The 54383-nt window shown below is 64.6% G+C and carries 64 protein-coding genes (2 of these 64 cut by a window edge); 8 read left to right on the forward strand and 56 right to left on the reverse strand.

The window, feature by feature from the left end:
• The 8 genes from AC3FNH_RS20715 to AC3FNH_RS20750 form a co-directional block, all read right to left on the reverse strand.
• Positions 1 to 22: the 5' portion of an ABC transporter ATP-binding protein gene (locus AC3FNH_RS20715; RefSeq protein ID WP_488721413.1), read on the reverse strand. It extends 929 nt beyond the left edge of the window; only the first 22 of its 951 coding nucleotides appear in the window; it begins with the start codon at positions 20 to 22; its stop codon lies off the left edge, out of view.
• Between the two features lie 236 nt (positions 23 to 258).
• On the reverse strand, positions 259 to 543 hold the full coding sequence (locus AC3FNH_RS20720) for an STAS domain-containing protein (RefSeq protein ID WP_488721414.1): 285 nt from the start codon (positions 541 to 543) through the stop codon (positions 259 to 261).
• Between the two features lie 139 nt (positions 544 to 682).
• Entirely contained in the window at positions 683 to 1312 is a 630-nt protein-coding gene (locus tag AC3FNH_RS20725; protein ID WP_488721415.1) for an MlaC/ttg2D family ABC transporter substrate-binding protein, read from the reverse strand.
• 197 nt (positions 1313 to 1509) lie between these two features.
• Positions 1510 to 2412, reverse strand: coding sequence for an MlaA family lipoprotein (locus tag AC3FNH_RS20730; protein ID WP_488721416.1), 903 nt, complete (start codon positions 2410 to 2412; stop codon positions 1510 to 1512).
• Positions 2409 to 2930 (reverse strand): outer membrane lipid asymmetry maintenance protein MlaD, encoded by a 522-nt coding sequence (gene mlaD / locus AC3FNH_RS20735; protein ID WP_276098754.1) that lies wholly within the window; start codon positions 2928 to 2930, stop codon positions 2409 to 2411. The genes AC3FNH_RS20730 and mlaD overlap by 4 nt, the downstream gene beginning before the upstream one ends.
• Positions 2931 to 2982: 52 nt before the next feature.
• Positions 2983 to 3759, reverse strand: coding sequence for a lipid asymmetry maintenance ABC transporter permease subunit MlaE (gene mlaE / locus AC3FNH_RS20740; RefSeq protein WP_276098755.1), 777 nt, complete (start codon positions 3757 to 3759; stop codon positions 2983 to 2985).
• Positions 3756 to 4577: an ABC transporter ATP-binding protein gene (locus AC3FNH_RS20745; RefSeq protein WP_488721417.1), complete on the reverse strand. Its 822-nt coding sequence runs from the start codon at positions 4575 to 4577 to the stop codon at positions 3756 to 3758. The genes mlaE and AC3FNH_RS20745 overlap by 4 nt, the downstream gene beginning before the upstream one ends.
• A 95-nt stretch (positions 4578 to 4672) precedes the next feature.
• Positions 4673 to 5614 carry a Bug family tripartite tricarboxylate transporter substrate binding protein gene (locus AC3FNH_RS20750; RefSeq protein ID WP_488721438.1) on the reverse strand — a complete coding sequence of 314 codons (942 nt, stop codon included), beginning with the start codon at positions 5612 to 5614 and terminating at the stop codon, positions 4673 to 4675.
• Here AC3FNH_RS20750 and AC3FNH_RS20755 point away from each other — a divergent pair.
• Both AC3FNH_RS20755 and AC3FNH_RS20760 read left to right on the forward strand, forming a co-directional pair.
• Positions 5538 to 5909 (forward strand): hypothetical protein, encoded by a 372-nt coding sequence (locus AC3FNH_RS20755; RefSeq protein ID WP_488721439.1) that lies wholly within the window; start codon positions 5538 to 5540, stop codon positions 5907 to 5909. The two genes, AC3FNH_RS20750 and AC3FNH_RS20755, sit on opposite strands and share 77 nt — an antisense overlap.
• Before the next feature lie 72 nt (positions 5910 to 5981).
• Positions 5982 to 6518: a GNAT family N-acetyltransferase gene (locus AC3FNH_RS20760; protein ID WP_488721418.1), complete on the forward strand. Its 537-nt coding sequence runs from the start codon at positions 5982 to 5984 to the stop codon at positions 6516 to 6518.
• 108 nt (positions 6519 to 6626) lie between these two features.
• On the opposite strand, the gene AC3FNH_RS20765 is transcribed toward AC3FNH_RS20760, so the two are convergent.
• From AC3FNH_RS20765 to pilM, 11 genes are all read right to left on the reverse strand, one after another.
• Complete coding sequence (locus tag AC3FNH_RS20765; RefSeq protein ID WP_276098759.1) at positions 6627 to 8090, reverse strand: glutamate synthase subunit beta; 1464 nt, start codon at positions 8088 to 8090, stop codon at positions 6627 to 6629.
• Between the two features lie 112 nt (positions 8091 to 8202).
• Positions 8203 to 13005: a glutamate synthase-related protein gene (locus AC3FNH_RS20770; RefSeq protein WP_488721419.1), complete on the reverse strand. Its 4803-nt coding sequence runs from the start codon at positions 13003 to 13005 to the stop codon at positions 8203 to 8205.
• A 360-nt stretch (positions 13006 to 13365) separates the two neighbouring features.
• A complete protein-coding gene (locus tag AC3FNH_RS20775) occupies positions 13366 to 14070 on the reverse strand; it encodes a transposase (RefSeq protein WP_276098761.1) in 705 nt (234 codons plus the stop codon).
• A gap of 105 nt (positions 14071 to 14175) precedes the next feature.
• Positions 14176 to 15312 carry a deoxyguanosinetriphosphate triphosphohydrolase gene (locus tag AC3FNH_RS20780; protein WP_488721420.1) on the reverse strand — a complete coding sequence of 379 codons (1137 nt, stop codon included), beginning with the start codon at positions 15310 to 15312 and terminating at the stop codon, positions 14176 to 14178.
• 54 nt (positions 15313 to 15366) lie between these two features.
• Positions 15367 to 16473: a 3-dehydroquinate synthase gene (gene aroB, locus AC3FNH_RS20785; RefSeq protein WP_488721421.1), complete on the reverse strand. Its 1107-nt coding sequence runs from the start codon at positions 16471 to 16473 to the stop codon at positions 15367 to 15369.
• Positions 16470 to 17012, reverse strand: coding sequence for a shikimate kinase (locus AC3FNH_RS20790; RefSeq protein ID WP_276100834.1), 543 nt, complete (start codon positions 17010 to 17012; stop codon positions 16470 to 16472). Before AC3FNH_RS20790 ends, aroB begins: the two co-directional genes overlap by 4 nt.
• A gap of 289 nt (positions 17013 to 17301) precedes the next feature.
• Positions 17302 to 19419: a type IV pilus secretin PilQ gene (locus AC3FNH_RS20795; protein WP_488721422.1), complete on the reverse strand. Its 2118-nt coding sequence runs from the start codon at positions 19417 to 19419 to the stop codon at positions 17302 to 17304.
• Positions 19416 to 19955 (reverse strand): pilus assembly protein PilP, encoded by a 540-nt coding sequence (locus AC3FNH_RS20800; protein WP_276098765.1) that lies wholly within the window; start codon positions 19953 to 19955, stop codon positions 19416 to 19418. The genes AC3FNH_RS20795 and AC3FNH_RS20800 overlap by 4 nt, the downstream gene beginning before the upstream one ends.
• The gene (locus AC3FNH_RS20805) at positions 19952 to 20620 is read right to left on the reverse strand and encodes a type IV pilus inner membrane component PilO (protein ID WP_276098766.1); all 669 of its coding nucleotides are present in this window, start codon (positions 20618 to 20620) and stop codon (positions 19952 to 19954) included. Before AC3FNH_RS20805 ends, AC3FNH_RS20800 begins: the two co-directional genes overlap by 4 nt.
• 2 nt (positions 20621 to 20622) lie before the next feature.
• Complete coding sequence (locus AC3FNH_RS20810; protein WP_276098767.1) at positions 20623 to 21264, reverse strand: PilN domain-containing protein; 642 nt, start codon at positions 21262 to 21264, stop codon at positions 20623 to 20625.
• A gap of 20 nt (positions 21265 to 21284) precedes the next feature.
• The gene (pilM, locus tag AC3FNH_RS20815; RefSeq protein ID WP_276100835.1) at positions 21285 to 22355 is read right to left on the reverse strand and encodes a type IV pilus assembly protein PilM; all 1071 of its coding nucleotides are present in this window, start codon (positions 22353 to 22355) and stop codon (positions 21285 to 21287) included.
• A gap of 379 nt (positions 22356 to 22734) precedes the next feature.
• Here pilM and AC3FNH_RS20820 point away from each other — a divergent pair, with 379 nt between their 5' ends.
• Positions 22735 to 25110, forward strand: coding sequence for a penicillin-binding protein 1A (locus tag AC3FNH_RS20820; RefSeq protein WP_488721423.1), 2376 nt, complete (start codon positions 22735 to 22737; stop codon positions 25108 to 25110).
• Between the two features lie 74 nt (positions 25111 to 25184).
• Here the strand turns inward: AC3FNH_RS20820 and cyaY are convergent, their stop codons facing one another.
• Positions 25185 to 25520: an iron donor protein CyaY gene (gene cyaY, locus AC3FNH_RS20825; RefSeq protein ID WP_276098769.1), complete on the reverse strand. Its 336-nt coding sequence runs from the start codon at positions 25518 to 25520 to the stop codon at positions 25185 to 25187.
• A 200-nt stretch (positions 25521 to 25720) separates the two neighbouring features.
• On the opposite strand from cyaY, the gene AC3FNH_RS20830 reads away from it, so the two are divergent.
• Together AC3FNH_RS20830 and lysA are read left to right on the forward strand one after the other, a co-directional pair.
• A complete protein-coding gene (locus AC3FNH_RS20830) occupies positions 25721 to 25951 on the forward strand; it encodes a hypothetical protein (protein WP_276098770.1) in 231 nt (76 codons plus the stop codon).
• 2 nt (positions 25952 to 25953) lie between these two features.
• Positions 25954 to 27225 carry a diaminopimelate decarboxylase gene (gene lysA, locus AC3FNH_RS20835; protein WP_488721424.1) on the forward strand — a complete coding sequence of 424 codons (1272 nt, stop codon included), beginning with the start codon at positions 25954 to 25956 and terminating at the stop codon, positions 27223 to 27225.
• A 28-nt stretch (positions 27226 to 27253) separates the two neighbouring features.
• Here the strand turns inward: lysA and msrQ are convergent, their stop codons facing one another.
• The 8 genes from msrQ to AC3FNH_RS20875 all read right to left on the reverse strand — a co-directional run bounded on the left by msrQ (position 27254) and on the right by AC3FNH_RS20875 (position 35365).
• Positions 27254 to 27931, reverse strand: coding sequence for a protein-methionine-sulfoxide reductase heme-binding subunit MsrQ (gene msrQ, locus AC3FNH_RS20840; protein ID WP_488721425.1), 678 nt, complete (start codon positions 27929 to 27931; stop codon positions 27254 to 27256).
• A gap of 14 nt (positions 27932 to 27945) precedes the next feature.
• Entirely contained in the window at positions 27946 to 28953 is a 1008-nt protein-coding gene (gene msrP / locus AC3FNH_RS20845) for a protein-methionine-sulfoxide reductase catalytic subunit MsrP (RefSeq protein WP_488721426.1), read from the reverse strand.
• 108 nt (positions 28954 to 29061) lie between these two features.
• Entirely contained in the window at positions 29062 to 29895 is an 834-nt protein-coding gene (locus AC3FNH_RS20850) for an anti-sigma factor family protein (RefSeq protein WP_488721427.1), read from the reverse strand.
• Positions 29892 to 30434 carry an RNA polymerase sigma factor gene (locus AC3FNH_RS20855; protein ID WP_488721428.1) on the reverse strand — a complete coding sequence of 181 codons (543 nt, stop codon included), beginning with the start codon at positions 30432 to 30434 and terminating at the stop codon, positions 29892 to 29894. Before AC3FNH_RS20855 ends, AC3FNH_RS20850 begins: the two co-directional genes overlap by 4 nt.
• 31 nt (positions 30435 to 30465) lie before the next feature.
• On the reverse strand, positions 30466 to 30900 hold the full coding sequence (locus AC3FNH_RS20860) for a COG4315 family predicted lipoprotein (RefSeq protein WP_276100836.1): 435 nt from the start codon (positions 30898 to 30900) through the stop codon (positions 30466 to 30468).
• A gap of 141 nt (positions 30901 to 31041) precedes the next feature.
• The gene (ccsB, locus tag AC3FNH_RS20865; RefSeq protein WP_488721429.1) at positions 31042 to 32247 is read right to left on the reverse strand and encodes a c-type cytochrome biogenesis protein CcsB; all 1206 of its coding nucleotides are present in this window, start codon (positions 32245 to 32247) and stop codon (positions 31042 to 31044) included.
• A gap of 91 nt (positions 32248 to 32338) precedes the next feature.
• Positions 32339 to 34549 carry a cytochrome c biogenesis protein ResB gene (locus AC3FNH_RS20870; protein WP_488721430.1) on the reverse strand — a complete coding sequence of 737 codons (2211 nt, stop codon included), beginning with the start codon at positions 34547 to 34549 and terminating at the stop codon, positions 32339 to 32341.
• Between the two features lie 156 nt (positions 34550 to 34705).
• On the reverse strand, positions 34706 to 35365 hold the full coding sequence (locus AC3FNH_RS20875; protein ID WP_276098778.1) for a c-type cytochrome: 660 nt from the start codon (positions 35363 to 35365) through the stop codon (positions 34706 to 34708).
• Positions 35366 to 35812: 447 nt separating this feature from the next.
• Between AC3FNH_RS20875 and yihA the strand changes: the two genes are divergently transcribed.
• The 3 genes from yihA to AC3FNH_RS20890 all read left to right on the forward strand — a co-directional run bounded on the left by yihA (position 35813) and on the right by AC3FNH_RS20890 (position 38978).
• A complete protein-coding gene (gene yihA / locus AC3FNH_RS20880) occupies positions 35813 to 36511 on the forward strand; it encodes a ribosome biogenesis GTP-binding protein YihA/YsxC (protein WP_276098779.1) in 699 nt (232 codons plus the stop codon).
• A 265-nt stretch (positions 36512 to 36776) separates the two neighbouring features.
• On the forward strand, positions 36777 to 37769 hold the full coding sequence (gene hemB, locus AC3FNH_RS20885) for a porphobilinogen synthase (protein WP_488721431.1): 993 nt from the start codon (positions 36777 to 36779) through the stop codon (positions 37767 to 37769).
• Positions 37770 to 37784: 15 nt separating this feature from the next.
• Positions 37785 to 38978, forward strand: a complete 1194-nt coding sequence (locus AC3FNH_RS20890) for a magnesium transporter CorA family protein (RefSeq protein WP_488721432.1) — start codon at positions 37785 to 37787, stop codon at positions 38976 to 38978.
• 3 nt (positions 38979 to 38981) lie between these two features.
• Here AC3FNH_RS20890 and dsbD read toward each other — a convergent pair whose 3' ends face one another.
• From dsbD to rplW, 28 genes are all read right to left on the reverse strand, one after another.
• Positions 38982 to 40916 carry a protein-disulfide reductase DsbD gene (gene dsbD / locus AC3FNH_RS20895; RefSeq protein WP_488721433.1) on the reverse strand — a complete coding sequence of 645 codons (1935 nt, stop codon included), beginning with the start codon at positions 40914 to 40916 and terminating at the stop codon, positions 38982 to 38984.
• Between the two features lie 24 nt (positions 40917 to 40940).
• The gene (gene cutA / locus AC3FNH_RS20900) at positions 40941 to 41321 is read right to left on the reverse strand and encodes a divalent-cation tolerance protein CutA (RefSeq protein WP_488721434.1); all 381 of its coding nucleotides are present in this window, start codon (positions 41319 to 41321) and stop codon (positions 40941 to 40943) included.
• 107 nt (positions 41322 to 41428) lie between these two features.
• Positions 41429 to 41824 (reverse strand): 50S ribosomal protein L17, encoded by a 396-nt coding sequence (gene rplQ / locus AC3FNH_RS20905; RefSeq protein ID WP_011299296.1) that lies wholly within the window; start codon positions 41822 to 41824, stop codon positions 41429 to 41431.
• Positions 41825 to 41967: 143 nt separating this feature from the next.
• Positions 41968 to 42948 carry a DNA-directed RNA polymerase subunit alpha gene (locus AC3FNH_RS20910; protein ID WP_011299297.1) on the reverse strand — a complete coding sequence of 327 codons (981 nt, stop codon included), beginning with the start codon at positions 42946 to 42948 and terminating at the stop codon, positions 41968 to 41970.
• Positions 42949 to 43124: 176 nt separating this feature from the next.
• Positions 43125 to 43748, reverse strand: coding sequence for a 30S ribosomal protein S4 (rpsD, locus tag AC3FNH_RS20915; RefSeq protein ID WP_276098784.1), 624 nt, complete (start codon positions 43746 to 43748; stop codon positions 43125 to 43127).
• A gap of 291 nt (positions 43749 to 44039) precedes the next feature.
• Positions 44040 to 44438 carry a 30S ribosomal protein S11 gene (gene rpsK / locus AC3FNH_RS20920; RefSeq protein ID WP_010812376.1) on the reverse strand — a complete coding sequence of 133 codons (399 nt, stop codon included), beginning with the start codon at positions 44436 to 44438 and terminating at the stop codon, positions 44040 to 44042.
• Positions 44439 to 44462: 24 nt separating this feature from the next.
• Positions 44463 to 44828, reverse strand: coding sequence for a 30S ribosomal protein S13 (gene rpsM / locus AC3FNH_RS20925; RefSeq protein WP_276098785.1), 366 nt, complete (start codon positions 44826 to 44828; stop codon positions 44463 to 44465).
• Positions 44829 to 44847: 19 nt separating this feature from the next.
• Positions 44848 to 44964 carry a 50S ribosomal protein L36 gene (rpmJ, locus tag AC3FNH_RS20930; protein ID WP_008642959.1) on the reverse strand — a complete coding sequence of 39 codons (117 nt, stop codon included), beginning with the start codon at positions 44962 to 44964 and terminating at the stop codon, positions 44848 to 44850.
• 31 nt (positions 44965 to 44995) lie between these two features.
• A complete protein-coding gene (gene infA, locus AC3FNH_RS20935; RefSeq protein ID WP_029047590.1) occupies positions 44996 to 45214 on the reverse strand; it encodes a translation initiation factor IF-1 in 219 nt (72 codons plus the stop codon).
• Positions 45215 to 45236: 22 nt separating this feature from the next.
• Positions 45237 to 46580: a preprotein translocase subunit SecY gene (gene secY / locus AC3FNH_RS20940; protein ID WP_276098786.1), complete on the reverse strand. Its 1344-nt coding sequence runs from the start codon at positions 46578 to 46580 to the stop codon at positions 45237 to 45239.
• Between the two features lie 47 nt (positions 46581 to 46627).
• Positions 46628 to 47062: a 50S ribosomal protein L15 gene (gene rplO, locus AC3FNH_RS20945; RefSeq protein ID WP_276098787.1), complete on the reverse strand. Its 435-nt coding sequence runs from the start codon at positions 47060 to 47062 to the stop codon at positions 46628 to 46630.
• Positions 47063 to 47084: 22 nt separating this feature from the next.
• Positions 47085 to 47267 (reverse strand): 50S ribosomal protein L30, encoded by a 183-nt coding sequence (rpmD, locus tag AC3FNH_RS20950; RefSeq protein ID WP_010812381.1) that lies wholly within the window; start codon positions 47265 to 47267, stop codon positions 47085 to 47087.
• Positions 47268 to 47277: 10 nt separating this feature from the next.
• Positions 47278 to 47796, reverse strand: coding sequence for a 30S ribosomal protein S5 (gene rpsE, locus AC3FNH_RS20955; RefSeq protein WP_011299302.1), 519 nt, complete (start codon positions 47794 to 47796; stop codon positions 47278 to 47280).
• 20 nt (positions 47797 to 47816) lie between these two features.
• Positions 47817 to 48173, reverse strand: coding sequence for a 50S ribosomal protein L18 (gene rplR / locus AC3FNH_RS20960; protein WP_276100838.1), 357 nt, complete (start codon positions 48171 to 48173; stop codon positions 47817 to 47819).
• Between the two features lie 11 nt (positions 48174 to 48184).
• Complete coding sequence (gene rplF / locus AC3FNH_RS20965; protein ID WP_276098788.1) at positions 48185 to 48718, reverse strand: 50S ribosomal protein L6; 534 nt, start codon at positions 48716 to 48718, stop codon at positions 48185 to 48187.
• A gap of 10 nt (positions 48719 to 48728) precedes the next feature.
• On the reverse strand, positions 48729 to 49124 hold the full coding sequence (gene rpsH, locus AC3FNH_RS20970) for a 30S ribosomal protein S8 (RefSeq protein WP_276098789.1): 396 nt from the start codon (positions 49122 to 49124) through the stop codon (positions 48729 to 48731).
• 27 nt (positions 49125 to 49151) lie between these two features.
• Entirely contained in the window at positions 49152 to 49457 is a 306-nt protein-coding gene (gene rpsN, locus AC3FNH_RS20975; RefSeq protein ID WP_276098790.1) for a 30S ribosomal protein S14, read from the reverse strand.
• 9 nt (positions 49458 to 49466) lie between these two features.
• The gene (gene rplE / locus AC3FNH_RS20980) at positions 49467 to 50009 is read right to left on the reverse strand and encodes a 50S ribosomal protein L5 (protein ID WP_011299305.1); all 543 of its coding nucleotides are present in this window, start codon (positions 50007 to 50009) and stop codon (positions 49467 to 49469) included.
• 25 nt (positions 50010 to 50034) lie between these two features.
• Positions 50035 to 50343: a 50S ribosomal protein L24 gene (gene rplX / locus AC3FNH_RS20985; RefSeq protein ID WP_011299306.1), complete on the reverse strand. Its 309-nt coding sequence runs from the start codon at positions 50341 to 50343 to the stop codon at positions 50035 to 50037.
• Positions 50344 to 50352: 9 nt separating this feature from the next.
• Positions 50353 to 50721 (reverse strand): 50S ribosomal protein L14, encoded by a 369-nt coding sequence (gene rplN, locus AC3FNH_RS20990; RefSeq protein WP_006576237.1) that lies wholly within the window; start codon positions 50719 to 50721, stop codon positions 50353 to 50355.
• 274 nt (positions 50722 to 50995) lie between these two features.
• Positions 50996 to 51274 carry a 30S ribosomal protein S17 gene (gene rpsQ / locus AC3FNH_RS20995; protein WP_011299307.1) on the reverse strand — a complete coding sequence of 93 codons (279 nt, stop codon included), beginning with the start codon at positions 51272 to 51274 and terminating at the stop codon, positions 50996 to 50998.
• Positions 51271 to 51465, reverse strand: a complete 195-nt coding sequence (gene rpmC, locus AC3FNH_RS21000; protein WP_008642937.1) for a 50S ribosomal protein L29 — start codon at positions 51463 to 51465, stop codon at positions 51271 to 51273. Before rpmC ends, rpsQ begins: the two co-directional genes overlap by 4 nt.
• Positions 51466 to 51476: 11 nt before the next feature.
• The gene (gene rplP / locus AC3FNH_RS21005) at positions 51477 to 51893 is read right to left on the reverse strand and encodes a 50S ribosomal protein L16 (protein WP_010812391.1); all 417 of its coding nucleotides are present in this window, start codon (positions 51891 to 51893) and stop codon (positions 51477 to 51479) included.
• Between the two features lie 2 nt (positions 51894 to 51895).
• Positions 51896 to 52699 carry a 30S ribosomal protein S3 gene (gene rpsC, locus AC3FNH_RS21010; protein WP_488721435.1) on the reverse strand — a complete coding sequence of 268 codons (804 nt, stop codon included), beginning with the start codon at positions 52697 to 52699 and terminating at the stop codon, positions 51896 to 51898.
• 9 nt (positions 52700 to 52708) lie between these two features.
• Positions 52709 to 53038 carry a 50S ribosomal protein L22 gene (gene rplV, locus AC3FNH_RS21015; RefSeq protein ID WP_003271370.1) on the reverse strand — a complete coding sequence of 110 codons (330 nt, stop codon included), beginning with the start codon at positions 53036 to 53038 and terminating at the stop codon, positions 52709 to 52711.
• 9 nt (positions 53039 to 53047) lie between these two features.
• Positions 53048 to 53323: a 30S ribosomal protein S19 gene (gene rpsS / locus AC3FNH_RS21020; protein ID WP_011299309.1), complete on the reverse strand. Its 276-nt coding sequence runs from the start codon at positions 53321 to 53323 to the stop codon at positions 53048 to 53050.
• A 22-nt stretch (positions 53324 to 53345) separates the two neighbouring features.
• Complete coding sequence (gene rplB, locus AC3FNH_RS21025; RefSeq protein ID WP_011299310.1) at positions 53346 to 54176, reverse strand: 50S ribosomal protein L2; 831 nt, start codon at positions 54174 to 54176, stop codon at positions 53346 to 53348.
• Positions 54177 to 54178: 2 nt separating this feature from the next.
• Positions 54179 to 54383 carry the 3' portion of a 50S ribosomal protein L23 gene (rplW, locus tag AC3FNH_RS21030; protein ID WP_006576245.1) on the reverse strand. The gene runs 110 nt beyond the window's last position, so the window shows 205 of its 315 coding nt (coding positions 111-315); its start codon lies off the right edge, out of view; its stop codon occupies positions 54179 to 54181.

A 54383-nucleotide genomic window follows, 5' to 3' on the forward strand; every position in this document is an offset into this window, starting at 1 on the left:
CGGTGAGTTCGATGGCTTTCATGGCCGAATGTCTGGAGCTGGCCCGACTGGGACCGGCCGTCTGGAAATGGGGACCAACTTGAACCAACTGGTGCCCGGGCAACCCTGAACCGGCCCGAAGTGCTGCGGGGGAATGGGCGAACAACCCGGAATTATAGGGGATGCGGGCAAACTCCCGCTTGGGACGCGGCCACCGCCTCGGGCAGTGGCCGGGGCATCCGGATGACCGCAACCGGGCACGCGGTCAGGGATGCCGGTTCAATGTCGATGCGAAGCCGCTTGCGGCGTCAGGCCGAGCAGGCCGTCGACGCCATACAGCGAAGCCAGTTCGGCCAACTGCGGCGGCACGCCGCTCAGGGCCAGCTTGCCCTGGCGGGCGACGGCGGCGCGCTGCCAGGCCAACAGCACGGCAACGGCGGATGAATCCACCTGTTCCAGCGCGGCGCAGTCCACCTGTGTTTCGCCTTGTGCAACGCGCGACAGGCCATCACGCAGCACCACGGCGGCGTTCTGGTTGGTCAGCGAGGTGCCAAGCGAGAGCATCGGAGAAGTCAGATCGGCGAAGCCAGGGGGTTCCGGAAAACACAAGCTCCCGCCTGGAGGCGGGAGTTTGCGTGTGTGGGGCCATTGTAGGGCAGTTTGGCGCCGCGTGCTGCAATGCAGCGCCAATTTGCGCAGCGCGTCAGCTCTTGGCGTTGGCCAGCTGCCGGTTGCGGTCCTGCAGCGTCTTGATCACGCCATCCACGCCCTGCTGGCCGACGATGGTGTTGAAGCTGCCCTTGTAGGCTTCGGTCAGCCATGCGCCCAGCACGTTGATGTCATAGACCTTCCAGCCCTGCGCGGTCTTCTCGAGGCGGTAATCGAGCTGGATCGGCTCGCCCTTGTTGATCACCTGGGTGCGGATGGTCGCGTCGGTGTCCTCGGGCGAACCGCGATACGGCTTGTACTGCACGGTCTGGTCGCGGATCTGCGCAATGGCGCCGGCGTAGGTACGGATCAGCAGCGTCTTGAACTCGTCGGTGATGACCTTCTGCTGCTCGGGGGTGGCCTTCGACCAGTTGCGGCCCATGGCGATCTGCGTGGTCTTCTGGAAGTTCGCGTTCGGCAGGATCTTCTGCTCGACCAGCGCGGAGATCTTGGCGATATTGCCGGCCTGCATGTCCTTGTCGCTCTTGACGCTGGTCATCACGTCGCTGACGACGGCCTTGACCAGCGTTTCAGGGCTGGCTGCGTCTTGCGCCGAAACCTGCGCATGGGCGGCGCCGGCAAAGGCGGCTACAGCGAGGAAGGGGAGCAACAGTCGCTTGATCATGGATTTTCCTTCTTGGTCAGGTTCATTCGCCGCCCCTGGAGCCGGCCGGGGCTTTGGCAGGCGAGTTGTCCAGGGGCGTTGCGCACATTGGAACATAGTCCGCGGCGGCGAGTTTCTCGCGCCAGCGCATCCGGCGTCACTTAAAAACAAATTGTTTCAGTGCTCACAGCGCATTCACAGCGCCGCGCAGCGCAGCGTCACCGAATGTGCAGGCCGCCGCCCGGGACGATGCGCTGCATCGGCGACGCCGGCGGCACGGGCAGGTTCTGGCCCTCTGGCTGCGTGGTTCCCTCGGACGGCGCAGCAGGTTGCTGGGACGGCTGCTGGGACGGCTCCTGCGACGGCTGCTGAGGTGCGCCGTCGCTCTCGGAATCGTCGTTCTCGCGGCCTGGAGGATTGCCGTCGTAGATCAGGTACTCGCGCCGCTGCAGGTACGCATCGCGCATGAACGCGTACTTGTCCAGTGCGGCCTGCTCGAGCAGGTTGGTCGCGCCAAGCAGTTGCGCGCGGCCCGCGACGATACGGACGCCGATCAGCGAATTGCGCAGCGAGACCGGATAGAAATAGGCCGACGGGTCGATCTGCCGGTCCACCAGCATGCCGGCGGTGTCGCGCACGGTGCTCGGCCCGAACAGCGGCAGCACCAGGTACGGGCCCGCCGGCACGCCCCAGACGCCCAGGGTCTGGCCAAAATCTTCCTTGTACTTGGGCAGGCCACCCGGCGTGGCGATATCGATCAGCCCGCCGATGCCGAGCACGGTGTTGATCGCCACCCGCATGGTGTCCTCGGCGGCACGGCTAGGCTTGCCCTGCAGCAGGTTGTTCACCGCCGAATAGACATCGCTGACGTTCGAAAAGAAATTGTCGACCGCAGTCTGGACCGGCGACGGAATGTAGTCGGAATAGAGCTGGGCAACGGGCTTCAGCACGCCCTTGTCGAAGTCCTCGTTGATCCGCGAGACCTCGCGGTTGAACGGCTCGAGCGGATCCTTCGGGTTGGCGGTCGGGCCCGTGGCGCAACCAGCCATCAGCGTCAACGCGCTGGCGGCGAACGCCAGCACGGCGCGCCGGGGCGCCGGTATATGGGAGGCGACGTTCATTTACCGGCTCCGCCAAGGGCCGGTGCGCTCGCCGCGCCGCCGCTGTTGCCTCCGCCGGCCCCGGCATCGGCCGCCTTGTTGTAGAGGAACTGGCCGATCAGGTTCTCCAGCACCACCGCCGACTGCGTCATGGTGATGCGCGAACCCTGTGCCAGCATGGCGGTATCGCCGCCAGCCTCCAGGCCGATGTACTGCTCGCCGAGCAGGCCCGAGGTCAGGATCTTGGCCGAGGTGTCCTTGGGAAACTGGTACTGCTTTTCCAGGTTCATGACCACGGTCGCCTGGTAGGTCTTGTCATCGAACCGGATCTCGGCGACGCGTCCGACCACCACGCCGGCGCTCTTGACCGGCGCGCGCGGCTTGAGCCCGCCGATGTTGTCGAAGCGCGCTTCCACCGCGTAGGTTTCCTGGAACGTGAAGGCGCTCATGTTGCCGGCCTTCAGGGCGAGGAACAGCAGGGCAACAAAGCCCGCCGCCACAAACAACCCCACCCAGAAATCGAGTGCACTTTTTTTCATTGGGATCTCTTTGTATCCGTTGTCCTGTCAGTTGTCCCGGTGCCGTCGTCCATCAGCTGAACATCAGCGCGGTCAGCAGGAAATCCAGCCCTAGCACGGCCAGCGACGCAATCACCACCGTGCGGGTCGTGGCGCGCGACACGCCTTCCGGCGTGGGCTTGGCCTCGAAGCCCTGGTATAGCGCGATAAACGTCACGGCAATGCCAAAAATAAAGCTCTTGATGACGCCGTTGAGCACATCGGCACGCACATCCACGCCGCCCTGCATCTGCGACCAGAAGGCGCCGGCGTCCACGCCGATCAGCTGCACACCCACCAGGTAGCCGCCCAGGATGCCGACCGCGCTGAAGATGGCGGCCAACACCGGCATGGCCACCACGCCCGCCCAGAAGCGCGGGGCCACCACGCGCTGCAAGGGATTGACGGCCATCATTTCCATGGCGGTCAGTTGTTCGCCGGCCTTCATCAGGCCGATTTCAGCGGTCAGCGACGTGCCCGCGCGGCCCGCAAACAGCAGCGCCGTCACCACCGGCCCCAGCTCGCGCACGAGCGACAGCGCCACCAGCAGGCCGAGTGCCTGCTCGGAGCCATAGCGGTTCAGTGTGTAATAGCCCTGCAGGCCAAGCACGAAGCCGACGAACAGGCCGGACACGGCGATGATCACGAGCGACAGGTTGCCGACGAAGAAGATCTGGTCGGACACCAGGCGGAAACGCCGCAGCAGGGCCGGCGACAGGCCCAGCACTGTGAAGAACATGCGGGTCGCGCGGCCCAGGCCCGTGACACCTTGCCGCACGGCGGCGCCGATTGCTGTGAGGAAACCCATCACTGCGCACCTCCGCCGGCAAAGTCCTCGGCCAGCGACGGGCCCGGATAGTGGAACGGCACCGGGCCATCCGCCTCGGCATGGACGAACTGGTGCACGAACGGATCGGTCGATGCGCGCAGGGCTTCCGGCTCGCCCTGCGCGGCGATGCGGCCGTTGGCGATGAAATACACGTAATCGGCGATCTGGAAGGTCTCGTGCACGTCGTGCGAGACGATGATGGTAGTAGCGCCCAGCGCATCATTGAGGCTGCGAATCAGCCGCGCGGTCAGCCCGAGCGAAATCGGATCGAGACCGGCAAAGGGCTCGTCGTACATCAGCAGTGACGGGTCAAGGGCAATCGCGCGCGCCAGCGCCACTCGCCGCGCCATGCCGCCGGAGATCTGCGACGGCATCAGGTCGCGCGCGCCGCGCAGGCCGACGGCGTTGAGCTTCATCAGCACCAGGTCGCGAATCACCGATTCGGGCAGGTCCGTGTGCTCGCGCAACGGAAAGGCCACATTGTCGAATACCGACAAGTCCGTAAAGAGCGCGCCGAACTGGAACAGCATGCCCATCTGGCGTCTGACGGCGTACAGCCCCGCCACGTCGAGCTTGTGGATATCGGCGCCATTGAACGTCACCGATCCCGATTGCGGCCGCACTTGCCCGCCAATCAGGCGCAAGACGGTGGTCTTGCCGCAGCCAGAGCCGCCCATCACCGCGATCACCTTGCCACGCGGGAATTGCATGGTCAGGCCGGTCAGGATCGGCTTGGCGTCAGGCGAGTAGGCAAAATCTACCGCGTTGAGTTCGACGAGATTGCGGGCAGGATCGGTCACGTTCGCAGCGTTCTGGGCAGTCGCGCATTATAAGGGCTACTACCTAGACCTGCAGGCGGCCGTGGGCCCGCCGCCACATTGACTGCGCGATGCCGCTATGGCGCGCCCTGCGCGGCATCGCGCAGGATGACCTGCCACTGGATCGATTCCGAGCGGATCGCGGTCGCGAAGGCCTCGGGCGAATCGCGCAGCGGCGTCAGGCCCGCGGCCATCAGGCGGGTGCGGACTTCACGCTCGGCCATCACCGCGTCCAGCTCGACCGCCAGCTTCGCAATGATCGCGCGCGGCGTCTTGGCCGGCGCCATCACACCGAACCAGGCGGCGGCGGCATAGCCTTCCAGGCCGGATTCCTGCAGCGTCGGCACCAGCGGCGCCAGCGGCGAGCGCGATACGCCAGTCACGCCGATCATGCGCAACGAACCGTTGCGGACATGGCTCTGCACGGCCGCATAGGAACAGAAACAGGCGCTGATGCGGCCGGCCAGCATCTCCTGCACGACCGCCCCCTCGCCCTTGGCCGTCACGAGCGGCACGCCGTTGCGAATACCGCGTACCGCGTATTCCGCATACAGGTGGGACGGGCTGCCCGACTGGCCATAGCCATAGCTGTAGGAACCGGGATTCGATCTGACGGCCACCGCCCATTGTGCCGGCGTGCGCATGGGCAAGCGGCCGTCGATGACCAGGAATAGCGGCGTGGTGGCCACGCGCGCCACCGGCGTGAAGTCGCGCACCACGTCATACGGCACGGGCTCCAATCCTGGCTGGATCAGCATGTTGGCCTGGTGAAACAGCAATGTGTGACCGTCCGAGCTGGACTTGGCCACCACATCGCCGGCCGTGGTACCGGCCGCACCGGGCCGGTTGTCCACGTCCACCGGCACACCGAGCCGAACCGACAGACGCTCGGCAAGCAGGCGTGCCACGGCATCGGCCACGCCGCCTGCAGGAAACGGCACGATGAGCCGCATCGGGCGTGCCGGGAACGACATCGTCCGTGCCACGGCTGGCGGCGCAGATGCGGTAGCCGTCGACACGGCTTGCGCGGCAAAAGGCGTCCATGCCGCCAGCAAGGCGGCCAACACCCCACACCACGTCACTACAGCATCCCGGATGGCAGCAGCAAGCATCAACTTCGCTTTACCTCGCCAAAGCCGCGACAAGATGCGCACTTCGGACATCAATTTTCTCCGGCGCGTCCCGCTTAGCAGGACCGCATCTGGTTCGGCTGAAAAAGGATTCGAGGCAATTTCCGATTATTGTTTTTGTAAATTGTACGAAGAGGCTCTGGCAGGACACAGGCACGTAAACCATAGCGCGGGAGAACCCTGAAAACCTGTCAAAGCCTGTGCAGACGTCCGGCATCCTTGTCCAAGCACTCACAGTGCCGCCTACAATGGCGCGATGTCTGAATTCCTGGTGCGGCGCATGACGACCGCAGACCTGCCCGGCGTAATCGAGATCCAGAAGCAGTGCTATCACCGCGGCCTGCTGGAAGGCGCCGAGGCCTTCGCCAGCCGGCTCACGCTCTCACCAGCGACCTGCGCGGTGGCCGAATCCATCGATGACCGGACTCTGGCTGGCTACCTGTTCACCCATCCGTGGCCACAGGACAGCCTGCCGCCGCTGGACGGCGTCCTGAAGCCTTGCGTGCTCGGCGGGACGGCGGCCACCGCCATAACCTGGTTTGTGCATGACATGGCCGTGGCGCCGGCAGGACGCGGTAGCGGTCTCGCGCTGCGGCTGTATGAAGCCGCCTTGCGGGCCGCGCTGGAAGCCGGCTTGCGGCATTCGCGCCTGATTGCAGTGCAGGCCGCGGCAGGGTGGTGGCGCAGGCTTGGGTACGCGCCGATGACAGCGCACCGGGCCGCCACGCATGCCGGCAAGCTCGCTTGCTATGGTCCGGATGCCGTGATCATGGAGTGCGCGCTGAGCGTCTGAGATTCTTCGCCGGATTGCGGGGGATGGGGAATGGTGGGGCGAAGAACCACAAAAAAAACCCGCTTGGCTAACACCAAACGGGTTTCCCAATCGGCCATGACGACGCAATCAGCGCGGCAGTTCTGAATGCCCCATCAGGAACGCATCAACCGAACGCGCCGCCTGGCGGCCCTCGCGGATCGCCCACACCACCAGCGACTGGCCACGGCGCACGTCGCCAGCGGCGAACACCTTCGGCACGTTGGTGTGGTAGGCACGCTCGCCTTCGGTGGCGGCCTTGGCGTTCTTGCGTGCGTCGGTATCGACACCGAACGCTTCCAGCATCGAGCCCACCGGGTTGGTGAAGCCCATGGCCAGCAGCACCAGGTCGGCCGGCAGGATGAATTCGCTGCCCGGCACTTCCTGCATCTTGCCGTCCTTCCATTCGACGCGGCAGGCCTTCAGCGCGGTGACCTTGCCGTTCTCGCCGATGAATTCCTTGGTGGCGACGGACCAGTCGCGGTCGCAACCTTCTTCGTGCGACGACGAGGTGCGCAGCTTGATCGGCCAGTACGGCCACACCAGCGGCTTGTTCTCTTCTTCCGGCGGCTGCGGCAGCAGTTCGAACTGGTTCACCGAGGCGGCACCATGGCGGTTCGACGTGCCGACGCAGTCGGAACCCGTATCGCCACCGCCGATCACGATCACGTTCTTGCCTTCGGCGCGGATGTCGTTCTCGCCGTCGCCAGCCACTTCCTTGTTCTGCGGAATCAGGAATTCCAGCGCGAAGTGGATGCCGTTCAGGTCGCGGCCCGGCACCGGCAGGTCGCGCGGCACTTCCGAGCCGCCGGCCAGCACGACAGCGTCGAACTGGTCCATCAGGTCCTTGGCCGAGATGGTTTCGCGCGCGTAGTTCTTGATGCCCGCCGGCAGCGCGCCGTCGGTCACCATCACGCCTGCGCGGAAGGTCACGCCTTCGGCCTGCATCTGCTCGATGCGGCGGTCGATCAGCGTCTTCTCCATCTTGAAGTCGGGGATGCCGTAGCGCAGCAGGCCGCCGATGCGGTCGTTCTTCTCGAACACGGTCACGTCGTGGCCGGCGCGCGCCAGTTGCTGCGCGGCAGCCATGCCGGCGGGACCCGAGCCGACCACGGCCACGGTCTTGCCAGTCTTGTGCTTGGGCGGCTGCGGTGCGACCCAGCCTTCTTCCCAGGCCTTGTCGATGATGGCGTGCTCGATCGACTTGATGCCGACCGGCAGCTCATTGATGCCCAGCGTGCAGGCGGCCTCGCACGGTGCCGGGCAGATGCGGCCCGTGAACTCTGGGAAGTTGTTGGTCTGGTGCAGCACCTCGATCGCCGACTTCCAGTCCTGGCGGTACACCAGGTCGTTGAAGTCCGGGATGATGTTGTTGACCGGGCAGCCGTTGTTGCAGAACGGGATGCCGCAGTCCATGCAGCGCGCACCCTGGATCTTCGCTTCGCTGTCGGACAGCGCGAACACGAATTCCTTGTAGTGCTTCACGCGCTTGACTACCGCTTCGTAGCCTTCGTTCTGGCGCGGAAATTCGAGAAAGCCAGTCGCCTTACCCATGTTGCGTCCTTGGTCTTGCTGGCAAGACCGGCTTGGCCGGCCTTGCTGTGAGGTCAGAATCTTGTCGGAGCCGCCGCCGCTGGCCGCGGCTCCCGTCTCGTGGTGCCGCGGATCAGGCGGCGATGGCTTCGCGGTCGCTGTCGCGGGCAGCCTGTTCCTTGGCGTACATCTCGCCCAGCGCGCGCTTGTACTCGGTCGGGAAGACCTTGACGAACTTGCGGCGCGCCGTGGTCCAGTCCGCCAGCAGCGCCTTGGCGCGCTCGGAACCGGTGTAGCGGAAGTGCTGCTCGATCAGGTTGCGCAGGACGACTTCGTCGAGCTGGCGCTTGCCGTTGACCTTGTGCCACGAAGCCGGGCTCTGGCCCTTCTCCTGGTCGGCCGCGGCCAGCACCGCTTCCAGCGCCACCATCGAGGTGTTGCAGCGCTTGTCGAACAGGCCGTCCTCGTCATAGACGTAGGCCACGCCGCCCGACATGCCCGCCGCGAAGTTGCGGCCGGTGCCGCCCAGCACCACCACGGTACCGCCGGTCATGTACTCGCAACCATGGTCGCCGGTGCCTTCCACCACGGCCACCGCGCCTGAGTTACGCACCGCGAAGCGCTCGCCGGCCACGCCGTTGAAGAACGCCTCACCGGCAATCGCGCCGTACAGCACGGTGTTGCCGACGATGATGTTGCGGGTCGGATCGCCACGGAACTCGTGCGGGGCGCGCACGATCACGCGGCCGCCCGAGAGGCCCTTGCCGACGTAGTCGTTGCCGTCGCCCACCAGGTCCAGCGTGATGCCGTGCGCCAGGAACGCGCCGAACGACTGGCCGGCCGTGCCTTGCAGCTGGATGTGGATGGTGTCGTCGGGCAGGCCCTCGTGGCCGTGCTGCTTGGCCACCACGCCCGACAGCATCGCACCGACGGTACGGTTCACGTTCTTGACCGGCTGGATGAACGACACGCGTTCGCCCTTCTCGATCGCCGGGCGTGCCTTGGCGATCAGCACGTGGTCCAGCGCCTTGCCGGCTTCGGCCGACAGGCCGTGGTCCTGCACGTCGGTGTGGTACAGCGGCGTGTCCGCGGGCAGCGCCACCTGGTGGAAGATGCGGGCGAAGTCCAGGCCGCGTGCCTTCCAGTGTTCGATGCCGGCCTTCATGTCGAGCAGGTCGGCGCGGCCGATCAGCTCGTCGAAGGTGCGGATGCCCAGCTGGGCCATGATCTCGCGGGCTTCCTCGGCAACGAAGAAGAAGAAGTTCACCACGTGTTCCGGCTTGCCCTGAAACTTCTTGCGCAGCTGCGGATCCTGCGTGGCCACGCCCACCGGGCAGGTGTTCAGGTGGCACTTGCGCATCATGATGCAGCCCTCGGCCACCAGCGGCGCCGTGGCAAAGCCGAACTCGTCGGCGCCCAGCAGCGCGCCGATGACGACGTCGCGGCCGGTCTTCATCTGGCCGTCGGCCTGCACGCGGATGCGGTTGCGCAGGCCGTTGAGCAGCAGCGTCTGCTGCGTTTCGGCCAGGCCCAGTTCCCACGGCGAGCCGGCGTGCTTGATCGACGACCACGGCGAAGCACCGGTGCCGCCATCGTGGCCAGCGATCACGACGTGATCGGCCTTGGCCTTCGACACCCCTGCTGCCACCGTGCCGACGCCCACTTCGGACACCAGCTTGACCGAGATATCCGACGACGGGTTGACGTTCTTCAGGTCATGGATCAGCTGTGCCAGATCCTCGATCGAGTAGATGTCATGGTGCGGCGGCGGCGAGATCAGGCCGACGCCCGGCACCGAGTAACGCAGCTTGCCGATGTAGTCCGACACCTTGTGGCCCGGCAGCTGGCCGCCTTCGCCCGGCTTGGCGCCCTGCGCCATCTTGATCTGGATCTGGTCGGCGGAGGCCAGGTATTCGGCTGTCACGCCGAAACGGCCCGATGCCACCTGCTTGATCTTCGAGCGCAGCGAGTCGCCATCCTGCAGCGGCAGGTCGGCCTCGACCACGTCGCCCAGCAGGCTCTTCAGGCTGTCGCCCTGCTTGATGGGGATGCCGCGCAGTTCATTGCGGTAGCGCTTCTCGTCTTCGCCGCCTTCACCGGTGTTCGACTTGCCGCCGATGCGGTTCATCGCCACGGCCAGCGTGGCATGGGCTTCGGTCGAGATCGAGCCGAGCGACATCGCGCCGGTCGCGAAGCGCCGCACGATTTCCTTGGCGGGCTCGACTTCTTCCAGCGGAATCGCCTTGGCCGGATCGACCTTGAACTCGAACAGACCACGCAGCGTCATGTGGCGCTTGCTCTGGTCGTTGATGATGTTGGCGTATTCCTTGTACGTCTGGTAGGCGCCCTTGCCGTCGTCAGCGCGCACCGAGTGCTGCAGCTTGGCGATCGAGTCCGGCGTCCACATATGCTCTTCGCCGCGGATACGGAACGCGTATTCGCCGCCGGTATCGAGCATGTTCTCCAGCACCGGGTTCGCGCCGAAGGCGTCCTTGTGCAGGCGCAGCGCCTCCTCGGCCACCTCGAAGATGCCGATTCCCTCGACGTTCGAAGGCGTGCCGTGGAAGTACTTCTGCACCAGCTCGCGCGACAAACCGATCGCTTCGAAGATCTGCGCGCCGGTGTACGACATGTACGTGGAGATGCCCATCTTGGACATCACCTTGAACAGGCCCTTGCCGATCGCCTTGACGAAATTCTTGATCGCTTTCTCGGCCGACAGGTCGCCCGAGAGGTCGGCCGCCATATCGGCCAGCGTTTCCATGGCCAGGTACGGGTGCACGGCTTCGGCGCCGTAGCCGGCCAGCAGCGCGAAGTGGTGCACTTCACGCGCGGTGCCGGTCTCGACCACCAGGCCGGTGGACGTGCGCAGGCCCTTCTCCACCAGGTGGTGGTGGATCGCGGACGTGGCCAGCAGCGCGGGAATCGCGACCTGGTCGGCGTCGACGCGGCGGTCCGTCACGATCAGGATGTTGTAGCCCGAACGCACCGCATCCACGGCTTCGGCGCACAGCGAGGCCAGGCGCGCTTCGATGCCTTCCTTGCCCCACGCAGTCGGGTAGCAGATGTTCAGTTCGTACGAACGGAACTTGCCGCCGGTGTAGTGCTCGATGTTGCGGATCTTGGCGATGTCCTTGAAGTCCAGCACGGGCTGGGACACTTCGAGACGCATCGGCGGGTTGATGTTGTTCAGCTCGAGCAGGTTCGGCTTCGGGCCGATGAACGACACCAGCGACATCACCATGTTCTCGCGGATCGGGTCGATCGGCGGGTTGGTCACCTGGGCGAACAGCTGCCGGAAGTAGTGGTACAGCGTCTTGTTCTTCGACGACAGCACGGCCAGCGGCGAATCATTGCCCATCGAGCCGGTGGCTTCCTCGCCCGACAGCGCCATCGGCGCCATCAGGAACTTGACGTCTTCCTGCGTGTAGCCGAACGACTGCTGGCGGTCCAGCAGCTTGGCCACGGGCTTCTTCTCGGCGGCAACGTCTTCGGGCTTGGCTTCGATCTCGTCCAGCTTGATGCGGACGGCGTCGATCCAGCTCTTGTACGGCTTGGCGTTGGCCAGGTTGTCCTTGAGTTCCTTGTCGTCGATGATGCGGCCCTGCTCCATGTCGATCAGGAACATCTTGCCCGGCTGCAGGCGCCACTTTTCGACGATGCGCGACTCGGGGAACGGCAGCACGCCGGCTTCCGAGGCCAGCACGACGATGTCGTCCTCGGTCACGTAGAAGCGGGCCGGACGCAGGCCGTTACGGTCCAGCGTGGCGCCGATCTGGCGGCCGTCGGTGAAGCAGATCGCGGCCGGGCCGTCCCACGGCTCCATCATGGCGGCGTGGTACTCGTAGAAGGCGCGACGGTTGTCGTCCATCAGCGTGTGCTGTTCCCAGGCTTCCGGGATCATCATCATCATCGCGTGGACAAGCGGGTAGCCGGCCATCGTCAGCAGTTCGAGGCAGTTGTCGAACGATGCGGTGTCGGACTGGCCCGGGTAGATCAGCGGCCACAGCTTGGGCAGGTCGTCGCCCAGCACCGGCGACGAGATCGCGCCGGTACGCGCGTTGATCCAGTTGACGTTGCCCTTGACCGTGTTGATTTCGCCGTTGTGGGCGACCATGCGGTACGGGTGGGCCAGTTCCCAGGCCGGGAAGGTGTTGGTCGAGAAGCGCTGGTGCACCAGGGCCAGGGCCGACACGGCGCGCTGGTCCTGCAGGTCCAGATAGTACTCGCCGACCTGGTTGGCCAGCAGCAGGCCCTTGTACACCACGGTACGGGCCGACATCGACGGCACGAAGTATTCCTTGCCGTGCTTGAGCTTGAGCGCCTGGATGGCGTGGCTGGCGGTCTTGCGGATCACGTAGAGCTTACGTTCCAGCGCGTCCGTGGTCATGATGTCGCGGCCGCGACCAATGAAGATCTGGCGGATCACCGGCTCGGTCTTGCGGACCGTCGGCGACATCGGCATGTTGGCGTCCACCGGCACGTCGCGCCAGCCCAGCACGACCTGGCCTTCGAGGCGGACGGTGCGCTCCAGTTCCTGTTCGCAGGCCAGGCGCGAGGCGTGTTCCTTCGGCAGGAAGATCATGCCCACGCCATATTCGCCGGCGGGCGGCAGGCTCACGCCCTGCGCGGCCATCTCTTCGCGATAGAACTGGTCCGGAATCTGGATCAGGATGCCGGCGCCATCGCCCATCAGCGCGTCCGCGCCAACGGCACCCCGGTGGTCCAAGTTCTCGAGGATCTTCAGGCCCTGGCTGATGATCTCGTGCGTCTTCTTGCCCTTGATATGCGCGACCATGCCGACGCCGCAGGCGTCGTGCTCATTGGTCGGGTCATACAGGCCTTGCGATTGCGGACGCAGGGCGATGTCAGTGGAAGTTGCGCTGGTCTGCGCCTGGGCCAGTTCCTGGGCCGGATGGTTTTGCGATTGGTCCACGGGCTGAATTCCGGTGAAGGCTGCGCGGAAGGCCGGGCAAACCGAACGGGTACCGCATGCTGCCTGCGCGCCGGACACAAAATCGGACCGGGTGGGCCGGTTTCGACCGGCTCATCTACTGTCAGGGGACTACGGGGACCGCAACGGCGTACACGAGCGTGACGCGCCGCACAATGACTGTGGGTGGAGCAACTATATGGGAATCCCACAAAGCCTGCAAAGTTTTTAAATGGGGTCAGAACATATTTAAAAACTCAAACATTCAGATGGAGCATTAAATGGGGACACATTAAAACGGCACATCTGTCCGGACGTGACCCCTCAGAAACTCCAGGAGCGGCTACGCACCGATGAGTCATGCTAGCCCGGCTCAGCAGCCAACTCACGCTTGGGCCGGCCCTTTGGCAATGGCTGCACGCGTCGAGAGCCTTGGCGCTCGAGCTGCGCGAGGAATGCCTCGCCGCCAAGCGGCCAGCCGCTGTGCGCATGCTTGCGCAGGGTGGCGAGTGTCCGGCCTGACAGGCCCTCGTTACACAGCGACCGGTAGTTGGACTGCCGCTCGAACGGCGTATTGCCGAGATCCCAGTAGGAAGAGTGATCACTCACAATCGCGCTAGCCTCAATACCAACATGATGACGATAGCTGCTCCACGGGTCGGCTTCTGGTGTCGTGGCCTCGCCAGCCCTCATGGCGTTGCCTTCGGCGTACAGCATCGCCGGCAACATCCATTCGGCTGGATCGAACACCGCGGAGCGGAAGCGCCCCTCCCACAGCGTGCCCGTGCGGCCGGCGGTACGGTTGAAGTGGCGCGCATAGCGACGGCCTACCGCCTGCATCGTCAGGCTCAGTGAATCGGCGCCGCGTGGCGTCGCCACGAGGTGAATATGGTTGGGCCGCAAGCCGTAGGCATGGATCGCCAGGTCATGTTCACGCGCGGCCATACGCAGGCAGTCCAGGTAGTGCAGGTAGTCGTCCGGCCCGAGGAAGACTGGCTGGCGGTTGTTGCCGCGTTGCAACACAAGAGCCGGCAGGCCGGCTGGGGAAAAACGGGGAAGTCGTGCCATCGGGGGCTGCAGAGATCAGAACCGGGTTGCCCGAATGATAGCCTGATCCGTCCCCAATTTCTGCGGGCACCCTTTTGTGCCCGCTCCGAACGCAAAGACCTGGGACTAGTTACCTTCGCTGACCGCAAAGATGCGACGGTGCTCGCGGATAGCGTAGCGGTCGGTCATGCCCGCGATGTAGTTGGCGATCAGCCGCGACTGGTCGCCCCCATGCGCGGCCTGGTACTGCGGCGGCAGCAGCCGCGAATCCGACATAAACGCCGCAAACAGATCGGACACGATGCGCTGCGCCTTGGACGACATCCGCATGACCAGGTAATGCCGGTACAGGTGCCGGAACAGGAAGCGCTTGAGCGTGGCCGCCTCTTCGTGGATCTGGGCGCTGAACCCGACCAGCGGCCCCGCCGCGCGCACCGCCTCGATCGAGCGCGGATTCGCCGCGGCAATGTTCCGGCTGGTGGTTTCGATCAGGTCCACGATCAACGTGTTGATCATGCGCCGCACGGTTTCATTGATCGCGCGGCGGCCGTTGATGCCCGGGAACGCCTCGGCCACCTCGGCCCGGTGGCGACCCCACATCGGCACTTCGTCGAGCTGTTCCAGCGTCAGCAGGCCCGAGCGCAGGCCGTCATCGATATCGTGGTTGTTGTAGGCGATTTCGTCGGCCAGGTTGGCCAGCTGCGCCTCCAGCGACGGCTGCGAGCCCTCCAGGAAGCGCCGGCCCAGTTCGCCAAGCGCGGCCGCGTTGACGCGCGAGCAATGCTTGAGGATGCCTTCGCGCGTCTCGAAGGTCAGGTTCAGGCCATTGAAGCCGCCGTAGCGCTCTTCCAGCTCGTCCACCACCAGCAGGCTCTGCAGGTTGTGCTCGAAGCCGCCGTAGTTCTTCATGCAGGCGTTGAGCGCGTCCTGGCCGGCGTGGCCGAACGGGGTGTGGCCAAGGTCGTGCGCGAGCGAGATCGCTTCGACGAGATCCTCGTTCAGGCGCAGGTTGCGCGCGATCGAGCGAGCGATCTGCGCCACTTCCAGGCTGTGCGTCAGGCGCGTGCGGAACAGGTCGCCCTCATGGTTGACGAAGACCTGGGTCTTGTACTCGAGCCTGCGGAAGGCCGTACTGTGGATGACACGGTCGCGATCGCGCTGGAATTCGCTGCGCGACGACGACGCGGGCTCGGCGTGGACCCGTCCGCGCGTCTGCGCGGAGCGGGCGGCGTAGGGAGCGAGATGGCTTTCAAGGTCGGTCATGCGGCAATCCGTGGGCTGGGTCAGGGTTGCGAGGCATAACCGATCGCGAATCACTTACGCGACCGTGGCCTCGGTGGGAGGTTTAAGGACTGCCTGCGCCAGCGTCGCGCGCAGGTCGGCATCGGGAACCGTGGTAATGAACGCTTCGCCAAGCTTCTTCAGCAGGATGAACTTGATGCTGCCGGCTTCGGCCTTCTTGTCCACCTTCATCAGTTCGATATAGCGGTCGGCGCCCAGTTCCGGCGCAACGATGGGCAGCATGGCCGCCTGCGTCAGTTGACGGATGCGCGCGCGCGTCTCGGTGTCGATGAAGCCCAGGCGGTGGGACAGGTCCGCCGCCATCACCATGCCACAGCCGACTGCTTCGCCATGCAGCCACTCGCCGTAGCCCATGCCCGCTTCGATGGCATGGCCGAAGGTGTGGCCGAAGTTCAGGATCGCGCGCAGCCCGCCTTCGCGCTCGTCCTGGGCCACCACACCGGCCTTGATCTCGCAGGAACGTTGCACGGCCAGGGCCATCAGGTCCGGGTCGCAGTTGTTCAGCGCGGCGATATTGCGCTCGATCCAGGCGAAGTACTCCGCATCGGCGATCGCGCCGTGCTTGATTACCTCGGCCATGCCCGCAGCCAGCTCGCGCGGGGGCAGCGTGCGCAGCGTGTCGATATCGGCAATCACCGCGTTGGGCTGGTGGAACGCGCCGATCATGTTCTTGCCGAGCGGGTGGTTGATGCCGGTCTTGCCGCCCACCGACGAATCCACCTGCGAAAGCAGCGTGGTCGGCACCTGCACGAACGGCACGCCGCGCATGTAGCAGGCTGCCGCAAACCCCGTCATATCGCCCACCACGCCGCCGCCCAGCGCGACCAGCGTGGTCTTGCGGTCGGCGCCCGCCGACAGCAGCGCATCGAAGATCAGGTTCAGCGTTTCCCACTGCTTGAAGGCCTCGCCATCGGGCAGCGTCACGACGCGCACAGTCTTGCCGAGCGCCTTCAGGCTGGCTTCCACGCGTGCCGCGTAGAGCGGGCCCACCGTTTCATTGGTAACGATGACGGCGTGCCGGCCGCGCACGTGCGGGCGCAGCAGTTCGGCGTTGCCGAGCAGCCCCGAACCGATATGGATGGGATAGCTGCGCTCTCCCAGGTCGACTTGTAGCGTGATCATGAATGCGTATCTTTAGCCGGCTGTTCCGGCGCGGCAGCGGCGGGATCGATGCGGAAACCCGCCATTTCCAGTTGCATCAGCACCATATTAGCAAGCTGCGCCACCGAGGGCTTGCCGGTCTCGATGATGAAATCGGCCACCTCGCGGTACAGCGGGTCGCGCGTAGCGTAGAGGGCCTCCAGCTTGCCCTTCGGATCCTCGGTCTGCAGCAGCGGGCGGTTGCGGTCGTGCCGGGTGCGCAGCCACAGGTCATGCGGACTGGCGCGCAGGTAGACCACGGTGCCGCGGGCCTTGAGCAGTTCGCGGTTTTCCGCCCGCAGCACCGCGCCGCCGCCGGTGGCCAGCACGATGCCGCTGCGCCCGGTCAGCTCGCGGATCATCGCGGCCTCGCGCTCGCGGAAGCCTTCCTCGCCCTCGTGCTCGAAGATCACCGGAATGCGCACGCCGCAGTGCGCTTCCAGCTCGTGGTCGGAATCGAAGAACGGATAGTGCAGGCGCCGCGCGACCGTACGGCCCACGGTCGTCTTGCCGGCGCCCATCAGGCCGACGAAAAAGAGATTGGGGCGGCCGGTCTCCGTGGCCGTCGGCGAGGCTGTCACTGGATTGTCGTTCGGGAATGCGGATTCCGGTCCGCCCTCCCCCGTTGGAAACTGCATCATCTTCTTATGTTGAGCCGCAGGCGGCAAGTGGCGGATGCGGCATTGCCGTGCGGGCGGCCCCACGGACAAAAAAAGGCCGCATCAGTCGATGCGGCCTTGCAGTCTACTGCATCCAGGGTCCCGGGCGCCAATTACGCCTCATTCGCGCCCGGATCCGCATCATTCCGCATCATTTCAGCGTCACACTCTCATTCAGCACGCGCGGCGTCAGAAAGACCAGCAGCTCGGTGCGGTTGCGCACCTTGGCATTGCTCTTGAACAGATTGCCCAGCACCGGGATATCGCCCAGCCAGGGCACCTTGTCGGTGTCGTTGGACTCGGTTTGCGTGTAGATACCGCCGATGACCACCGTGCCGCCGTTGTCCACCAGCACCTGGGTCTGCACGTGCTTGGTGTCGATGGCGAAGCCCGACGTCGTCTGGATGCCGACGCTGTCCTTGTTCACGTCCACGTCGAGCAGCACATTGCCCTCCGGCGTGATCTGCGGCGTCACCTCCAGTTTCAGGTTGGCCTTGCGGAACTGGACCGACGTGGCGCCGCTGGACGTCGCCGCCTGGTAAGGCAGTTCCGTGCCCTGCTCGATCAGCGCCTTAATGTTGTTGGCCGTCACCACGCGCGGGCTCGAGATGATCTTGCCCTTGCCGTCCGCTTCCAGCGCGGACAGCTCGAGCGCAAGGAAGCGGGTCGCCGCGCTGTTGAATATGCTGACCGCGATGTTCGCCGGATTCGCGCCGTTGATGGCGCCAGCCGGCAGGCTCAGGAACGGACCGTTGTCGGAAGTCGTGCCTGGCAGCACGTTGTTGTACGTATTGCCCACCTTGGCATTGTTGTACTGGCCGGCAAAGCCGAGCTTGACGCCAAGGTTGCGGCTGAACGTATCGGTTGCCTCGACGATGCGTGCCTCGATGATGACCTGGCGCACCGGGATGTCGATCTTGGCGAGGAAGTTCTGCACTTCCTCAAGCTTGCTGGCAATGTCCGATACGAACAGCTGGTTGGTGCGCGCATCTGCGGTCAGCGAACCGCGCTTGGACAGCATGCGCGAAGCCATGCCGGCGGCGCCACCTACGCCAACGGCCGGGACCGCGGCGCCGGGAGCGCCCGTGCTCACACCCAGCAGCATCTTGCGCACGTCTTCGGCCCGCTGGTAGTTCAGCTGGTACACCTGGCTGCGGATCGGCTCCAGGTCATTGATCTGCTGCTGCGCCTCGAGTTCGAGCTTCTCCTTGGTGGCCAGCTCGGCCTTGGGCGCGACCCACAGCACATTGCCATTGCGGCGCGACGCCAGCCCCTTGGCATCCATCACGATCTGCAAGGCCTGGTCCCACGGTACGTCCTTGAGGCGCAGCGTGATGTTGCCCTGCACGGTATCGCTGGTGAGGATGTTCAGGTTCGTGAAATCGGCAAACACCTGCAGCAACGAGCGGATGTCGATGTTCTGGAAGTTGAGCGACAGGCGCTCGCCACGGTAGCCCGGACCGCTGATCAGCTTGGTCGGGTCCTCCTTGACGGGGCGCACTTCCACGACGAACTGGGTGTCCGTCTGGTACGAGCTGTACTCCCAGTTGCCGCGCGGCTCGATGGTCAGGCGGGTATTGCCGCTGGTATCCGTGGCGCGCATGCCCTGCACCGTCGTGCCGAAGTCGCTCACGTCGAAGCGGCGGCGCAGGTTGTCGGGCAGCGTGGTGCCAAGGAAGTCGACCACCACGTTCTGGCCCTGCTGCGCGATATTGATGCCGGACTCGCGCGAGGACAGGTCAACCACCACGCGCCCCGCCCCATCCGCGCCGCGACGGAAGTCGATATTGCGCACGGAGGCTCGCCCCGCGGCAACCGCGGTCAGTGCGGCAGGCGCCGCAAACGTGGGCGTGGCCGCCTTGGCCGCGGGTGCGGCATTATCCAGCAGCACCACGAACTGGTTGCCGCGGACTTCCGTGCGGTAGGTCGCCGCACGCGTCAGGTCGAGCACCACGCGCGTACGGTCCCCGATCTGCATGACGTTGGCGCCGCGCAGCAGCTTGCCGCCATAGTCATACTGGGCACGTCCTGCGGCAAACCCGGTGTCGAAGAAATCGAGCGCGATGCGCGCCGGCTTCTGAGTCGTGAAGTCCGCCGGCTTTTGCGCCGGCGGCGACTGCAGGTCGATGGTGAACACGGTCTGCTCGCCCACAACATTGGCCTCGACCGACTTCACCTGGTTTGCCTGTGCCAGCGCGGCCGGAGCGGCCAGCACCAGCGCCATCGTTGCTGCGCCCGCAAGCGCCCGGTACCAGCGACCCAGGGTCATGCCGACACCTCCAGCTTCAGGCTGGTCATTTTCTCTTTCCACTCGGATACCCCTTCCCGGACCAATTCGCGCAACACGATCTCCTGATCGGTGATGCGGACCACCCGGCCGTAGCTCTGGCCGAGATACTGACCCACCTTGACGTGGTGGATCTTGTTATCAACCCGCACGATGCCGAAGGTCTCGCCGTGTTTCTTCATCATGCCGAGCATCTTGAAGTTTTCGAGCGGATAGTCCTCCAGCGGCTCGCGGCGCCGCCCGGCTTCGGGCGACTCCGCCATCATCTTGTTGAGTTCCCCGATCTTGGTCTGCGCGAACGGCTCCGGCGCATTGCGCTCCGCATACTCGCGCGGTACGTAGGGCTTGGGCTCGGGCAAGGGCGCCGGCGGCTGGGCCTTGGCGTTGCGGGTGGCGTCCATCCACTGGTGCAGCGCCTGTTCGTCGCTGGATCCACACGCGCCCAGCAGGCCGGCGGCCAGCGCGGCGACGGCAAGCACCGCGGCGCGATGCGTGCAAAGGCTCACGAGGCGGCTCATTTCGCACCTCCGGCCGGCTTGGCAGCATTGGCGGCGGCCTTGCGTTGGGCGGCCTGCTCGTCCGGGTCCAGCGCGCGGTAGGCCATCGCGACCGCCTCCATGGTCAGTCCGCCGTCCTTGGTATTGGCGAGCTGCAGGTTCTGCATCGACACGATCCGCGACAGGGCAGCGACATCGGCATTGAATTGCGCAACATCGTGATAGCGGCCCGTCACCTTCAGGTTCACCGGGATCTCGGCGAAATAAGGCTTGAGGACAGCGGCCTGCGGCTTGAACAGTTCGAACTGCAGGCCACGCGCGACGCCGGCATGGTTGACGTCAGCCAGCAGGGCATCCATTTCCGTCTTGTTGGGAAGCTGGCGTTCAAGCTGCGCGACCCGCTGCTCGACCTGCTTCTTCTGCGCACGCAGTGCGTCGAGGTTCGCGACCTGCGCGACCTTGGACTGGTAGGCCTGCTTGAGGGTCTCCTGCTCCGAGCGCTGGCGGTCCAGCTCCTCGGACTTGCCGCTCCAGTAGAACTGCCATCCGAGCAGCAGCACCACCACGGCCGCCATGATGGCGAACACCACGCGCGGCGCCGTCGGCCAGGTCTCGGGCTCGTTCATATTGAGCCCGCGGAACTGGCCTGCCAGGTCCGACAGGTTGATTTCGGTATTGAGCCCCATGATCAGGCCTTTCCGTTGGCGGCCGGCGCCGAGGCCGGGCGTGCCGAGCCATCCTTCTTGTCGGCTGGCGTTTCGGGAGCGCGATAGGCGAAGCGCATGGAGAATTCGAACAGGCGGCGCTGCTCGCGCAGGTTGTTGGTCATCGTCACCGCCTTGGACTCGACCAGTTCGGCCTTGTCGAGCCAGGGCACCGCGCCCACATTGCGCAACAGCTCGGAAATGCGCTCGTTGGACTGTGCCACGCCGGCGATCGTGAAGGCCTCGCCAGTCTGCTTCAGGCTGGTCAGGTAGACCCCTTCCGGCACCTGGCGCACCAGCTCTTCAAGCAGCTGCACCGGGCGGTTGCGTGCGGTCTGCAGGCTTTCCACGGCCTGCTGGCGCTGCAGCAGGGCCTCGATGTCCTTCTTGAGCGTGTTGACCTCGCGGATCTGGCCGTCCAGCCGCGCATTCTCGGTGGTCAGCACCTGGTTCAGCGCTGCCACCGATGCGATCTGGCGATCGATATAAAGCCCACCCAGCAGCACCAACAGCGCCCCACCCGCGGCGGCGCCGCCAAGGATCGCGTAGACGCGCTTGCGCCGGGCGGCCTTGCGGGCTTCGTGGTAGGGCAGCAGGTTGACCGACGGGAGCGTGTTCGTTGACATTCGGATTCCCCCGGGGCGCGTTATTGCAGGCCGCGCAATGCCAGTCCGGCGCTGACGATATACGCCGGCAGGTCGCGCTGCAGGTAGCGCTCGTTGACCTTGCCGTTGGTGACCATGTTGGCGAACGGGTTCGCCAGCGTGGTGGTGATCTGGGTCTGTTGCTGGATGGCCGCCTGCACGCCAAGCAGAGACGCATGTCCGCCCGACAAGAGGATTTCGTCGACCCGCCCCAGGCTGGAGCTGGCAATGAAATTAGCCACCGCGGCCTGCACTTCCATGGCCAGCGCTTCCAGCGATGGCTTGAGCAGCTGGGCGCGCCAGGCTTCCGGCAGCGTGTTCTTGCGTTTCTTGATCTCGGCCTTGAGCGCGTCGAGCGTGAACATGCGCGCGGCGCTTTGCGTGAGCTGGTCGCCGTAGCTGTTCAGGGGCTGCTCGTACAGCTCCTTCCAGCCCTGGTAGAAGATGGCCTTGGAACGGCTGCCGCCGAGGTGAACGACGGCCACCACCGGCAGCGCGCGTGCATCGGCTTCAGACATATCGCGCGGCACGCCAAGCATCTGCACGACGGTCCGCTGCACCGCGTATTCCTCGACATCCATGACCTGCGGGCGCAGGCCTGCCATCTCGGCGGCGGTGACGCGTTCCTGCACGCGGTCGCTGTTGGCCGCGGTCACGCGCACGCCGATACCGCCCTCGGTTTCGCTCGGGCCAATCACGGCAAAGTCGAAATTGACCGCCTGCGACGGCGGATAAAGCCGGTGCGCCTCGGACTCGACCTGGGAATAGAGTTCGTCTTCGGACAGGTTGTCCGGCAAGCTGACGGTCTGTGACTCCGTCAGCATCGAAGGCACGCCAAGCACCACGTCCTTGGTGCGAATGCCAGCCTTGCCGAGCGCGCGTTTGAGCGCGATCCCGACCGCCTCGATATTGACCACGTTGCCATCGGCAACGGCACTGCGGTCCAGCAGTTCGCTGGCACACTTTTCCAGCCGGTAGTCCTGCTTGCTGCCCCCTACGGACAGCTCAACTACCTTGACACTGGACGACCCGATGTCCACGCCGACCGTAGTCCGGCGCAGAAGCCCCGACAAAATGCCCCGTCGCAAGGTGACCCCCTGACATTTGAACTCGCCCCTGGCTTGACTGCTCTAATCGGGCGGGCCCTGTTTCTCGATGAAACGTTTTGCTCTTTTATGTTGGCCGATTCTTACAAAAACCGGCAGTGCTGGCAATGTGCCGCTCTGACCACGCTTTTATTTTTGCGACGGCTCCTCCAAAGCGTTGCCAAAACCCCACGGTCGTCGGGTTCCCTTTCCAGCCTTTTTTCTGTTCTTACATCGGCGCAAACTGCGGCGATCAGGGACATTACATCTTGTAACAGCGCAGTAGCGCCGCAGGCGCCACTGTGCGGGAAGTTGCCGCTATCCCGGAAGATATAATCCCCCGCACTCCTGACTAGGTTTTTCCCTTATGGCCACAGCACAACAGAAGCCGTCCCTCCCTGCCCGCCGCCCGCTCTGGGCGCGGCTCACGTTCTGGGTGGTCGGTCTGATCGTCGCCGGCATCGTGGCGGTCGCGCTGCTGCTGGGCTATGCGTTGCTGGTGGCCGCGCCCAACCTGCCGTCGCTCGACACCATCACGGACTATCGCCCCAAGATTCCGCTGCGCATCTTCACTGCGGACAATGTGCTGATCGGCGAATTCGGCGAAGAGCGCCGCAACTTCGTACCCATCGCCGAAATCCCCGACGTGATGAAGAAGGCGGTGCTGGCGATCGAGGATGACCGCTTCTACGAGCACGGCGGCGTGGACTTTGTCGGCGTGTTGCGGGCAGGCCTGGCAAACCTGCGCGGCGGGCTGTCGCAGGGAGCATCGACGATCACCATGCAGGTGGCGCGCAATTTCTTCCTGTCGAGCGAGAAGACCTACACGCGCAAGATCTACGAAATGATGCTTGCGTACAAGATCGAGGCGAACCTGAGCAAGGACCAGATCCTCGAGCTGTACATGAACCAGATCTACCTCGGCCAGCGCGCCTATGGCTTCGACAGCGCAGCGCGCGTCTATTTCGGCAAGTCGGTGCGCGACGTCACGCCGGCCGAGGCCGCCATGCTGGCTGGGCTGCCCAAGGCGCCGTCTGCCTACAATCCGGTGGTGAACCCCAAGCGCGCGAAGGTACGTCAGGAGTACATCCTGCAGCGCATGCGCGACCTGCGCTACATCACGCCGGAGCAGTATGACCAGGCCCTGCGCGAAACGCCGAAGGTCCGCACGGAAGGCAACGAGTTCTCGACGCATGCCGAGTACGTGGCCGAGATCGTGCGCCAGCTGATGTACGCGCAGTACCGCGAGGAAACCTACACGCGCGGCCTCACCGTCTACACCACGCTGATGAAGCCCGACCAGGATGCGGCGTACGAAGCCGTGCGCTCGGGCATCATGAACTACGAGCGCAAACACGGTTACCGCGGCCCGGAAGCCTTCATCGACCTGCCCTCCGACCAGGCAGAACGCGAGCAGGCCATCGACGACGCGCTGGTCGAGCACCCGGGCAGCGACGACCTGCGTTCCGCCGTGGTGACCAGCGTGTCATCGCGCGAAGTGAAGGCCACGCTGCTGTCCGGCGAAGTGGCCACCATCGAAGGGGCGGCGCTGCGCTTTATCGCGCCGTCGCTGTCGGCGAACGCGCAGCCGAAGACCAGGATCCGCCCCGGCGCGATCATCCGCGTGACGCAGGACGAAAAGGGCCAGTGGACGGTCACGCAGCTCCCGGAAGTGTCGGCGGCCTTCGTTTCGATCAACCCGCAGGACGGCGAGATCCGCTCGATGGTCGGCGGCTTCGACTTCAACCGCAACAAGTTCAACCATGTGACGCAGGCCTGGCGCCAGCCGGGTTCCAGCTTCAAGCCGTTCATCTATTCGGCCGCGCTGGAAAAGGGCTTTTCGCCGGCCACCGTGATCAATGACGCGCCGCTGACGATCGGCCCGGACACCGGTGGCCAGGTATGGGAGCCGAAGAACTACGATGGCAAGTTCGAAGGCCCCATGACCATGCGCCGCGCGCTGGCCAAGTCGAAGAACCTGGTCTCGGTACGCATCCTGCGTGCGATCGGCACGCAATACGCCCAGGACTACATCACCCGCTTCGGCTTCGAGGCCGACAAGCACCCGGCCTACCTGCCGATGGCGCTGGGCGCGGGCAGCGTCACGCCGCTGCAGATGGCCGGCGCGTACTCGGTGTTCGCCAACGGCGGCTACCGCATCAACCCGTACCTGATCCAGAAGGTGGTCGATGCGCGCGGCAAGGTCCTTTCCGAAACGCAGCCGCAGCGCGCCGGCAGCGATGCCGTGCGCGTGCTCGATGCCCGCACGGCGTTCATCGCCGACACCATGCTGCGCGACGTGGTGCGCATGGGCACTGCCAACGCCGCCAAGCAGCGCCTCGGCCGCAATGACCTGGCCGGCAAGACGGGTACCACCAACGACGCCGTGGATGCCTGGTTCGCCGGCTACACCCCGAACCTGGTAGCCATCGCCTGGATGGGCTACGACCAGCCCAAGAGCCTGGGCGTGCGCGAGACCGGCGGCGGGCTGGCCCTGCCGATCTGGGTCGGCTACATGGGCAAGATGCTCAAGGGCGTCCCGGAAAGTCCGGAGCGCCCGGCGCCGGAAGGCGTGCTGATGGTCGGCGGCGACTGGACCTTCGAAGAAAACGCCAGCGGCGCCGGCGTGGCTTCGGTCGGCCTAGGCGATCCGTGGCCGGGCAAGCCGGAGGAAAGCACGCGCTCGCCGGCCGATGTCGAGGCCGAGAAGAAGAAGATCCTGGAGATGTTCGGCGGCGCCTGAGCCGTGTTGCAGCCAGAATGGAAAAAGCCGGCCCACGTGGCCGGCTTTTTCATTGGTGCGCATGACTTGGCGGGTCAGCCCAGCGTGAGCGCTACCTCCGCCTGCTGGCTCACATAGCTGGACAGCGCGTCGTACAACTCGTTGCCGCTGCGCGTATCGACCCAGCGCTCGCCGTCGCGACGGAAGTGGAAGCCGCCCGAGCGCGCCGCGACCCACAGCTCCTGCATCGGCGCCTGGCTGTTGATGATGATCTTGGAGCCGTTCTCGAATTCCAGCTCCATGACATTGCCGGTCCGGCTGATTTCGATGTCGGCGTCGGCCGCGTCCGCGGCGGCTTCCACCGCGGCTTCGATGCGGTCCAGCTCCTTGACCGCCAGGGCCAGGAACTCGCTTTCGCTCAAGGGGGGCATGCTAAACTCCAAGACCGCCGGCGCCAGCGCTGTCCGCCTTGCTGCTCACATTGAGCATCGCATGGGGCACCTGCAGTGGCCGGCATTATTTGTTGAGGATTCCCGGATTCCGGCCGTGCCCTGGAACTCTGGCGGCGGCCGCGGACGACACGCCGGCTGCCGGTCCGACAGCTTTCCCAACCGCTTTCAAGGACGACCCGATGCTCCGTCGTGTTGCGATTGTATCGGCGTTTGCCGCCAGCCTTGCGATGCCCCTGCTGGGCGGATGCGGCATTCGCGGGCCGCTGACCATGCCCAAGCGCCCGCCCGAGCCGACCGCTCCTGCCGTGCCCGATCCTGGCCTGGGACATGCGGACGCGACGCTGCCCGCCCCGGTAGCCCCCGCCACGCCCCCGGCCCCGGCTCCTTCCGACGCCCCTACCACCAGGTAACCATGACCGCATTTTTCCATCGCCAGGACGGCGCCCTTGTTGCCGAACAGGTGCCGCTGGCGCAGATCGCCGCAGAGTTCGGCACGCCGACCTACGTGTACTCGCGCGCCGCGCTGACCGCCGCCTACCAGGGCTATGCCGCCGCCTGCCAGGGCCGCAAGGCGCAGGTGCAATACGCCATGAAGGCCAACTCGAACCTGGCAGTGCTGCAGGTATTCGCGAGGCTCGGGGCCGGCTTCGACATCGTCTCGGGCGGCGAACTCAAGCGCGTGCTGGCCGCCGGCGGCGATCCGCGCAAGGTGGTGTTCTCGGGCGTGGGCAAGAGCGCGGCGGAGATGGAACTCGCCCTGGCGCACGACGTGCGCTGCTTCAACGTCGAATCGATCCCCGAACTCGACCGCCTCAATGCCGTGGCCGGCCAGCTGGGCAAGCGCGCGCGCGTATCGCTGCGCATCAACCCGGATGTCGACGCCAAGACCCACCCGTACATCTCCACGGGCCTGAAGGACAACAAATTCGGCATCGCGTTCGAGGAGGTACTCCCCACGTATCGGGCCGCCGCGTCGCTGCCGCACATCCGGATCACCGGCATCGACTGCCACATCGGTTCACAGATCACCGAGGTGGAGCCATACCTGGAAGCGCTCGACAAGGTGCTCGACGTGGTGGAAGCGCTCGAACGCGAGGGCATCGTCCTCGAGCACATCGATGTCGGCGGCGGGCTTGGCATCACCTACGCTGACGAGACCCCGCCGGACATCACCGGCTTCGCCACCACGCTGCTCGACCGCGTGGCCGCACGCGGTCATGGTCATCGGGAAGTGTTGTTCGAGCCGGGCCGCTCGCTCGTCGGCAATGCCGGCGTGCTGCTGACCCAGGTTGAATTCCTCAAGCCCGGCGCGGCCAAGAACTTCTGCATCGTCGATGCCGCCATGAACGACCTGGCGCGCCCGGCCATGTACGAGGCCTTCCACGGCATCGAGCCGGTGCTGGCAAGCAGCGCTTCACCGGTCACCCCGCCGGTCACCTACGACATCGTGGGGCCCGTATGCGAATCGGGCGACTGGCTCGGCCGCGACCGCGCGCTGGCTGTGCAGCCCGGAGACCTGCTGGCGGTGATGTCGGCGGGTGCCTATGGCTTCGTGATGAGCTCCAACTACAACACCCGCCCGCGCGCGGCCGAAGTGATGGTTGACGGCAACAAGGTCCACCTGGTACGCGAGCGCGAACTGGTCGAAGACCTGTTCCGCGACGAACGCCTGCTGCAGGACTGATCCTGCCCGCGAGCCCGGCCCGCCTGCGTCAGCTGGCGGCCGGCCGCCAGCGCCACCACAGGCGCAGCCCCAGCAGCACGAACACCACCGCGGCATAGACCGACACCTCGCTGAAGTCGTTCTTGCCGGCCTTGTGCCACCAGTAGTGCAGGATGGCCAGTACCGCGATCGCGTACACCGCCTTGTGAAGCGCCTGCCAGCGCTTGCCGCCGAGGCGCCGCACCATGCCGTTGGTCGACGTCAACGCCAGCGGGATCATCAGCGTGAAGGCGGTGAAGCCGACCGTGATAAACGGCCGCTTGACCACATCCTTCAACATGTAGGCCAGGTCAAACCCACGGTCGACGCCGATCCATAGCAGGAAGTGCTGCAGGCCGTAGAAGAACGCAAACAGGCCCAGCAGGCGCCGCATCCGCACGAGCCAGTTCCAGCCCGTCAGGCGCCGCAGCGGCGTGACCGTCAGCGTCGCGCACAGCATGACCAGCGTCCACGTGCCGGTGGATCGCGTCACGAATTCCAGCGGGTTGGCGCCGAACTGGCTGGTAGCGCCCAGGTACAGCAGGCGCACAAACGGCAGCAACGCCAGCAGCCAGATGGCAACCTTGAGGATGCGTACCTGCGACTGCGGCAGCGCCGCCAGGCCGCCTGTCTTGCCGCGCGGTACCGCGCTCGCCGTATGCGGGGAAGTCGGTTGCGAGACCGTCATGTCAGCCCTGCCCATCAGAAGAACTTCCTCAGGTCCATGCCCTGGTACAGCGACGCCACCTGCTGGCCGTAGCCATTGAACGGCAGCGTCTTGCGCTTGGGCGCGAACAGCGCGGCAAAGCCGCCACCGCCGCTGTCCTCGCCGATGCGCCGCTCGGTGGCCTGGCTCCAGCGCGGGTGGTCCACCTCCGGGTTCACATTCGAGTAAAAGCCATATTCCTGCGGCGCCGCGAGGTTCCAGCTCGTCGGCGGCTGCTTGTCGACAAAGCGGATCTTCACGATCGACTTGGCACTCTTGAAGCCGTATTTCCATGGCAGCACCATGCGCACCGGCGCGCCGTTCTGGTTCGGCAGCACTTCGCCATAGAGACCGAAGGTCAGCAGCGCGAGCGGATGCATCGCCTCGTCCATGCGCAGACCTTCGCTGTAGGGCCAGTCCAGTACCGAGCTGCTGATACCGGGCATCTGCTTCTTGTCGGCAAGCGTGATGAATTGCACGTACTTCGCCCCCGGCTGCGGTTCCACGCGACGGATCAACTCGGCAAGCGGATAGCCGAGCCACGGAATCACCATCGACCAGCCTTCCACGCAGCGCAGGCGGTACACGCGCTCTTCCAACGGCGCGAGCTTCAGGAGTTCGTCGAGGTCATAGACCTTGGGCTTCTTCACCAGCCCTTCCACCGCCACCTGCCAGGGCCGCGGCCGCAGCGTGCCGGCATTGCGTGCCGGGTCAGACTTGTCGGTGCCGAATTCGTAGAAGTTGTTGTACGTGGTCACGTCCTCGAAGGGCGTGCGCTTTTCCGTCACCACATAGGCATTGTTGACCGCGGCGGGCAGCTTCGCCCCATGCTGGCCCTGCTGGGCGCGGGCGTCACGCGCGAGCCAGGGGCTCAGCGCTGCACCGGCGCTGCCGGCGGCGGCAAGCGCGAGCAGGCGACGGCGCGCGGCGAAGACGTGGCGTGGCGTGATCTCGGAGGCGGCGATATCGTCACCGCGCAGCCACTTCGGGGAGGGAATCAGCATAGTTGTTCCTTGATGCTTCGAACGGCCCGGGGATTGGACTTTCCCTTGGTCGGATAGTGCTGGCCATTCCTGACAGCTCTTTTTTGCTGCCCGATCAGGGCCCGTGACTTACCCGCCCTGGCCCTGGTACTGCTGGTACACGGACTGCGCCAGCGTCAGCAGCCGCCCGCGATCCACCTGCCCGGCCAGCGCAAAACCGAGGTTGCGGTCGATCCAGTAGAAAGCCATGGCGGCGGCTCCCTTGACGGGGGCAGACTGCGGCATTCGCTCGAGCCGGAAGCCTGTATCGGGGGTGCCTTGTGCCATGCGGCGCAGTTGCAGGGACAGGCGGGTGCCGTCGTCGGCTTCGTACATGAGGATCGCGGACGGCCCGCCTTCCGCCACGCCAAGGCGGCCGCCGATCAGATGAAAGCCCTGCGGGCGCAGATCCGGCACCTGCAATGGCGCGCCCAGCCGTTTGGACAGCCACGCGATCAGGTGGGCTTCGTCGCTGGCCGGCACCTCCACCGGATGCCGGACCTCGGGGGCATAGACCACGTGCGAGATCAGCGCATCGCGCGCGAAACGCTCGCCCGGCGCCATGGCAACGGCGATACCGTCGGCAATGCGGTCATGCGCAAGCCAGCCAAGCGCGCCGCCCAGCGCCAGCGAGGCGAGCGACGCGCATGCGGCGACCCACAGCGTGCGCCGACCGCCTCCCACGCCATCACGCCGCTGCGTGCCGCCACGCAGCGACTCCGGCACGGCAGCGAGCGGCACGGGCTCATTGAGCACGCCATCGAGCGCGCCGTGTAATGCCTCGGCCTGGCGGCGCCACTCTGCCACGCGCGCCGCGACTTCGGGCCGCTCGGCCAGGTACGCCTCCACGGCTGCGCGGCGGCGGCCGCTCAGTTGGCCGTCGGCGTAGGCATGCAGGTCGGCTTCGTGGATCGGGGACATCATTTCACTCGCTGCAGCGTCGTACCGGCCTCCGTGGCCGGTGCCGGCTGACGCGTGCCGTCCAGCAGGGCTCGCATGTGTTCGCGAGCCCGTGCCAGGCGGGACATCACAGTGCCGACCGGAACGTTCAGCACCTGTGCGGCCTCGGCATAGGTGAACTGCTCCAGGCTGACCAGCAACAACACCGCGCGCTGGGCCTCGGGCAGTTCCGCGAGTGCCTGCAGCAGGTCGCGCCGCAAACCGGGATCGGGAACCGGGGCACTGACGTCCGGCAGGTTGTCGGTAGTCACCACCAGCTCCTTGCGCCGCACCGTGTTCAGGCGCAATCGGTGCATCAGCGTAAGCAGCCATGGCAGCAGGCCATCGGCGCCGTCACCCCACCACGCCCCGGGGCGCAGGCGAAAGCGCCAGCGGTAGCGCAGCGCGCGCTCCAGTGTGTCCTGCACCAGGTCGTCGGCCTGCGCCGCGTCCCTGGTCAGGCCACGTGCGTGGCGCCGCAGACGCGGCGCCAGCGCCACCAGCTGACCCTCAAACCTGTCCATGCCTTGCCGGACTCAGTCCGTCGTTGTCTGCTCAGGGCTTGGCGACGTGCCAGACATTGTTGAAGTTGTCGCCACCACGGTCGCCCGACTTGGCATCCTTGGCAAAACGGTACAGCGGCATGCCACGATAGGCCCACTGCTTGTTGCCGTCGTCACGGGTAATGATGGTGTAGCTGCCCGACGCGCTGGTGCCGGGCGCCGCCATCAACGGCGGCCAGTTGTTGGCGCACGCGCCGTTGCAGGCGCTCTTGCCGCTGTCCTTGGTGTCGCGATCGAACGTATACAGCGTCAGGCCTTGCGGGTCAGTCAGCACCCCGTCGGTCACTTTGACGGTCGGCGGCATGTTGCCGGTGCCGCCCATTCCCCCCATGCCGGAACAAGCAGCCAGCAGGACAGAGGCGCAGCCGAGGGCGAGCGCGGCGGGACGAAGCAGGGATGCAGCGGTGGGACGACGCAGACGTGCCATGATGTTCTTCTCCATGCAGGCCGGTGCCGCCAACCGGCACCGTTCCTCCAGTAAACACCGAATGTGATGCTTTTATTCCCTGAGGGCGAAAAAAAACCTGCCCAATGGGCAGGTTCCTTCGCTACACAAGTAGCGCAATCATCACAATTCGCCGTAGCTATGCAGGCCTGACAGGAACATATTGACGCCCAGGAACGCGAACGTGGTCACCAGCAAGCCGGTCAGCGCCCACCAGGCCGCGACCGTGCCGCGCAGGCCCTTCATCAGCCGCATGTGCAGCCAGGCTGCGTAGTTCAGCCAGACGATCAGCGCCCAGGTTTCCTTCGGATCCCAGCTCCAGTAGCCGCCCCAGGCCTCGGCCGCCCATAGCGCGCCGAGGATCGTCGCAATGGTGAAGAAGGCAAAGCCGACCGCGATAGCCTTGTACATCACATCATCGAGCACCTCGAGCGACGGCAGGCGCTCGGCCAGGATGCCGCGCTGCTTGAGCAGGTAAGCCACCGACACCATCGCCGCCAGCGCGAACGTGCCGTAGCCGATGAAGTTGGCCGGCACATGGATCTTCATCCACCAGCTCTGCAGCGCCGGCACCAGCGGCTGGATTTCCTGCGCGTTGCGGCTGACCGTGTACCACAGCAGGAAACCCACTGCGGCCGACACCACCAGCATCACGAACGGCCCGAGCGCACGCGTGCGGTAGCGCCCCTCGTAGTACAGGTAGAACAGCGACGTGATCAGCGTAAACAGCACGAACACTTCGTAGAGGTTCGAGATCGGGATGTGCCCGATGTCCGTGCCGACCAGGTACGACTCGTACCAGCGTACCAGCATGCCCGTGAAGCCGAGCACCACCGCGGCCCAGCACAGCTTGCTGCCGATGCTGTATCCAGTGGCCGAACGCGTGACCAGGCCCACCCAGTAGAACAGCGTGGACAGGAACACCAGCGCGCTCATCCACAGGATGGCCGACTGGCTCGACAGGAAATACTTCAGGAAGAAGGCCTGCTCGGCGCGCGCAAGATGCCCCTGGTAAAGCTGCACGGCAAACAGCGACAGCACGGCCAGCCCGACCATCAGCGGGCGCACCGGCTTCCAGTGCCAGCCGAGCAGCGCGAATGTCGGCACCGCGGCAATCAGCACGGCCTTGTCGTAGCCGTTCATCCACTGGCCATAGCGCGACAGCGCCACGCCGGCGCCAACCGCCAGCAGCAGCGCGAACGCCCAGTCCAGCCACGTGAGGCGGCGCAGGAAGGACGGTTCAAGGTAGGCCTCGTCCAGCGCGCCGGAATCGGCAGGAGTTGCCGGCCGCATGGCCGGCCGGGCGGCCTGGTTCACGTTAGAAGACATAGCGTTACCTGCGATCTGCGCGCAGCGCGTGGCTGCGCAACCAAGACCGGACGGCGATCGGCGCGAATCGCCACTGCCCGGCGCGACTTGTTCAATGCTGCGCCTGCGTCGGGGCATCCTGGTCGGCCCCGGCCGCGCGGCCGATGTCGTCGCGCATGGCGACGAATTCCTTCTCGAAATCCAGTGTGCGGCGCTGGGTCGACATGGCCATCAGCACATGACTGCCTGGCGCTGCCGGTTCGGCTGGCGCGGTCGGCGCGGCGGAGTCCGCGTGATGACCCGGATCCTTGATCCAGACCCACACCCGGCGCTCGCGGATATAGAACATCGCGAACACGCCCAACACCAGCAGCAGACAGCCAAGATACACGATGTTCTTGCCCGGCGCACGGGTCATCTGGAATACGCTGGCCTTGATCTCCTTGAAGTCGTCAAGCTGCAGGAACACCGGCGCGCCGTAGAAGAAACTGTCCGACAGCGCGTTGATCGACTGCTGCAGGAACGCCCCGCTCTGCGCACTGTTGGGCACCACCGGCTGCTTGTCCTGGGCGCGCGCGATTTGCCACAGCTCCCACATCGAGCCGTTGAGGATTTTCAGCAGCACTTCGGCGGCCTTCTGCTGCTCGGCCGCGGGCACCGACTTCTCAAGGAACGCCGCGATCGCCGTGAAGCCGCCCGGCGGAGAGTCCGGAGCCGGTCGGTTGGCACCGGCGAAGAGGTCCAGCGCGCGCAGCGCGCTTTCCGCCAGCTGGCCGCGAAGCTCGGCCTTGTCCGCGCCCGGCATCGACGCCAGCGCGAAGCGGCGCGCCGCTTCGCCGCGCATGCCCCGATCCTGCAAGGCGGCGCGCAGGCGCATCCAGTCGGCCACGCTGCCCTGATCATCGGCCGGAATGCGCAGGTAGCGGAACGGCTCGTTCGGCGACTCGCGCATGCCGGCCAGGAACACCGACTGGCCGTCCAGTTGGACCGGCACCATGTAGTTGTTGTACTCGCGCGCCTGGCCATTGCGATCGCGCAGCTTGTACTGCACTGACGGACCGACATTGTGCAGCGCCTTTTCCTTCTGCGTGTTGGCCGCGGCACCCAGGTGCGACTCGAGGGTCTCGTTGAACGACTTTCGCGCCACGCCCCGTGCGTCGGGCTTGCCCGAGGCGTCGGTGACATTCTCGATGTTCATCAGGCGGAAATCGCTGAACTCGACCGTCAGACCGTCGGCGTCGGCCGCCGTGCCCGTGGCGGTCAGTGGCGCGTTGCCGCCAACGGTACCGGCAAACTGGAAGGTACCGTGGCCGCTGCCCTGCATCGGGTAGCCGACGAACTTCAGTTGCGACCCGCCGTCCTCGAAACTCGACTGGTAGATCGCAACGCCGTCGACGATCAGCGGCTCGTTGACCTTCACCGTCGCATGCGTCTGCTTGCCGGTGGCGCGGTCGGTCACGACCACGTCCGAGGCGAACAGCTTGGGCATGCCGGTGGCGTAGAAATCGACCCTGAACTTCTTGAGCGTGAGGTTGAACGGCAGGTCCTGCACCAATGCGCCGTCGGCGATGTTCAGGATCGCCGTGGACACCGTCGAGCCCTCCGGCACGAAGGCATTGCCGCGGAAGCCCGGGTTGCTGGCCGACAGGCGATGCCGCGGCGGGATCTCGCTGATGACGGCGTTGCCGCTGATCGGCGTCTTGCCGCCGAACCACATCTGGGCGCGGATCAGCATGTCGCCGTCGAGCAAGCCGCCGATGCAGATCACCACGATCGCGGTGTGCGCCAGGATATAGCCGAGCTTGTTGGCCGCGCCGGCCTTCGCCGCCAGCAGCGTCGCGCCCTCATGCTCGACATGCCGGGTACGGTAGCCGCGGTTGCGCAGCAGCGCGTCCACGCGCGCCACGGCTTCGGCGCGCGGACGCGCCGCCGCGAATTCGCCGCGGTGGTGGAAGGCGCGTAGGCTGCGTTCGCGCACATGGTCCTTCCATGAGCGCATGTCGACGATCATCTTGGGCGCGTTGCGCACGAGGCACAGGCTCGTCGACACCACCAGGAAGGCCAGGATCAGCAGGAACCACCACGAACCGTAGACCTTCTGCAGCGACAGCGCATGGAAGACATCGGCCCAGAACGGCCCGAACTGGTTCACATAGTTCGGGTATGGCTCGTTCTGCTTGAGTACGGTACCGACCACGCTTGCAATGGCGATTACCGTCAGCAGGGCGATCGCAAAGCGCATCGAGGACAACAATTCGACCGCGTCGCGCAACACGCGGTGTGGAGTCTTCAGGTGCAGCCCTGAAGTGGAAGCGGTCGACATGTGATGTGCAGCAGTAGGCTTTGAAATAAAAAAGGGTGGACATGCTTGGCAAGCAGGCCACCCTCTTCGATTGTTGCCGACGCGATCGGTTGCATCCTGCTTCGTGCCCCGCGTTCGCGGAGCGGCAGGCCAACCGCCGGGCCGGCGCGGACCGACTTAGCGAACGCCGGCGACGTAGTCCGCCACGGCCTTGATCTCGGCGTCCGACATCTTGGCGGCGATGGTCGTCATCACCGGATTGTTCTTGCGGGTGCCCTGGCGGAATGCCACGAGCTGGGCTTCGGTGTAGTCCGACCACTGGCCACCGATGCGCGGATACAGTGCCGGAATGCCGGCGCCAGTCGGACCATGGCAGGCGGCGCAGGCCGGCACGCCCTTGGCCGCGATGCCCGCGCGGTAGATCTTCTGGCCGGCTTCGATGGTGTCCTTGTTCTTGGCGGTGGCCGGCTTGATCTGCTGCTTGGCGAGATAAGCGCCGACGTCCTTCATTTCCTGGTCATTCAGCGAGCCGGCCAGCGGCGACATGATCGCGTTATTGCGCGTCTTGTCCTTGAAGTTGGCGAGCTGCTTGTGGACGTATTCGGGATGTTGCGCGGCCAGCTTGGGATTGGCGGCGGCGCCGCTGTTGCCATTCGCGCCGTGGCAGCTCAGGCAGGCGGGGACATTGCGATCGGGCGCACCCTGTGTATAAAGCGTTTCGCCCTTTGCCGGATCCGCCTTCGCGGCGGCCTGCTCCGAGGCAGAAGCCAGACCGGTCATGGCGGTTGCAGGCAGGGCCAGCACCAGGACACCCAGAAGCTTCGCAATGCGGTTCATTCGCACACCTTGTCTGAATTGTTTTGAATACCGTAGTGCATGCCGGCCGGCGCTCTGCGGGCGGTGAGGACGCGCCCTTGCAAGGTCCAGGCATCGTGCTCGCGGCAACCGGAATTCCGGTCGGACCGGCGCGCCAGGCAGCAGACCCCGCCTTCCTGGCGCCGCTCACGATGGAACGGCAAACACGGCTCCCATCCGGATGGATCGGACCACCGGCAACGCGAACATGGATGCCCTGCGTCACCCGGTCAGGAGACCGTAAACCGGCGTATTGTACAATAAATAATGTGCCGGATTGATGCCATGGCGCCCCTGTGCCTGCGCGGGATCAAATCCGGTGGCCTGGCCGAATCCGTGCCGCCAGCCTTACCACCTCGGCGTGACCGTGGTTGCACTGCCGCGCGATTCACGCCGGCCGCAACCAGCCCGCCCCACCCGCTTCAGCGCATGTCCCTCCTACACCAGGCCCGCTTCTTCACGACCGTCAACCACCTGCGCGACCTGCCCGCCACGGCTGTGCCGGAAGTCGCGTTTGCCGGACGCTCCAACGCCGGCAAGTCGACGGCCATCAATATCCTGTGCAACCAGAAGCGCCTGGCGTTTTCTTCGCGCACGCCGGGCCGCACGCAGCATATCAACTACTTCACGGTCGCCCCGGTGAAAGCGCCGGACCCGCTGGCCTTCCTGGTCGACCTGCCGGGTTATGGCTACGCGGAAGTCTCGGGCTCGGCCAAGTTCCACTGGCAAGGACTGCTCAGCGACTACGTGCAGAGCCGCACCCAGTTGTCCGGCCTGATCCTGATGATGGATGCGCGCCGCCCCTTCACCGATCTCGATTGCCAGATGGTGGAGTGGTTCCTGCCCACCGGAAAGCCGATTCACGTGCTTCTGACCAAGGCCGATAAGCTGACCAACAGCGAGAACGCCAAGGCCCTGCGCGAGACTAAGCAGATACTGGCCGGCTATGCGGAGCAACTGGGAACGCCGGTGCCGCTCACCGCGCAACTGTTCTCCAGCCTCAAGCGCCGCGGTATCGAAGAAGCGCAGCGCGTCATCGCGGGCTGGTTGTCGCTGCCTGAAGCGCAAGCTGAAGCGCAGGCCGCGGCGCTGGCCCAGCCACCCGCGGAGCCGGGAGCGTCCGCCTAACGGAGGCATTGCGCTCGGGCAAAAAAAAGCCCCGTTGCAAGCAACGGGGACGAACGTTCCCGCCGGTTCAGGCGGGTACCCGCTCAGGGAGGAGTAGCGGGGGACACCGCGCCACGCAAGGCGCAACGCAAGGTGTCCGCGAGTATGATAGCGGGCACACTCAAAAGTTTAGTTTTTCTGCATGAGGCGTTCCGGCCCGTCGCCGCCAGCCGGCGACGGGCCGCTTTCCGCATAATTTCTCCCTGAACTCCCCCTTCAAGCTGCCATGTCTGCCTTTCCCGAGTACCGTCCCCGCCGCATGCGTCGCGATGACTTCTCGCGGCGCCTGATGCGCGAGCACCGCCTGTCGCCGGACAACCTGATCTACCCCGTCTTCATCCTGGACGGGCAGAACCAGCGCCAGTCGGTGGCATCCATGCCGGGCGTGGAGCGCGTTTCCATTGACCTGCTACTGCCGGTGGCCGAAGACTGCGTGAAGCTGGGCATCCCGGTGATCGCGCTGTTTCCGGTGATCGACCCGTCGCTGAAAACCCCCGACGGAATCGAGGCCACCAACGCCGAAGGCCTGGTGCCGCGCGCGGTGCGTGCCCTGAAGGACCGCTTCCCCGAACTGGGCGTGCTCACCGACGTGGCGCTCGACCCATACACCAGCCACGGCCAGGACGGCGTGCTTGACGAAAACGGGTATGTGATCAACGACCAGACCGTCGAGATCCTGGTCAGGCAGTCACTGGTCCAGGCCGACGCCGGCGTGGATATCGTGGCCCCCTCGGACATGATGGACGGCCGCATCGGCGCCGTGCGCATGGCCCTGGAAGATGCCGGCCACATCCACACCCGCATCATGGCCTACTCGGCCAAGTACGCGTCGGCGTTCTATGGCCCGTTCCGCGATGCCGTGGGCTCGGCCGCCAATCTGGGCAAGGGCAACAAGATGACCTACCAGATGGACCCGGCCAACACCGACGAAGCGCTGCGCGAAGTCGCCCAGGACATCATGGAAGGCGCCGACATGGTGATGGTCAAGCCCGGCATGCCATACCTGGATATCGTGCGCCGCGTGAAGGACGAGTTCCGCTTTCCGACCTACGTCTACCAGGTCAGCGGCGAGTACGCGATGCTAAAGGCCGCCGCGCAGAACGGCTGGCTGGATCACGACAAGGTCATGATGGAATCGCTGCTGGCCTTCCGGCGCGCGGGTGCCGACGGCATCCTGACCTATTTCGCACGCGATGCCGCGCGCCTGCTCGCCGGCTGAGGCCACGCCGCACGCATGGAGCTGCTAGGCTTCTCGGCCACCCAGGTTCACCCGCTCGCCTCGCTGGACGAGGCGGGCACGTTCCTCGCCGGCAGCGCGGCGGCCCGCTTCGTCTGGGCCGACTTTCCCATCGAGGAGGTTTCGGCCGCACCGGAAAGCTGGCGCGATAAGCTGCGCCAGCTCACTGGCGCACCCATCCTCGACCTGCATCTGGTCGATGCCACCAACACCGCGCATCCGTCGTACTTCGATACGACGCACGCGTACGACATGGTGATCTTCCGCAAGCTGACCTTCGAGACCAGCCGCGCCATTGCGGAAGCGGCCGGCTCGGCACCGCCCGCGGCAGAGGCTGCACCCAAGGCGCGACGCCATCCGCCAGGCTTCCTGCCGGCACTGGCACGGATCGACACCCAGCCGGTCACTTTCTTCGTGTTCGACAACGTACTGGTCACCGTCCGGCCCGGGCCGTCGCGCACCATCGACCAGGTACGCCAGCGTCTGCTCGAACTTTGCCAGGCGCCGCGGCCGCAAACCGCGCCGCGGGCGAGCGGGCAGGCACCGCTGTTGCATGGCCTGCGGCCGCCAGGCCGGCCCGAGGACATGATGCTGCGCCTGCTCAATGCCATGGTGGACCGCTACCTGGACCTGCGCGCGCCGCTGACGCGGCAACTGGACCGCTGGCAACGCGCACTGCTCAATGCGCGGCGTGGCTTCTCAAGCTGGGAAGGCTTGCTCGATGCCCGCATCCAGCTGCGCCGGCTCGAACACCTGAGCGAGGAGCAGCGCGATGCCCTGCAGGAATTCCGCGACAGCGTGCTGGACAACCGCTACAGCGTCGATCCCGCCGAGCCCGCGGACAAGGCGCCGGGGCGCGACGAAATGCTGCTGGTGCGAATCAACGACCTGATGGAGCACATCCAGCGCGTGCTCGCGCATGCACGGCGGCTGGAAGATTCGATCGAATCCGCCGTCCAGATCCATTTCTCGGCGGTGGCGCACCGGACCAACCGCACCATGCGCACGCTGACGCTGATCACGGCACTGTTCATGCCGCTGACGCTGATCACCGGCATCTTCGGCATGAATTTCGAACGCATGCCGTGGCTGCGCGAGCCCGACGGGTTCTGGTGGTCGCTCGGCCTGATGGGCGCGGTGGTGGTGGTGCTGGGCGCCGTGTGGGCGATCGGGCGGCAGCTGGAGCGCTAGCGCTCAGGTGCTGGGGCGCGTGCCCAGCGCACGCTCCAGGCTGTCCAGGAAGCGGCCGGCGGACTGGTAGCCGATCACGCGCACGGGCCGTTCACGGCCGTCGGCGCCGAACAGGATGATGCCCGGCGGCCCGAACAGGCCGAAGCGCTTGAGCAGGGCCTTGTCGTCGGCGTTGTTGGCCGTGACGTCGGCCTGCAGCAGCACGATCTCCGACATGCGCGAGCGCACCCGGGCGTCCGTGAAGGTCATGCGCTCCATCTCCTTGCAGCTCACGCACCAGTCCGCATAGAAATCGAGCAGCACTGGCTTACCGGCAGCCGCCGCCTGCGCGACGCGCGCATCCAGTTCCGCCACGCTGCGAACTCGCTCGAAGCGGACGGCTTGCGGACCAGCCGATGTTTCGGCAGCACCGCCCGTCACCCGTGCCAGGCTCAGGTGCGCCAGAGGCTGCAGCGGGTCCCGCCCCCCCGAGGCCAGGCCGAGCAGCAAGATGGCGCCCGCGAGCGCCGCCAGCACGCCAAGCCCCTTGCCGAGCCGGGCCACGCCGCGCGCTTCGGCACCGAGCGCATCAAACGCGCCGAGGAATACCGCCGCCACGAGCAGCAGCGCCGCCCACAACGCCATGATGAGCCATGCCGGCAACACCGGCGTCACCATCCAGATCGCCACGCCCAGCAGCAGGAAGCCGAAGAAGCGCTTGGTGGCTTCCATCCAGCGCCCCGCGCGCGGCAGCAGGTTGCCCGCTCCGACCCCGACCAGCACCAGCGGAACCCCCATGCCCAGCGCCATGGCCAGCAGCGCGCTGCCGCCGGTCACCGCATCGCGCGTCTGGGCGATGTAGGCCAGCGCACCGGCCAGCGGCGCCGTCACGCACGGACCAACGATCAGCGCCGAAATCGCGCCCATGGCGGCCGCACCAATCACCTGTCCGCCTCGCCGGCGGCTTGACGTAGCGGTCAGGTGGTTCTGCCATTGCTGCGGAAGCTGGAGTTCGTAGAGGCCGAACATCGACAGCGACAGCGCCACCATCAGCGCCGCAAACGCGGCAAGCACGGCCGGCGTCTGCAAGGTCGCGGCCAGGCCTTCGCCGAGCAGCCCCGCGGCCACGCCAATTGCCGTGTACACCACGGCCATGCCGAGGACATAAGCCAGCGACACCACCAGCGCCCGGCTGCGCGTGGCATGCTCTCCGACGACGATGGACGACAGGATCGGCACCATCGGCAGGACGCACGGCGTGAAAGTCAACAGCAGGCCCAGACCGAAGAACAGCGCCACGACGATGCCAAGGTTGCGGCTGGCGAGCACGCCGGCAATGCGGTCGTTCTCGTCGAGGCGTGCGGCGGGTGCGGCGGGTGCGGCGGGTGCGGCGGATCCCCTACCCGGGGCCGTCGCTGCCGGGGGCACTGGCGCCTCGCTGCGTGGGCTGCTGCCAAACAGGCTGCCCAGCGAGACGGCGCCAACCTTGTAGACGCTCTCCATCGGCGGATAGCACAAGCCCTTGTCGGCGCAGCCCTGAGACGTCACGACCAGCGACCACTTGCCGTCGGCAGGCGCGGACTGCACCGGCACCCGGATCACGACAGCGTCGCGATAGGTCTCCATCTGCTTGCCGAAGGTCTCGTCGAACTTAACTTTGCCAGCGGGAAACTCGGGCTGCCCCAGTCGGACGGCATCGGGCTGGGCGGCAAAGGCAAAGCGCTCGCGATACAGGTAGTAGCCGCTCGCCACATCGAAGCGCACTTCGATGGTCTGGGGGTCGAGCTGCCGCGCGGCGAAGCGGAAGGCCTGCTCGGGTGGCAGGAAGTCCTCTTCCGTGGCGGCGCCGGCACCTCCGGCCAGGCACAACCAAGCCGCCATCGCCGCCAGCACTGCGACAATATGCCGCCCCCAGCCAGGCCGGTGTGACCGCACTGAAAGTGCAAAACCCATGCTCATAAACCGTCCCGAATCCTTTCTGTCTTATTCCGCACCGCCCCGGGCGGAGTCCGCTTCATCCCGCACCCACGCCAGATAAGGGCCAAAACCCTGGCTAACGGGCCACGCGATGATCTCCGGCACATCATAGGGATGATTTGCGCGGATCACCGCCTCCAAGGCCGCATAACGTGCGCGCGTCGTCTTGGCCAGCAACGGCCATTCCGTGGCCTGTACCAGCTTGCCCTGCCACCAGTACTCGGATTCCACGGGGGCGAGGCGGTTCACGCACGCGCACACGCGTGCCTCGAGCAAGGCCCGTGAAAGCCGCTTCGCGGCATCCGCATCCGGCAGGTTGGTCAGCACGGCGATGACCGCCGCTTCGTCGCCGTCGGCGGCGTGTTGTGAACTGGCACTGGCTTGCATCCGGCCCTCCGAATCCTGGCGCACAAAACAAAAGAGCCAGGCAAATTGCCTGGCTCGATTGTAAGCGGTGTGTCCGAACCCGTCGGAAGACGGGCTGGAACCCAACCTTACTCGGCAGCTTCTTCAGCCGGAGCTTCGGTGATTTCCGGACGATCCACCAGCTCGACCAGCGCCATCGGCGCGTTGTCGCCCTGACGGAAACCGAACTTCAGGATACGGGTGTAGCCGCCCGGACGAGCGTTGTAGCGCGGGCCCAGTTCGGTGAACAGCTTGGTGACCATGTCGCGATCGCGCAGACGGGCGAAAGCCAGACGGCGGTTGGCAACGGTGTCCTTCTTGGCCAGCGTGATGAGCGGCTCGACAACCTTGCGCAGTTCCTTGGCCTTGGGCAGGGTGGTCTTGATCAGCTCGTGCTGGAACAGCGAGTTGGACATGTTGCGCAGCATCGCGAGACGGTGCGACGAGGTGCGGTTCAATTTCCGCAGACCATGACGGTGACGCATGATGATTCCTTTCAGATTAAGTGTTTGACCAGCTCTTCTATCGCCCTGGGAATCGATCCCCGGGACGCGGGCCGGTAGTCCTGCATGCCCCGGCCGGAACCGGGGCGCTTACCGCGGCGCGAGGCTTGCGCCCCGCACCACAATTACTTGTCCAGACCAGCAGGCGGCCAGTTCTCGAGCTTCATGCCCAGAGTCAGGCCACGCGAGGCGAGGACTTCCTTGATCTCGTTGAGCGACTTGCGACCCAGGTTCGGGGTCTTCAGCAGCTCGTTCTCGGTACGCTGGATCAGGTCGCCGATGTAGTAGATGTTTTCGGCCTTCAGGCAGTTGGCCGAACGCACGGTCAGCTCCAGGTCGTCGACCGGGCGCAGCAGGATCGGGTCGATCTGCGGTGCGCGGCTCGAAGCAGCCTCGGCGGCGGACTCGGTGCCTTCCAGCGCGGCGAACACCGACAGCTGGTCAACCAGGATACGGGCCGACTGGCGAATCGCTTCCTCGGGCGAGATCACGCCGTCAGTTTCGATGTTCATCACCAGCTTGTCCAGGTCAGTACGCTGCTCGACGCGAGCGGACTCGACGGCGTACGACACGCGGCGCACCGGCGAGAACGAGGCGTCCAGCACGATACGGCCGATCACCTTGCTCGACTCGTCGCCGAACTTGCGCACGTTGCCGGGCACGTAACCACGGCCTTGCTCGACCTTGATCTGCATGTCCAGCTTGCCGCCGGCCGACAGGTGGGCAATGACGTGGTTGGGGTTGATGATCTCGACGTCGTGCGGCAGCTCGATATCGGCTGCAGTCACGATGCCTTCACCGTCCTTGCGCAGCGAAACCGTGACTTCGTCGCGGTTGTGCAGCTTGAACACCACGCCCTTCAGGTTGAGCAGCAGGTTGACGACGTCTTCCTGCACGCCATCGATGGTGGAATACTCATGGACCACCCCAGCGATCGTCACTTCGGTCGGTGCATAACCGACCATCGACGACAGCAGCACGCGACGCAGGGCGTTACCGAGCGTATGGCCGTAGCCGCGCTCGAACGGCTCCATCACGACCTTGGCGTGATGATCGCCCAACGGCTCGACGGCGATGATTTTTGGCTTGAGGAGTGCTGTTTGCATTAGGTTGTCCTTTTCAATACCCTCGGCTCGTTACACCGATAAGGCTGACGTTTGGAACCTGAAAGACCCATCGCGCGATGGGCAATAAGCCCGACCGCGCGTATAGCGCGGCGGGCTGAAAGAGAGGCCTTGCGGGAATCGCAAGCTCGAACCGTTCTGTTCGGCGGTCCGGCGGATTAACGCGAGTACAGTTCGACGATCAGGCTTTCGTTGATGTCGCCGGCGATGTCTGCGCGATCCGGAGCCTGCTTGAAGGTGCCTTCGAACTTCTTGGCATCCACGGCGACCCAGGTCGGGAAGCCCGACTGCTCGGCCAGCGACAGCGCTTCAGCGATGCGCACTTGCTTCTTCGACTGCTCGCGGATGGAGATCACGTCGCCCGACTTGATCTGGGCCGACGGCACGTTCAGGGCCTGGCCGTTCACCAGGATCGCCTTGTGCGACACCAGCTGGCGCGCTTCAGCGCGGGTCGAGCCAAAGCCCATGCGGTACACCACGTTGTCCAGACGCGATTCCAGCAGCTGCAGCAGCTTTTCGCCGGTATTGCCCTTGCGGCGGTCGGCTTCAGCGAAGTAGCGGCGGAACTGGCGCTCGAGCACACCGTAGATGCGCTTGACCTTCTGCTTTTCGCGCAGCTGGTTGCCGTAGTCGGAGGTGCGTGCACCCGAGGTGCGGCCGTGCTGGCCCGGCTTGCTGTCCAGCTTGCACTTGTCGGCCAGCGAACGGCGCGAGCTCTTCAGGAACAGGTCGGTGCCTTCACGGCGGGAAAGTTTGGCCTTCGGGCCGGTATAACGTGCCACGTTGTCTTCCTTTGATCGATCACGGCGCCTGTCTTGACGCGCCGCGAGTCCGTCAACGCTGTCCTACCGGGAATTCCCGAAGACCGTGACGGACGGTGGGCTTATGAAGCGTGCCCCGTTGCCGGGTACAACGCAAAAAGCATTTTGCTACGCGCAGGCGCGGAATGCGCTCAAGGCAACATTCTCGCCGCGCAAAACGAAAACCTGCCGCATCAGATGCAGCAGGTCAGCGTGCGATACTACCATATCCGAAACCGGCAGGTAAACCCGCCGGTCCGGACACGCCATCGCTTAGATGCGGCGGCGCTTCGGCGGACGGCAGCCGTTGTGCGGAATCGGCGTGACGTCTTCGATGATCGCGATCTTGATGCCCAGCGCGTTCAGCGCGCGGACAGCCGACTCACGACCCGGGCCCGGGCCCTTGATGCGCACTTCCAGGTTCTTGATACCCTGGTCTTGCGCCACACGGCCGGCGTTCTCGGCAGCAACCTGGGCAGCGAACGGGGTCGACTTGCGCGAACCCTTGAAGCCCTGGCCACCGGCGGTCGCCCACGACAGGGCGTTGCCCTGGCGGTCGGTGATCGTGATGATGGTGTTGTTGAACGAAGCGTGGACGTGCGCAATGCCGTCGGCAACGTTCTTCTTGACCTTTTTACGCGCGCGAGCGGCGTTATTCGGACCTTTTGCCATTAGTTTCTTCCTCTGCCTTCGGCTTTACTTCTTCAGAGCCACGCCGGCCTTGCGCGGACCCTTGCGGGTACGGGCGTTGGTACGGGTACGCTGACCGCGCATGGGCAGGCCCTTGCGGTGACGCATGCCACGATAGCAACCAAGGTCCATCAGACGCTTGATGTTCATCGTGGTTTCACGACGCAGGTCACCCTCGACCGTGATCTTGCCCACTTCGTCACGAAGCTTTTCCAGATCGGCGTCGGTCAGATCCTTGACCTTCTTGTCAAACGGTACACCGGTGGCCTCGCAAATCTTGCGAGCGCGCGAGCGGCCGACACCATAAATGGCCGTCAGGCCGATTTCGGTGTGCTTGTGGTTCGGGATGTTAACCCCTGCGATACGTGCCATTCGTCAATCCTCTTTCCGATTAGCCTTGGCGTTGCTTGTGGCGGGGATCCGACGAGCAGATCACGCGCACGACACCGTTGCGCTTGATGATTTTGCAGTTGCGGCAAATGCGCTTAACAGAAGCCAGCACTTTCATAATTTTTCCTCTTCCTTCAATTCCTGTTCGCTCACTTCGTCCGGAAGACGATCCGTGCGCGCGACAGATCATATGGAGTCAGTTCGACCGTCACCTTGTCACCCGGAAGTATCCGGATGTAATGCATTCGCATCTTGCCGGAGATGTGGCCGAGTACTACGTGGCCATTCTCCAGTTTGACGCGGAACGTCGCGTTCGGGAGGTTTTCGAGGACCTCCCCCTGCATCTGGATGACGTCGTCTTTAGCCATACCTAGTCTGTACCGATCTGAATCAGCGCAGGGTCAGGTTGCCCTTAAAGTTCGCCTTCTTCAGCAACGATTCATACTGCTGCGACATGACGTAGGACTGAACCTGTGCCATGAAGTCCATCGTGACGACCACGATGATCAGCAGCGAGGTCCCGCCAAAATAGAACGGAACGTTCCAGCGCAGCACCAGGAATTCCGGCAACAGGCAGACCAGTGTGATGTAGATCGCACCAGCCAGCGTCAGGCGCACCAGAATCTTGTCGATGTAGCGCGTCGTCTGCTCGCCCGGACGAATGCCCGGAATGAAGGCACCGCTTTTCTTCAGGTTGTCTGCCACTTCCCGGCTGTTGTACACCAGAGCCGTATAGAAGAAGCAGAAAAATATAATCGCAGCAGCGTACAGCAGGATGTAGACCGGCTGGCCCGGCGACAGCGTGGCTGCAAGGTCCTTGATGAACCTGCCAACCGCACCCGTCGACTGGGACGTGAACCAGCCCGCAATCGTCGCCGGGAACAGGATGATCGACGATGCGAAGATCGGCGGAATCACCCCTGCCATGTTCAGCTTCAGCGGCAGGTGCGACGACTGGCCGCCGTACACCTTGTTGCCGACCTGACGCTTGGCATAGTTCACCAGGATCTTGCGCTGGCCACGCTCGACAAACACCACGGCGAAGGTCACACCGATCACGATCGCCACGATGAAAATCGCCGCGATGATGCTCATGGAACCCGTGCGGACCAGTTCAAACAGTCCGCCGATCGCGTTGGGCAGGCCCGCCGCGATACCGCCGAAAATGATGATCGAGATGCCGTTGCCCAGACCACGCTCGGTGATCTGCTCACCCAGCCACATCAGGAACATCGTGCCGGTCACCAGCGTGATCACCGCCGTAGCCCGGAACATCAGGCCCGGATCGATCACCAGCCCAGGCTGCGACTCCAGCGCGACCGCGATCGACAGCGCCTGGAACGTGGCCAGAACCACGGTGCCGTAACGCGTGTACTGCGTGATCTTGCGCTGACCTGCCTGCCCTTCCTTCTTCAGCGACTCCAGCTGCGGCAGCACGATCGTCAGCAATTGCATGATGATCGACGCCGAGATGTACGGCATGATGCCGAGCGCGAAGACGGTAAAGCGCGACAGCGCCCCGCCCGAGAACAGGTTGAACATCCCGAGGATGCCACCCGACTGACTCTGGAAAAGCTTCGCGAGCTGGTCCGGATCGATGCCCGGCACCGGAATATGCGCTCCGATGCGGTAAACGATCAGGGCCATCACCAGGAACATCAGCCGGCGCTTGAGGTCGCCGTACTTCGCCGTGTTCCTGGCTTGCGCGCTTGCATTGGGTTTCGCCGTGGCCAAACGATGCTCCGACTATGACTGCCTATGCTGCGATGACTGCTGCCGATTTATTCTGCGATCTGGCCGCCAGCGGCTTCGATCGCGGCCTTGGCGCCAGCAGTGGCGCCCAGACCCTTGATCGTCACCTTGCGGGTCAGCTCGCCAGCCTTGATGACCTTGGCGCTCTTCACCAGGTCACCCACCAGGCCAGCTTGCTTCAGGACCAGCAGATCGACTTCGGCCGCTTCCAGGCGCTCGATGTCACGCAGCGAGACTTCGGCCGTGAAGGCCTTGGTCAGCGACGTGAAGCCGCGCTTCGGCAGGCGACGGTACAGCGGCATTTGACCGCCTTCGAAGCCCACCTTGTGGAAGCCGCCCGAACGCGACTTCTGACCCTTGTGACCGCGACCGGCGGTCTTGCCCAGGCCGGAGCCGATACCGCGGCCGACGCGACGCTTGGCGTGCTTCGAACCGGCGGCCGGTTTCAGGTTGTTCAGTTGCATCTTGCTCTCCGAAGTCCCGGTATCAGGCCAGAACCTTGACCAGGTACGAGACCTTGTTGATCATGCCGCGCACGGCGGGCGTGTCCTGCAGCTCCGACACCGAGTTGATGCGGCGCAGGCCCAGGCCACGTACGGTGGCGCGATGATCCTCGCGCGTGCCGATCAGGCTGCGCACGAGTTGCACTTTTACGGTTTTCTGCGACATTGCGTTCACCTTAACCCAGGATGTCTTCGACCGACTTGCCACGCTTGGCGGCGATTTCGCTCGGCGTGCTCATCTTCTGAAGGCCGTCCAGCGTGGCGCGAACCATGTTGTACGGGTTGGTGGAGCCATGCGACTTGGTCACCACGTTGGTGACGCCCATCACTTCGAAGATCGCGCGCATCGGACCGCCGGCGATCACGCCGGTACCTTCCTTGGCGGGCATCATCAGCACCTTGGCGGCGCCGTGCTTGCCAACGACTTCGTGTTGCAGCGTGCCGTTCTTCAGCGAGACCTTGACCATCTTGCGACGGGCTTCGTCCATTGCCTTCTGAACTGCCACCGGCACTTCCTTGGCCTTGCCCTTGCCCATGCCGATGCGGCCATCGCCGTCACCCACCACGGTCAGCGCAGCGAAACCGAGAATCCGGCCACCCTTCACCACCTTGGTGACACGGTTGACCGAGATCATCTTCTCGCGGAGGCCGTCGTCGCGTTCGTCCTGCTGGACTTTTGCTTGCATCTTTGCCATGACGTATCTCTCTCTTGCGCTTAGAACTTGAGGCCGGCTTCGCGGGCAGCGTCAGCCAGGGCCTTCACGCGGCCGTGGAAACGGAAACCAGCGCGGTCGAAGGCGACGGTTTCCACGCCGGCAGCCTTCGCCTTTTCGGCGATACGCTTGCCAATCACGGTGGCCGCAGCGGCGGTAGCGCCCTTGCCTTCCAGTTCCTTGCGCACTTCTGCCTCGACGGTCGAAGCCGAAGCCAGCACCTTGGTGCCGCACTCGGAGAAGACCTGGGCGTAAATGTTCGAATTCGTACGGAACACGGTCAGACGATTGACTTTCATCTCCGCGATCTTGGCGCGGGTCTGACGTGCACGGCGCAAACGAGCGTCTTTCTTGTTCATCATTGCACCCCTTACTTCTTCTTGGTTTCCTTCAGGATGACGCGCTCGTCGCTGTAACGCACACCCTTGCCCTTGTAGGGCTCAGGCGGACGGTACGCGCGGACTTCCGCGGCAACCTGACCGACTTTCTGCTTGTCCGCACCCTTGATGATGATCTCGGTCTGCGTCGGCGTTTCCGCCTTCACGCCTTCCGGCATCTCGTGGATCACGTCGTGCGAGAAACCAAGCTGGAGCTTCAGCGCAGCGCCTTGCAGCTGGACACGATAGCCCACGCCAACGAGGTTCAGCTTGCGCTCGAAACCGGTGGTCACGCCCTTGACCATGTTTGCCGCCAGGGCGCGCATGGTGCCTTGCAGGGCGTTTGCTTCACGCGACTCGTCAGCCGGCGAGAAGGTCAGCGTGTCGTTTTCGACATTGACCTTGACCAGGCTGTGAATCGGTTGCGACAGCGTACCCAGCGGCCCCTTCACGGAGAGCACGCCAGCCGCCACATTCACTTCCGCGCCCTTGGGCAGCGCGATGGGAGCCTTACCTACACGGGACATCGTTCTCTCCTTAAGCGACGTAGCAGAGAACTTCGCCGCCCACGCCGGTGGCGCGAGCCTTGCGGTCGGTCATCAGACCCTGCGGGGTCGAGATGATCGCCACACCGAGGCCGTTCATCACTTGCGGGATGTCGCTGCGGCCCTTGTATACGCGCAGGCCGGGCTTCGAGACGCGTTCGATGCGCTCGATCACCGGACGGCCGGCGTAGTACTTCAGGCCGATGCTCAGTTGTGCCTTGCCACCCTCTTCCTGGACGGCGTAGTCATCGATGTAGCCTTCGTCCTTCAGGACCTTGGCGATTGCCACTTTCAGCTTCGACGACGGCATGACAACCGACGCTTTCTGCACGCCCTGGGCGTTGCGGATGCGCGTCAGCATATCGGCGATAGGATCGCTCATGCTCATACTGTTTCTCCTGTAGCCTGTGCGTAATTACCAGCTGGCTTTCGTCAGACCCGGGATTTCGCCCTTGAAGGCGATTTCGCGGATCTTGTTACGCGCCAGGCCAAACTTGCGGAAGGTACCGCGGGGACGACCGGTGATCGCGCAGCGGTTGCGCTGGCGAGTCGGGTTCGCGTTGCGCGGGAGCTGTTGCAGCTCGAGGCGCGCGTTGTAACGCTCTTCTTCCGACTTTTCTTGGTCGTCAATAATGGCCTTGAGGTTGGCGCGCTTGGCAGCATACTTCGCCACCAGCTTGGCGCGCTTCTTCTCACGTTCAATCAGAGCCAGTTTAGCCACGGTTACCCCTTAATTGCGGAACGGGAACTTGAACGCACCGAGCAGCGCCTTCGCTTCCTCGTCGTTCTTTGCCGTCGTCGTGATGCTGATGTTCAGACCACGCAGTGCGTCGATCTTGTCGTACTCGATTTCGGGGAAAATGATCTGCTCTTTCACACCGATGTTGTAGTTGCCACGACCGTCGAACGAACGGCCCGACACACCACGGAAGTCACGCACGCGCGGCAGGGCCACGGTGACGAAACGATCGAGGAATTCGAACATGCGCTCGCCACGCAGGGTCACCATCGCACCGATGGGGTAGCCCTGGCGGATCTTGAAGCCGGCGATGGCCTTCTTGGCCTTCGTCACCACGGGCTTCTGGCCAGCGATCTTGGTCAGGTCGCCGACAGCGTTTTCAATGATCTTCTTGTCATTGATGGCTTCGCCAAGACCCATGTTCAGGGTGATCTTGGTGATGCGCGGCACTTCCATGACCGACTTGTAGCCGAACTGCTCGATCAGCTTCGGCACAACCTTTTCTTTGTAGAACTCTTGCAGACGTGCTGCCATGCTCAACTCCTAAACGTGCCCAGAATCAAGCTGCCACGACGGCGCCGGTGGTCTTCAGCACGCGCACGCGCTTGCCGTCTTCCACCTTGATGCCGACGCGCGACGGCTTGCCATTGGCATCCACGAGCGCAACGTTGGAAATATGCAGCGGCATGACCTTGTCGACCACACCACCGGTGGTGCCCAGCATCGGGTTCGGGCGGGCGTGCTTCTTCGCAACGTTCACGCCTTCCACTGCAACCTTGTCGCCGAGCACGGCTTGCACGGTACCGCGCTTGCCCTTGTCTTTGCCGGTCAGGACGATGACTTCGTCGCCTTTGCGAATCTTGTTCATGGCGGCTCCTTACAGCACTTCCGGAGCGAGCGACACGATCTTCATGAAGCGCTCGGTACGGAGTTCACGAGTCACCGGCCCGAAGATACGGGTGCCGATCGGCTCGAGCTTGTTGTTCAGCAGGACGGCGGCATTGCCGTCGAACTTGACGAGCGAACCGTCCGCACGGCGCACGCCCTTGGCGGTACGCACGACCACGGCGTTGTAGATATCGCCCTTCTTCACGCGACCGCGCGGCGCTGCGTCCTTGACGGTCACCTTGATGATGTCGCCCACGCTCGCGTAGCGGCGCTTGGACCCACCCAGCACTTTGATGCACAGCACTTCGCGCGCACCAGTGTTATCGGCCACTTCGAGCCGGCTTTCTGTCTGAATCATGGTGTTTGTCTTCCCAACTTAATCCGCCAGGTGCATAAACGCCTGCCGGTCAGTCTTGGTCCCGTAGGCTCCGGCTTTGCGCCAGACCCGTATGGGTTGATCAACTTTGAGTCGGTAGGAACCTGGCACTCCCGACAGACGTCGGGCCACCTGGCCCTGGCTCGCTCAACAGGCCCGCCCGGGTGGTACAACTAAGGCGAACGCAATAAAGCGGAAGTCCAGGATTATAGCTACATAATCCTGGACTTGCAAGTCAAGCTAAGAACTGTTGTTCTTAGATGACGCGTGCAGCCTCTACCAGCCGGGAAACCACCCAGGACTTGGTCCGCGACAGCGGACGGCCTTCCTGGATTTCGACCTTGTCGCCTTCCTTGTACTGGTTGGCTTCGTCGTGTGCGTGGTACTTCTTGGAACGCAGCACGTACTTGCCGTACAGGGGATGCTTGACGCGGTTTTCAACCAAGACCGTGACGGTCTTGTCCATCTTGTCGCTTACCACACGACCGACGAGGGTGCGGCGAAGCGACGTTTCCGTTTTTGCAGCTTCAGTCATTTCGCGTTCGCCTTCTCAGTCAGCACGGTTTGCACTCGCGCGATGTCCTTGCGAACCTTCTTCAGCTGGCTGGTGTTCTGCAGCTGTTGGGTCGCCTTTTGCATGCGCAGGCTAAATTGGGCCTTCAGCAGCTCGGAGAGCTCCTGGTTCAGGCCTGCGGCGTCCTTGCCGCGAAGTTCGGATGCTTTCATCCCTGCTCTCCTTACGTCCCGACCTGGCGCACCACGAAATTGGTGGCGATCGGCAGCTTGGCAGCCGCGAGGCGGAAGGCCTCACGCGCCAGATCTTCGCTCACACCATCCATCTCGTAGAGCATCTTGCCCGGCTGGATTTCAGCCACGTAGTACTCCGGATTGCCCTTACCGTTACCCATACGGACTTCAGCGGGCTTCTTCGAGATCGGCTTGTCCGGGAAAATCCGGATCCAGATGCGGCCGCCACGCTTGATGTGACGGGTCATCGCACGACGTGCCGACTCGATCTGGCGAGCCGTCAGGCGGCCACGGCCCATGGCCTTCAGGCCGAATTCGCCGAAAGACACGGCGTTGCCACGGGTAGCCTTACCCGTGTTGCGGCCCTTCTGCTCCTTGCGGTACTTTCTGCGCTTAGGTTGCAGCATCGTTATTCTCCACTCTTCCCATCTGCACCAGGCGCAGCGCGGCGACCGGCACCGGCACCGGCACCACCGCGGCGGTTGCCACCCGGACGGCCTTCGCCTTCACGGCGGCGGCCTTCCGGACGACCCGGGCGACGACGACGGTCGTCCTGCGGCTCTTCCACCACCGGCGCTTCGTTGCGGCCGAGGTGATCACCCTTGTAGACCCACACCTTGACACCGATGATGCCGTAGGTGGTTTCTGCTTCGGAGAAGCCGTAGTCGATGTCGGCGCGCAGGGTGTGCAGGGGCACACGGCCTTCGCGGTACCACTCGGTACGTGCGATTTCGATACCGTTCAGGCGGCCAGCGCTCATGATCTTGATGCCCTGGGCACCCAGGCGCATCGCGTTCTGCATGGCGCGCTTCATGGCGCGGCGGAACATGATGCGGCGCTCGAGCTGCTGCGTGATCGAATCGGCGATCAGCTGAGCATCGGTTTCCGGCTTGCGGATTTCCTCGATGTTCACGTGCACGGGCACGCCCATGCGACGCTGCAGTTCAGCCTTCAGCAGTTCGATGTCCTCGCCCTTCTTGCCGATCACCACGCCCGGACGCGAGCTGTAAATGGTGATACGGGCATTGCGGGCGGGGCGCTCGATGACCACGCGGCCAACCGATGCGTTCTTCAGCTTCTTCTTCAGGAAGTCGCGAACTTCGATGTCTTCCTTCAGCATGCCGGCAAACTTCGTGTTGTTGGCGTACCAACGCGAAGCCCAGTTACGGCTGACGGCCAGACGGAAGCCAGTCGGATGAATCTTCTGTCCCATCGTGACTCCTTAGTTGCCGAGCGTCACAGTAATGTGACACGTTTGTTTCTCGATGCGGTTGCCGCGGCCCTTCGCCCGTGCGGTGAAGCGCTTGAGCGAGGTCGCCTTGTCGACGTAGATCGATTTGACCTTGAGTTCGTCGATATCGGCGCCTTCGTTGTGCTCAGCGTTGGCGATGGCCGATTCGACCACCTTCTTCACGATCCCGGCAGCCTTTTTCGGGCTGAACGTCAGGACATTGAGCGCGCGCTCGATCGGCAGACCGCGGATCTGGTCAGCGACCAGGCGCGTCTTCTGGGCGGAGATGCGGGCACCGCGATGAATCGCTTTCACTTCCATGATGGCACCTTACCTCTTCGCTTTCTTGTCAGCCGCGTGGCCCTTGAACGTGCGGGTGAGCGCAAATTCGCCGAGCTTGTGGCCAACCATGTTTTCCGTGACATACACCGGCACGTGCTGACGGCCGTTGTGCACGGCGATCGTCAGGCCGATGAATTCCGGCATGATGGTCGAGCGGCGCGACCACGTCTTGATGGGCTTCTTGTCCTTGCCGCCTACGGCCGCTTCCACCTTCTTCAGCAGGTGGGCGTCGCAGAACGGACCCTTTTTAGCGGAACGAGTCATATCTTTAGCTCCTACCTACCGATTAACGCTTGTGGCGCTTCTGGACGATCATGCTGTCCGTGCGCTTGTTGCTGCGGGTGCGGTAGCCCTTGGCCGGGGTACCCCACGGCGACACAGGATCGCGACCGGCAGCGGTCTTGCCCTCACCACCACCGTGCGGGTGGTCGACCGGGTTCATCACAACGCCGCGGACCGTCGGGCGGATACCGCGCCAACGGGTCGCACCGGCCTTGCCGATGACGCGCAGGCTGTGCTCTTCGTTGCCCACTTCACCGATGGTGGCGCGGCACTCGATGTGCACGCGACGCACTTCGCCGGAGCGCAGACGCACCTGAGCGTACAGGCCTTCGCGGGCCAGCAGCACGGCGGAACCGCCAGCAGCACGGGCGACTTGGGCACCCTTGCCCGGCAGGATTTCCACGTTGTTGATCGTGGTACCAACCGGAATGTTGCGGATCGGCAGGTTGTTGCCAGCCTTGATCGGGGCTTCAGCACCATTCAGCAGCGCCTGGCCTGCAACCATGCCCTTGGTGGCGATGATGTAGCGGCGCTCGCCGTCGGCGAACAGCACCAGCGCAATGTTCGCGCTGCGGTTCGGATCGTATTCCAGGCGCTCGACCTTGGCGGCGATGCCGTCCTTGTCGTTGCGCTTGAAGTCGACCACGCGGTAGTGGTGCTTATGACCACCGCCCTTGTGGCGGGTGGTGATATGACCGTTGTTGTTACGGCCCGACTTCTGGAATTGCTTTTCCAGCAGCGGAGCGTGGGGAGCGCCCTTGTGAAGGTCCTTGTTGACCACCTTCACCATCGAGCGACGACCCGGGGAAGTCGGCTTGGTCTTGACGAGTGCCATGATTACTTGGCCTCCGCTTCAAAATTGATTTCCTGACCCGGCTTCAGCGAAACGTAGGCCTTCTTCACGTGGTTGCGACGCCCCATGAAACGGCCAAAGCGCTTTTGCTTGCCCTTCTGGTTCAGGATCTGAACGGACTGCACCTCGACCTTGAACAGCAGTTCGACGGCGGCCTTCACTTCTGCCTTGTTGGCATCGCGAGCCACT

It is taken from the genome of Cupriavidus sp. 22TCCZM01-5, from assembly GCF_057798915.1.

Coding starts and splice junctions, on each gene's coding strand:
- cyaY (WP_276098769.1), bottom strand. CDS start 25,520: ATGCCCCCCTTGAGCGAAAGCGAGTTCCTGGCCCTGGCGGTCAAGGAG.
- rpsQ (WP_011299307.1), bottom strand. CDS start 51,274: ATGACTGAAGCTGCAAAAACGGAAACGTCGCTTCGCCGCACCCTCGTC.
- AC3FNH_RS20765 (WP_276098759.1), bottom strand. CDS start 8,090: ATGGGTAAGGCGACTGGCTTTCTCGAATTTCCGCGCCAGAACGAAGGC.
- AC3FNH_RS20800 (WP_276098765.1), bottom strand. CDS start 19,955: ATGAGCCGCCTCGTGAGCCTTTGCACGCATCGCGCCGCGGTGCTTGCC.
- rpsC (WP_488721435.1), bottom strand. CDS start 52,699: ATGGGACAGAAGATTCATCCGACTGGCTTCCGTCTGGCCGTCAGCCGT.
- rplO (WP_276098787.1), bottom strand. CDS start 47,062: ATGCAACTGAACAACCTGAAACCGGCCGCCGGTTCGAAGCACGCCAAG.
- rpsK (WP_010812376.1), bottom strand. CDS start 44,438: ATGGCAAAAGGTCCGAATAACGCCGCTCGCGCGCGTAAAAAGGTCAAG.
- rpsH (WP_276098789.1), bottom strand. CDS start 49,124: ATGAGCATGAGCGATCCTATCGCCGATATGCTGACGCGCATCCGCAAC.
- rplX (WP_011299306.1), bottom strand. CDS start 50,343: ATGAACAAGATTCGCAAAGGCGACGAAGTCATCGTCCTGACCGGCAAA.
- AC3FNH_RS20890 (WP_488721432.1), top strand. CDS start 37,785: ATGGAGCTGCTAGGCTTCTCGGCCACCCAGGTTCACCCGCTCGCCTCG.
- AC3FNH_RS20730 (WP_488721416.1), bottom strand. CDS start 2,412: ATGAACGTCGCCTCCCATATACCGGCGCCCCGGCGCGCCGTGCTGGCG.
- infA (WP_029047590.1), bottom strand. CDS start 45,214: ATGGCTAAAGACGACGTCATCCAGATGCAGGGGGAGGTCCTCGAAAAC.
- AC3FNH_RS20775 (WP_276098761.1), bottom strand. CDS start 14,070: ATGGCACGACTTCCCCGTTTTTCCCCAGCCGGCCTGCCGGCTCTTGTG.
- msrP (WP_488721426.1), bottom strand. CDS start 28,953: ATGCTGATTCCCTCCCCGAAGTGGCTGCGCGGTGACGATATCGCCGCC.
- rplR (WP_276100838.1), bottom strand. CDS start 48,173: ATGAACAAGAAAGACGCTCGTTTGCGCCGTGCACGTCAGACCCGCGCC.
- rpmC (WP_008642937.1), bottom strand. CDS start 51,465: ATGAAAGCATCCGAACTTCGCGGCAAGGACGCCGCAGGCCTGAACCAG.
- AC3FNH_RS20780 (WP_488721420.1), bottom strand. CDS start 15,312: ATGACCGACCTTGAAAGCCATCTCGCTCCCTACGCCGCCCGCTCCGCG.
- AC3FNH_RS20760 (WP_488721418.1), top strand. CDS start 5,982: ATGTCTGAATTCCTGGTGCGGCGCATGACGACCGCAGACCTGCCCGGC.
- AC3FNH_RS20805 (WP_276098766.1), bottom strand. CDS start 20,620: ATGGGGCTCAATACCGAAATCAACCTGTCGGACCTGGCAGGCCAGTTC.
- AC3FNH_RS20810 (WP_276098767.1), bottom strand. CDS start 21,264: ATGTCAACGAACACGCTCCCGTCGGTCAACCTGCTGCCCTACCACGAA.
- rplF (WP_276098788.1), bottom strand. CDS start 48,718: ATGTCCCGTGTAGGTAAGGCTCCCATCGCGCTGCCCAAGGGCGCGGAA.
- AC3FNH_RS20830 (WP_276098770.1), top strand. CDS start 25,721: ATGCTCCGTCGTGTTGCGATTGTATCGGCGTTTGCCGCCAGCCTTGCG.
- cutA (WP_488721434.1), bottom strand. CDS start 41,321: ATGCAAGCCAGTGCCAGTTCACAACACGCCGCCGACGGCGACGAAGCG.
- hemB (WP_488721431.1), top strand. CDS start 36,777: ATGTCTGCCTTTCCCGAGTACCGTCCCCGCCGCATGCGTCGCGATGAC.
- AC3FNH_RS20755 (WP_488721439.1), top strand. CDS start 5,538: ATGAGCCGCATCGGGCGTGCCGGGAACGACATCGTCCGTGCCACGGCT.
- ccsB (WP_488721429.1), bottom strand. CDS start 32,247: ATGTCTTCTAACGTGAACCAGGCCGCCCGGCCGGCCATGCGGCCGGCA.
- dsbD (WP_488721433.1), bottom strand. CDS start 40,916: ATGAGCATGGGTTTTGCACTTTCAGTGCGGTCACACCGGCCTGGCTGG.
- AC3FNH_RS20820 (WP_488721423.1), top strand. CDS start 22,735: ATGGCCACAGCACAACAGAAGCCGTCCCTCCCTGCCCGCCGCCCGCTC.
- AC3FNH_RS20725 (WP_488721415.1), bottom strand. CDS start 1,312: ATGATCAAGCGACTGTTGCTCCCCTTCCTCGCTGTAGCCGCCTTTGCC.
- AC3FNH_RS20860 (WP_276100836.1), bottom strand. CDS start 30,900: ATGGCACGTCTGCGTCGTCCCACCGCTGCATCCCTGCTTCGTCCCGCC.
- rplB (WP_011299310.1), bottom strand. CDS start 54,176: ATGGCACTCGTCAAGACCAAGCCGACTTCCCCGGGTCGTCGCTCGATG.
- lysA (WP_488721424.1), top strand. CDS start 25,954: ATGACCGCATTTTTCCATCGCCAGGACGGCGCCCTTGTTGCCGAACAG.
- rplN (WP_006576237.1), bottom strand. CDS start 50,721: ATGATTCAGACAGAAAGCCGGCTCGAAGTGGCCGATAACACTGGTGCG.
- yihA (WP_276098779.1), top strand. CDS start 35,813: ATGTCCCTCCTACACCAGGCCCGCTTCTTCACGACCGTCAACCACCTG.
- AC3FNH_RS20855 (WP_488721428.1), bottom strand. CDS start 30,434: ATGGACAGGTTTGAGGGTCAGCTGGTGGCGCTGGCGCCGCGTCTGCGG.
- AC3FNH_RS20910 (WP_011299297.1), bottom strand. CDS start 42,948: ATGCAAACAGCACTCCTCAAGCCAAAAATCATCGCCGTCGAGCCGTTG.
- rplP (WP_010812391.1), bottom strand. CDS start 51,893: ATGCTGCAACCTAAGCGCAGAAAGTACCGCAAGGAGCAGAAGGGCCGC.
- AC3FNH_RS20790 (WP_276100834.1), bottom strand. CDS start 17,012: ATGGGCGCCGGCAAGACGACCGTGGGCCGTACGGTCGCGCGGCGCCTG.
- AC3FNH_RS20870 (WP_488721430.1), bottom strand. CDS start 34,549: ATGTCGACCGCTTCCACTTCAGGGCTGCACCTGAAGACTCCACACCGC.
- rplV (WP_003271370.1), bottom strand. CDS start 53,038: ATGGAAGTGAAAGCGATTCATCGCGGTGCCCGCATCTCCGCCCAGAAG.
- rpmJ (WP_008642959.1), bottom strand. CDS start 44,964: ATGAAAGTGCTGGCTTCTGTTAAGCGCATTTGCCGCAACTGCAAAATC.
- rplE (WP_011299305.1), bottom strand. CDS start 50,009: ATGGCAGCACGTCTGCAAGAGTTCTACAAAGAAAAGGTTGTGCCGAAG.
- rpsM (WP_276098785.1), bottom strand. CDS start 44,828: ATGGCACGTATCGCAGGGGTTAACATCCCGAACCACAAGCACACCGAA.
- rpmD (WP_010812381.1), bottom strand. CDS start 47,267: ATGTCGCAGAAAACCGTAAAAGTGCAACTCGTGCGCAGCCTGATCGGC.
- AC3FNH_RS20850 (WP_488721427.1), bottom strand. CDS start 29,895: ATGATGTCCCCGATCCACGAAGCCGACCTGCATGCCTACGCCGACGGC.
- AC3FNH_RS20795 (WP_488721422.1), bottom strand. CDS start 19,419: ATGACCCTGGGTCGCTGGTACCGGGCGCTTGCGGGCGCAGCAACGATG.
- aroB (WP_488721421.1), bottom strand. CDS start 16,473: ATGATCACGCTACAAGTCGACCTGGGAGAGCGCAGCTATCCCATCCAT.
- rpsE (WP_011299302.1), bottom strand. CDS start 47,796: ATGGCAAAGATGCAAGCAAAAGTCCAGCAGGACGAACGCGACGACGGC.
- AC3FNH_RS20720 (WP_488721414.1), bottom strand. CDS start 543: ATGCTCTCGCTTGGCACCTCGCTGACCAACCAGAACGCCGCCGTGGTG.
- rplQ (WP_011299296.1), bottom strand. CDS start 41,824: ATGCGTCACCGTCATGGTCTGCGGAAATTGAACCGCACCTCGTCGCAC.
- rpsS (WP_011299309.1), bottom strand. CDS start 53,323: ATGACTCGTTCCGCTAAAAAGGGTCCGTTCTGCGACGCCCACCTGCTG.
- msrQ (WP_488721425.1), bottom strand. CDS start 27,931: ATGACGGTCTCGCAACCGACTTCCCCGCATACGGCGAGCGCGGTACCG.
- mlaD (WP_276098754.1), bottom strand. CDS start 2,930: ATGAAAAAAAGTGCACTCGATTTCTGGGTGGGGTTGTTTGTGGCGGCG.
- AC3FNH_RS20875 (WP_276098778.1), bottom strand. CDS start 35,365: ATGAACCGCATTGCGAAGCTTCTGGGTGTCCTGGTGCTGGCCCTGCCT.